This window comes from Haliea atlantica (genome assembly GCF_054779855.1).
Map to the genome: position 1 here is coordinate 115,344 of NZ_BAAGXL010000017.1, position 57,551 is coordinate 172,894.

The window sequence follows — 57,551 nt, forward strand, 5'->3', positions numbered from 1 at the left end:
AGGTACCGTCGATATCCTGGCTGTCATTGAAGTCCATGGTGCGGTAAGCACCGATGTACTTCAGCTGGTCACTGTCCGTCAGGTCGTATTCCAGGGTCAGGGCGTGGGCGCGCGTGCGGCTGCGTTCCAGCGGGCCGTCCTGACCGGGTACCGTATTGGTGGCGACATGGCTCGGCCGCTCGGTGCGCACAAAAGGCCGCGCCGCTTCCTGAATTGCTGTCCCCAGGAATTCCCCAAAGACAGTCGGAAAGGTACCTGCCCAACCGTTAAGCCTCGTCAGGGAGGATGGCGCAGGCGTCTGATCGGTATTGGAATAGTCAAAGTCGTAAACCGCTACCAGACGCTCGCTGGGCTCCAACATCAGCGAAGCACGGAAGGCTTCATTATCTACTGAGCCCATGTCTGGTCCAGTTGCATTCTTGGCCCAGCCGTCGGCGCGTTCCATGCGTGCGCCCAGGCTGGCGGACAACATGCCCATCTGGGGCGTATCCACCTGTACCCTCCCCACACGACGGTCGTAGTTGCCCAGTTCACCGCGCACGGAACCGCCGAACTCACCCGAGGGTCGCCGGGTCACGAAATTGATTGCCCCGCCCTCGGTGTTGCGGCCAAACAGGGTGCCCTGGGGGCCACGGAGTACCTCGACCCGCTGAATATCCACCACGTCGAACACCGAGCCCTGGGTCTTGCCCAGGTAAATGCCGTTGAGATAAAGCCCCACGGGAGAATCCAGCCAGATGGCCGGCTGTCCGGTCGTGCTGCCGCGAATCGAGAGAGTCGAGATCAAGCGCGCCCCCGGATTGTCGCGGAACATGACATTGGGCGCGATGGCATTCAGGTCGCCAAGGCTCTCAATGTTGCGCATCTCCAGTTCGGCAGCGGATATGGCTGAGATGGACAGGGGCACCTGCTGCAGATTCTCCTCGCGCTTCTGGGCAGTCACGATGACCTCCTCCAGAGCGGCCCGTTCCTGAGCAAAAATCGGGGTTGAAGCGGCTGACGCAAGCGCAAGGGACAGTGCGGAAACCAGATAACGTCGCTGGGTCATGGTAAACGAGCCTCTTTTGATTATTAGAAAAGCAAGTTACAAGTTGTTCATAAAACCTTGCAACAGGCCAACCTTACTCCGGGCAAAAAATTGATTCCACTAATTTTTTAATTCGGCGCGAAAACACCAGTGCCCCGGAAATCTTGCCAGGTCTTGAAAATATCTTGAGTGTTTTCAGAGAGTTACAGACTGCGTCAATAGGCGAAAATGTAAGTTGTCTAGGGCGATGCCGCCGGGCTAATGTCGCCACACCGTCACCAGCCCGGAGGAGCCCACCTTGAGCCCACGCAGCGTCAATACGGTTACCGGCCCCATCCCGGTAGACCGGCTCGGAGTCACCCTGATGCACGAGCACCTGGTCATGGGAATACCCGGCTGGCAGGCCGATACCCTGCATCCGGGCCCGGGGCGGCGCGAGATGCTGGCTATCTGCTGCGAGCGCATCCAGGCGATGCAGGACCGCGGCATCAGCTCGCTCCTGGACCCCTGCCCGAACGACATGGGGCGCGACCCGCAACTGGCGGCGGAAGTCTCCGCACGCACCGGTTTCAACATCATCTGCGCCACGGGCCTTTTCACTGAGCACGACGGTGCAGCCGCCTACTGGCAGTATCACCGCAACCTGGGGACAGCCGTGGAGGCCATGGCTGAGGTATTTATCCGGGAGCTGACCGTGGGTATCGGTGCTTCCGACATCAAGGCCGGCATTATTAAAATAGGCTCCGGCGCCGGGCAGATCACCGAGTATGAGCAGCTGGTGCTGGAGGCGGCAGCCATTGCCGCGGTGGAGACCGGCGCGCCGATAACCACCCACACCGACCAGGGCACGATGGGAGATGTACAGCAAAAACTGCTGCTGGATCGCGGCGTACCCGCTCACCGGATACTGATTGGCCACAGCTGTGGAAGCACCGACAATGCCTACCACTCGCGGATTGCGGAAGGTGGCTCCTACCTCGGCTTCGATCGCTTCGGACTGGAACTGATTCTGCCGGACGAGGAGCGCATCAATGCGCTGGTGACGCTACTGAGACAGGGCTGCGAACGCCAGCTGTTCATCTCCCACGACTCCGTGTGGTGCTTTCGCGGCCAGCCCTTTCCGCCCGCCTTGCTGGCCCACGTGGACCCGGCGAAATTCTTCAACCCGACCCACATTCACGAACACATCATCCCGGCCCTACTGGACAAGGGAATCACCCGCGCACAAATTGAAACCTTGCTGGTAGACAACCCCCGGCGTTTTTTCAGCGATACACCACCCGGTTGAGCGCCTTGCCGCGCCGCGCCCACTGGCGGCGCTTGCGGCTGTACCACATGGCCACGCCGGTCAGGGGCAACGCGACCATTGCCAGGCCGCCCAGAGCCCAGACAATTTTCGACGGCAGACCGGCGAAGTGGCCGAAGTGCAGCTTGCGGAAACTGTCCTCGGCGCGCGCCAGCAGGGACTGCTCGCGCAGGTCGTAGACCACGCCCACGTCGCCGCCGTGGGCGTCGTAGGTCACCACCGACCCGTACTCGCTGGCGAGGATACTCATCCCCGGCACCTGCCCGAATACGGTAAAGGGCTGCCCGGGCTCGAAGGGGAACAGCAGGTAGGTCGGTTCGAAGCCGGCGATCTGGCGGCGGCTGTCCGCCAGCAGGGCATCGAAATCCAGGCGCGCGTTGTAAAGGCGCGCCTGCATGACATGATGTCCGCCTTCCGCGTGCTCCTCGGCTTCCTCCAGGTAGGCAGCGGCATTGAAATAGAGCCCGGTCAGCCCAACCAGCAGGAGGACCGGAGAGCTCCAGATGCCGAGCAGACGGTGCAGCTGCCGGGTCACCACCATCGGACGGTGATCGCGGCGGAAACTGAAAAAGTGCCGCCAGAAATGCCGGTAGAGAATCAGCCCGGAGATACCCAGGGCACTCAGACAGACCGCCGCCAGCAGGCCGACAATCAGGCCGAGGTGGGGCGCCGACTCGAAACGCTCGTCCAGCAGCAGGGTGTAGTGCAGGTTGAGCAGCCAGTCGGTCAGGGCATGGTGCAAGCCCACAGGCTGATCAAGCAGCTCGCCCGTATAGGGGTTCAAGTGCATCTTGAACCAGTCTTCGGTGCCCCGGCGGATCAGGTACACGCGATCCGCCGTGTGCCGGTCGTCAAACAGCTCCCAGCTGCCCAGCTCGTAGTCCGGCCGCTCCCGATTGACCCGGTCGACCAACTCATCCAGGGGCAGGCGCTGCGCGCTCGCGGGGGGCTGCACCAGCACCTGTCCCGGCATCAGCAGGCTGTCGATCTCGAACTTGAACACCAGCAGGCTGCCGGTGAGCACGATCAGCAACAGCGGCACCAGCGCCAGCAATGCCAGCGCGCTGTGCAGCTTGAAGACCCAGCGGCGCATGGCGTCAGAAGCGCGCGTTGAGCACCGCTTCGACCCGGCGCTCGACACCCATCCAGCAGTTGCTGGCGTCGTAGCAGGCGCCGACATAGGTCTCGTCGGTGAGATTGGTGGCACTCAGGCCCAGCTCCCAGGTGTCGTCAATGGCCCAGGAGACCACCAGGTCGTAGAGCGTGTAGGACGGCAGGGTGTCGCTGTTGGCGGCATCCAGCTGGCTTTCGCCCACATAGCGAACGCCGGTGTTGATGGCAATCGACGGCAGCGGCTCCCAGCCCAGCCACAGCGAGGCCTGCTGGTCCGCCACCCACACCGGGGTCTTGCCTTCGAGGGCCGGGTTCAAGGGGTTGTCGGTGACTTCCACGTCCAGCCAGGTAGCCGTGGCGTCCAGGGTCCACTGCTCCCCGAGGCGGGTACTCAGGGCCAGCTCCACACCCTCGGACTTCACCTCGCCGTTCTGGGTGTACTGCATGAAGTCCGGGGTGTTGACCACCACGTTCTGCTTGCGCAGGTCGAACCAGGCTGCGGTCAGCGTCAGGTCGCGGCCAGGCGCGCGGTACTTGACGCCCGCCTCCAGCTGCTCCGCCGTGGTCGGCTCGAAGGGCTGGCCGGTCAGCGAATCCTGGCCGGAGGTCGGCTCGAAGGACTCCGAGTAGTTCGCGTAGGGCGCCCAGCCCCCGTCCAGGTTGAGCATCGCCGCAACCCGGCCGCTGACCTGGTCCTGATCAATTTCCGTGGTGCTGCCGTAGGCAGAGCCCAGGTAATTGTTCTCGGCGACATCGCTGCTCTGGTAGTCATCCCAGCGCAGGCCGGCGACCACGGTCAGGGCCTGCCAGCGTATCTCGTCCTGCAGATAGACACCCAGCTGCTCCTGCTCGATCCGGTGCGCCTCGGTGTAGCTGTCCAGGGGCAAACTGGCCGCATCGAACAGGCTGTGGTTCGGCGCTGCCAGGTCGATGGCCGGGGTATCAAAACCCAGGGTATCGCCATAACGGATATCGGAATCCAGTTCACGGTACTCGACACCCAAGAGCAGACGGTGGGAAGCCCCGGCCAGTTCGGTACTCCAGGCCAACTGGTTGTCGACGACGAAACCCTCCTGGGCCTCGTCGGTAAAATAGGCACTGCGGGTCAGGGTACGGCCGTCGGCCTGCAGCCCGAAGTTGTAAGTGTTTTTCTGGAAGGCTTCCGCGTCGGTAAAGCGAAAGTTCTGCAGGAAGGACCACTGCTCGTTGAATTCGTGGTTGAGCTTATAGCCCAGCATGGTGACCTCTCGCTCCATGCCCGACCAGGCGCGATCCCCGGCAAAGGCATCGGCGTCCAGACGACCGTAGTCCGCGCGATAGAGGGTACCCAGGGCCGGCAGCGGCGTGGAGGGCACCAGGGCTGGATCGTCCTGGTAGTAGAGATTCAGGTTGAGGCGGGTGCGCGAGGAGATATCCCAGGTCAGTGAAGGCGCCAGGGTGCGGCGCTCCTCCTCGGTGGTGACTTGCTGGCCGTCGCTCTCGCGCCACAGGGCAATCACACGGTAGTTGACACTGTCACTGGCCGGGCCGGTGGTATCCAGGCCGATCTCGCGCAGGTCGCTGCTGCCGCCGCGCAGGCGCAGCAGGGTCTGCTGCTCGCCCAGGGGCTGCTTGGCAGTCTGGTTGACCATGCCCCCCGGAGGCGCGGCACCGTAGAGTACCGAGGTCGGCCCCTTGAGCACCTCGATGGTCTCGGTGGCGAAGGCGTCCACCTGGGGCACCAGGTTCCACAGGGTGTTGTACTGCAGGGGCAGGCCGTCGTAGTAGTTGTAGTAGCTGTCGAAGCCGCGGATGGTGTACTGGTCGAAGATGGTCACCGTGCCGCGGTTCTCGGGGGTAATGCCGGGTACGTAGCGCAGGGCCTCATTGACGGTATCCACCTGGCGCCGCGCAAGCAGCTCGCCGTCGTAGATCTCGTAACTCATCGGCGCTTCCAGGGGCAGCAGGTCCGACTTGGTGCCGGTAGTCCGATAGCCGGTACCGTAGACCACCAGCTCTTCCAGCGCCGGGTCCTGTGAACCCTCAGCAGCCACCGCCGTGCCCTGCCACAAGCCCAGTGCCAGCGCACCTGCCAGCCACTGTTCGCCCGATCCCGCCTTCATTGCAACCCCCAGCCTGATTGAAAAGATGCCACGCCCTGCACAAGGCCATGGCACAAGACTTTTAATGATAGGCATTATCATTTGCTTTAGCAACAACTCAGCGGCGCCACGACGACAGTTGGAGCTGCGGGTCCACAGACAGTACACTCGGGGCATGAGCGACCGCTTTCCCCCCGCCCTGGTCGACCCGTTTCAGCGTCGCATCAACTATCTGCGACTCTCGGTGACCGACCGCTGCGACTTCCGCTGCGTCTACTGCATGGCGGAGGACATGCAATTTGTGCCCAAGCCCCAGGTGCTAACCCTCGAGGAACTGGAACAGGTCGCAGCGGCCTTTGTGGCGCTGGGGGTGCGCAAGATTCGTCTCACCGGGGGCGAGCCGCTGGTGCGCAACAACCTGATCGGTCTGGTGCGCCAGCTGGGACGACTGGAGGGGCTCGAGGAGCTGGCCCTGACCAGCAACGGTTCTCGCCTGGCAGAGATGGCGCGTCCCCTGCGCGAAGCCGGTCTAACCCGGGTCAATATCAGCCTGGACAGCCTGCGTCCGCAGCGCTTTCGCGAGTTGACCCGTTTCGGCGACCTGGCGCGGGTCATCGCCGGTATTGACGCCGCGGTGGGCGCCGGTTTCCGCGGCGTCAAGCTGAATGCTGTTATTCTCAAGGGCCGCAACGACGACGAAGTCATCGATCTGGTGGCCTTCGCCCGGGAACGCGGCATCGACATCGCCTTCATCGAGGAAATGCCCCTCGGGCAAATCGACGAGCACAGCCGCGCCCTGAGTTTCTGCAGTAGCGACGAGCTCCGCCAGCAGATCGCCGCCCACTGGCCCCTGGTTGCCGAGGGCGACCCGGAAGGGGCCGCCGGGCCGGCCCGCTACTACCGCATGGCCGACAGTGCCAGCCGGGTTGGTTTCATTTCCCCCCACAGCAACAATTTCTGCCACCTGTGCAACCGCGTCCGGGTCACTGTCGAGGGGCGCCTGCTGCTCTGCCTGGGCAACGAGCACTCGGCGGACCTGCGGGAGGTCCTGCGCGGGGAGGACGGCAGCCAGGAAGCCCTCCAGAGCGCCATCGTCAGCGCGATTGTCCGCAAGCCGGAAAAGCACCATTTCACCCACGACGAGACGCCCGAGATCCTGCGTTTCATGAACATGACCGGCGGCTGAGCCGCGCCCGCAAGGAGAGCACGTGCAAAGCCTCGACTTCCCGCAGCTGGATTCCGTCGCCGCTATCCAGGATGGCTTTGAGCAGTTCGGCTACATCTGCAGCCCGAAGATCGCGACGGCGGTCTACCTGGCCTTTCAGTTGCGCAAACCGGTTCTGGTGGAAGGCCCGCCCGGGGTGGGCAAGACCGAGCTGGCCAAGACCACCGCAGAGCTGCTGCGGGTGCCCCTGGTTCGTCTGCAGTGCTACGAGGGGCTCGATGAAAGCAAGGCGCTCTACGAGTGGAAATATGGCAAGCAGCTGCTCTACACCCAGGTCCTCAAGGAAAAGCTCGGCGACCTGCTGAAGGGCGCCGAGGGGCTCGCCGCCTCCGTGGAGCGGCTGCACCAGTTCGGCGACATCTTCTATTCGGAGGAATTCCTCGAACCGCGCCCGCTCCTGCGCGCCATGCAACAGGAGCGCGGCGCCATCCTGCTGATCGACGAAGTCGACAAGGCCGACCACGAGTTCGAGTCGCTGCTGCTGGAGATACTCTCCGACTACCAGGTCTCGATACCCGAGATCGGCACGGTCAAGGCCCGGGTCGCCCCCATGGTGTTTCTGACCAGCAACAATACCCGCGATCTCAGCGATGCCCTCAAGCGCCGCTGCCTGCACCTCTACATCCCCTTCCCCAGCGTGGAACTGGAGGAGCGCATCGTCAGGGCCCGCGTGCCGGACATCGATGCTCGCCTGCGCCACCAGCTGGTGGCCTTCGTGCACGCGCTGCGGGACCTGGACCTGAAAAAGACCCCGGCGATTTCCGAAACCATCGACTGGGCGCGCAGCCTGTTGCTCTTGCACGCCGGCTCGCTGGATGCCGAGCTGGTGGAAAATACCCTGAACCTGCTGCTCAAGTTCGAAGAGGACATCGACGCCGCCGGCGACAGCCTGCGCGAGCTGCTGGGCGCGGCCAGCGCCGCCTGAGGAGCCGGACATGCCCGCGGAACTGGTGCGCTTCATCGAGCTGCTGCGCAGCCACGACCTGCGGATATCGCCCGCCGAAACGCTGGATGCCATGGCGGTAGCGGACAGCCTGGGTTACCTCGACCGCCAGCAGCTACAGGATGGCCTGGCCATGGCCCTGGCCAAAACCCCGGAAGAGGACGCGGTGTTCCGCCAGTGTTTTGACCGCTACTTCAGCCAGCAGTTGGCGCAGTTCGAGAAACGCCGGGAGGACCGGGAAGCGGCGGCCGAGGACGACGGCAGCCACCTCCCGGCCCCTACCTGGGACGACCGCGAAGTCGCCGCGGATCACCCTGACGACACCCTGCTGGCACGCGCCGCCGAAGACGACCCACAATTGGCAGCGCTGCTGCAAACGCCACTGATGCGCCAGCTTCAGGGCAATCAGCGCAGCACCCTCAGCCTGGCCATCCGCGCTGCCGGCGAGGACGTCGGGCTGCGCGATATCCGCATATTCACCCAGAAAGGGCAGTACACCCGTCGCATGCTGGAGGCCCTGGGGGAGACACAGCTGCGAGATACCCTGCTGGACCTGGATCAGCGGGGCAGCCCGGCGACAGAGGCGCTGCGGCGCTACCGGGATATCCTGCGGGAACAGGTGCGCGAGCATGTGGAACACGAGTACCTGCTGCATGCCGAGGGCCACAACCGGCGCTTCATGGACGAGTTGCTGACCAAGACCCGCCTGGGCAACCTGGAACAGCGCTACCTGGACCGGGTGGAAACGCTGGTGCGACGCATGGCGCGCCAGCTGGCCGATCGCCACGCCCGACGCCAGACCCGTTACCGCCGCGGCCGCCTCGACATGGGGCGCACCCTGCGCCGCGGGGTGGCCAGTGACGGTGTCCTGTTCGAGACCCACTGGCGGCGGGTAAAGAAGCAGCGGCCTCAGGTACTGGCAATCTGCGATGTCAGCGGCTCGGTGGCCGCCTACGCCACATTCCTGCTGCTGTTTCTCTACAGCCTGCAGGACATCCTGCCGCGGGTGCGCAGTTTTGCCTTTTCCAGCCGCCTGGGAGAAGTCAGTGACCTGTTCCGCGAACACCCGGTGCAGCGGGCCATCGAACTGGTCAACTGGCGCTACGGTGGCGCAACCGACTATGGCAACAGTCTGCTGGACTTTGCCCGGCTCGCGATGGAGGATATCGACAGCCGGACCACCGTCATCGTGCTGGGTGATGCCCGCAACAACCACGGCGATGCCCGCGTGGACATTCTGCGGGACATCGGGCAGCGCTGCCGGCGGCTGATCTGGCTCAACCCCGAGTCGCGGCGCGCCTGGGGAACCGGGGATTCGGAAATGCTGCGCTACCGCAGCGCCTGTCACGTGGTCGCGCCCTGCAGTAATCTGGCACAGCTGCAGCGTGCGATTGATCAGGTTCTGCGCAGCACGCGCTGAACCACGCCGGCGCGGGCGCGGTCGGTACCGGGCAGCGGGGGCTCACAGGGGAGAACAACACCATGCGCTACCAGTGCAGGGAGTGCAGCTATCGCGGGGAGCGCGCGGGTCAGGCCGGCAGTTGTCCGGCCTGCGGCTCCTTCAACATGGCGCGGGAGGATAGCGGCGACGAGGACCAGGCCCCGCCTAAGCGAACCTGGCAACTGCGTCTGCTGATTGGCCTCTGGAGCCTGCTCGCGGTACTTATCCTGCACAAGCTGTTGAGCTGAGGTCTTCGCCGGTCTTCAGAATACGCGCGGTGGCGCGTCGCCCTCGTCGTCACCTTCAATGCTCAGGTTGAGGCTGCCGTCGGGGCCGCGCTTGCTGCCCTCCCGGGCAAACTTGATGCGCAGGCGCAGGTTGTTGACCGAGTCGGCGTTGCGAAGCGCTTCTTCTTCCGAAATCAGGCCCTCTTCCCAGAGCTCAAACACCGCACTGTCGAAGGTCTTCATGCCCTGATTCTCGGATTTCTTCATCACTTCCTTGATGCCGTCGATCTCCCCCTTGAGGATCAGGTCGGCCACCAGCGGGGAGCCCAACAGCACCTCGAAGGCACCGCAGCGCTTGCCGTCCACGGTGGGGATCAGTCGCTGGGAGACGAAGGCCTGCAGGTTCAGGGACAGGTCCATCAACAGCTGCCCGCGGCGCTCCTCGGGGAAAAAGTTGATGATCCGGTCCAGCGCCTGGTTGGCGTTGTTGGCGTGCAGGGTGGAAATGCAAAGGTGCCCGGTCTCGGCAAAGGCGATGGCGTGCTCCATGGTCTCGCGATCGCGGATCTCGCCAATCAGGATCACGTCGGGGGCCTGGCGCAGGGTGTTCTTCAGCGCGTTGTGCCAATTGCGCGTATCCACGCCCACTTCCCGCTGGTTGACGATGGATTTCTTGTGGTTGTGGATGTATTCCACCGGGTCCTCGATGGTCACGATGTGCCCGGCACTGTTGCTGTTGCGGTAATCGATGAGGGCCGCGAGCGAGGTCGACTTGCCCGAACCCGTGGCCCCGACGAAGAGCACCAGACCGCGCTTGCGCATGATCACGTCGATCAGCACCGGCGGCAGCCGCAGGTTCTGCCAACTGGGAATCTCCGCGACAATATTCCGGGCGACGATACTGACCTCGTTGCGCTGCATGAAGATATTGACTCGGAACCGCCCGTGGCCCGGCAGGGACATCGCCAGGTTCATTTCCAGCTCTTCTTCAAAGGCCGCCCGCTGGGTGGCATCCATCACCTCGTTGGCGATGGCGCGGATCTCGCCGGGCTTGAGCACCTCGCGACCAATCGGGCGCAACTTGCCCTGAAACTTGGCACAGGGGGGAGCCCCGGTACTCAGGTAGAGGTCCGAACCACCCTCGCTGGCCAGAGTCTTAAGCCATTCACTGATGCGCACCGTGTCGTTTCCTCCATGTTGTCACTGCCGGGCCGCCGAGCGCCCTACTCTAGCACCCCGTCGGACGGCGGCAAGCCATGCTCGCGGAAATCGGCACTTCGCGGGTCAGAAACGGTCGCGGATGGTGAACAGGACCTGGGTACTGCTGACGTCATCGTCGGTGACGAAGGGAAAGGCCACGTCGATGTGAATCACCGCGCTTTTTTCCGCGCGGCTGGAATTCAGGCGCACGCCGAAGCCGGCGTTGCCGAGGACGCCGCCATTGTCACCGTTGTCGCCGTTCTCGAACCAGGCGCGACCGACATCGACAAAAGCGGCAAAACCCACCCGGAACAGACGGAAAGGGTGCCAGTTGGAGTAATAGCGCTCTTCCAGGTTGAGCAGAAAGGCCCGGTCGCCCACCTGGTAGTGCTGCTCATAACCGCGCAGGCCGGTGTCGCCACCCAGCGTCAGCTGGCGCTCGCCGGTCAGCCCGTCGGTGTAATCCAGGCGCAGGCGGGCGAAGGCCGCCCACTGCCGAGCCTGCTTGTGCAGGTAGCGGGTCTCGACGCTGGACTGGAGGTTCTCGAAGTCGCTGCCATCCACCCCCCAGAAGCCATTGACCCGCGCATCCAGCGTCCACAGGCGACTCTCGTCCACCAGCAGGGTATTGCCGTAACTGGCGCCGAAGACCAGCTGGTCCTGGCTGCCGCCCAGTGCCTCGCCGGACCAGCCCAGGGTCCAGCTGTAGCGCTCGCCGACGTAGACATCCTCGGTGCGGGCCATGTAGTTGAAATTGTGCAGCTCGACATACTCATCCTCGGTGGACTCGTAGCCGACCCAGGGATAGCTGTAGTCGCGATCCTCGGGGAGCCTGGTCGGGGGAATCGGCGAGTCGCTGAAGTCGAAGGCATGGGTTTCCACGGTGTAGCCGAAGCGCCAGCGGCCGACACGGTAATCTTCCCGCGTGGGCGAGGCGAGGCCGCCCCAGGCGGACAGGTGCTCGACCTCGTGATCGAACTCGGCGACTTCGTCGCCCCGGAACCAGAGCTTTTCCTCCAGCTCACTGCGATTGAGATCGCCGCCAGCCGCCCAGGGCTCAAAAACGGAGAAAAACGGCCGCTCGAGGCGCAGGCCGTGTTCGTAACCGTCGTCGTTCTCGGTGATCGACAGTCGGCCGCGCCAGCGGGTGCCATTGATGTTCGGGTCGACGTAGCGAACGGTATTGCCGGAGCGCTCGTCATCACTCTCGTGCATCAGGATGATCTGCTTGCCGGTGCCGAGAAAATTGGCATCCCGGAAACCGAAGGCATACTTGTTCTCGCCGCCGCTGCGGCCGACCGACAGCATCGGCGTGAAGGTCCAGATATCCCGGGTAATCACTTCGAGATCGACCGCGTCGCCACAGACCCGCCAGGGGCGAACCTCGGCGTCGTAGATAAAGCCCAGGTCGCGCAGTATCCGCTCGGACTCGTCCACCCGCGCCTGCTCGTAGACCTCGCCCTCTTCCACCAGCAGGTGATCCTCGATCACCCAGTCCCGGGTCACGCTGTGCAACTGGTTGGCCCAGCGGTAGAGGGTGACGTCCTCCGCCGGGTCATCCAGGTTGAACACGGTATGCCGCTGCTGGCGAATACTGCGGATTCGCGCATTCTCGGGAATCGCCTCGGCCAGAGCCTGGTGTGCGGGGGAAGGTCGGAAGCGGAAACTCTCCGTGGTGTCCTGGGGCGGCGCCTCGCGACACGCCGTCTCGGCGGGGGCGACGGGATTCGCCGAGAGGGCCAGCGGCGCCAGGGGCCCGATCAACACACACAGCAACCAGCGGCCTGCGCAAGGGCTCCCCGGGGGACTGCGACGCTGCCGGAACACGCTACTCATGGCTCTAAGATAGCTGGCCCGACGCCTCGGGACAATCGCCGGCTGCCTGTACTCGTTCACATTTGACAGCTACACTTGCCCCGCTCTGGAAGCGGGATGCGGCCCTTCCGGTGTGCCCTCTCGACCTGCAAGGAGTATTGCTTGGCTTCGCACCTGCAACAGCAGCTGGCGGTTCTCGCCGGCCCGGACTACCCGGCACTGCTCAGGAACCTGCAGCGCGGCATCGAGAAAGAGAGCCTGCGCATTACCCCGGAGGGGCGCCTGGCGCAGACCCCGCACCCGGCGGCCCTGGGTTCCCCGCTCACTCACAGCGCGATTACCACGGACTATTCCGAGGCGCTGCTGGAATTCATCACCCCGGTGAGCACCGGCATCGACGATTCCCTCGACACCCTGGCGGACATCCACAGTTTCGTCTACCGGCATATGGACAACGAGCTGCTGTGGTCGGCCAGCATGCCCTGTATCGTCAACGGCGACGACAGTATCCCGGTGGCCCTGTACGGCAGCTCCAATGTCGCCCGCATGAAGACCGTTTACCGCTACGGGCTCGGTCACCGCTACGGGCGTCTGATGCAGACCATTGCCGGCATTCACTACAACTTCTCCCTGCCCGAGGCCTACTGGCAGCGCGCCTGGGAAGACGCCGGCAGCCCCGGTGAGCGGCGCGATTACATCACCGAGCGCTACCTGGGCCTGATCCGCAACTTCCGCCGCTGGTCCTGGCTGCTGATCTACCTCTTCGGCGCCTCCCCCGCGGTATGCAGCAGCTTCCTGCGCGGCCGCGAGGACCACGGGCTGGAACCCTTTGACACCGCCGGCAAGACCCTGCACCGCCCCTGGGGCACTGCCCTGCGCATGGGCGGCCTGGGCTACAACAGCGAGGCCCAGAAGGGACTGAACGTCTGCTACAACAGCCTGGACAGCTACATCCATACCTTGCGCGAGGCGATTCTGCAGCCACACAAGGCCTATCGCGCGTTTGGCAATGGCCGGGACGGCGACTACCAGCAGCTCAATGACAGCCTGCTGCAGATCGAGAACGAGTTCTACAGCACCATTCGCCCCAAGCGTGTCACCCGCAGCGGCGAGACTCCGCTCAATGCCCTGCACCGGGCCGGTATTGAATACATTGAAGTGCGCTGCATCGACGTCAACCCCTTCCTGCCGGTGGGCATCGACGCGGAACAGATCCGCTTCCTCGACTGTTTCCTGCTGTACTGCATGCTGGAGGAAAGCCCGGCCTGCGAGGAAACCGAAAAGGCCCTGCAGGCCAGCAATCTCGAGAAGGTCGTCAACCAGGGGCGCGAACCGGGTCTCGAACTGGATACTCCGGAGGGCCCCCGCAGCCTGCAGGCACTGGCCGAGGAGCTGCTGCAGCGCATGACGGGCATCGCCGACCTGTTGGATACCGCCCATGGGGGAAAGGCCTACCACGCGGCCCTGAATGCCCAGCGCAGCAAGGTGGCGGATGCGGAATTGACCCCCTCGGCCCGTGTGCTGCGCGAAATGCGCGAGGCGGATTTGCCTTTCTTCCGCCTGGCCATGGGCTACAGCGAACGCTGGGCGGCGCACTTCCGGCAACGCGGGCTGTCGCCCGAGGCGGAGCGCGCCTACGCAGCGGAGGCCTCCCGCTCCCTGGCAGCCCAGCGAGCGGTCGAGGCCGATGACCACTGCAATTTCGAGGACTATCTCGCGGCCTACTACGCACAGTACCGGGCACTTTGAGTGCACTGGGGCACTCCTCGGGCCGCCAGTGGTCACAGTAGCTGCCTTTTTTCACACTCGCTTATCATCAGGGAAGCCAAGACATGCAGCACCTACTGAAGCCCCGATGGGTATTTTTTGGCCTGGCCCTGCTGGCCGTGGTCGCCATGCTGTTCGCCGCCTGGCTGGAACACGGTGTGGGCCTTAACCCCTGCCCGCTGTGCATCACCCAGCGCGTTTTCGTGGTCGCCGGCGGTCTGGTCGCCCTGCTCGCGGCCCTGCACGGCGCGGGCGCCCTGGGACGCCGGATCTACGCCGGCCTGGGGGTCCTGCTGGCCATTGGCGGGGGGGCGGTCTCCGCCCGCCACGTCTGGCTGCAAAGCCTGCCCGAAGATCAGGTCCCGGCCTGCGGTCCCAGTCTCGAGTACATGCTGGAGACCCTGCCCTTCCGGGAAACCCTGAGCATGGTGATGATGGGTGACGGCAACTGCGCAGATGTGCACTGGACCTTTCTGGGCATGAGCATACCGCTGCAGACCCTGCTGCTGTTCGCTGCCATCGCCCTGATCAACCTCTGGCAATTGCTGCGCCGCGCATAACGCAAAACGGGGCCCGCAGGCCCCGTCAGCATCAAACCACCGGAAGGCCTCAGCCCTCGCTGTCGGACCCGGCTTCAGCGTCCCCGGCTTCCTGGCTGGGTACGGAGAGCAGCTCGACGTCAAAGATCAGCGCGGAGTTGGGGCCAATCACGCCACCAGCACCGCCTTCACCATAGGCCAGCTCGGAGGGAATATAGAGCTTGTACTTGGCGCCGGGAGACATCAGCTGCAGGGCTTCGGTCCAGCCGGGGATGACTTGAGTCACGCCAAAAGTGACCGGCTCACCGCGCTTGCGGGAGGAATCGAACTCGGTGCCATCGAGCAGGGTACCGGTGTAGTGCACCTCCACGGTATCCTCCGGCCCCGGACTGGCGCCCTCACCTTCCTCGATGACTTCGTACTGCAGCCCCGAGTCGGTGACAATCACGCCTTCGCGCTCGGCGTTCTCGGCCAGGAACTTCTCGGCTTCGGCGCGGTTGGCTTCACCCGCGGCGGTCAGCTGGGCCTGCTGCTCCGCCATCGCCTGCTCCTGATAGGCCTGCATTTCCGCCTGAATTTCTTCGGCGGTCATGCGCGGCTCGCTGCCGTCGACCGCATCCTGCAGGCCGGCGGAGAACGCAGCGATGTCCAGCGGCACCTCATCCGAGGCCAGGCGCTGACCCAGACCGTAGGCCATGCCATAGCTCAGGCGCTGGGTCTGGTTGTCGAGGGCGACTTCAGCCGCGCCCGTATCCGCGCTGTCCGCACCCTCCTGGGCAGACTGGTTACAGGCCTGCAAAGCCAGGGTCGAGGCAATGGCCAGCGGCAGTGCATATTTCTTCATAGAGAACACTCTGTGGGGTTGGGTGAATGTAAAGACTCCCGATCATACTACCCTCGCCCCGGCGAGTACCAGCCCCGCCCGGCGCGCTCACGACACCGGTTCGAGGCAGGCGACCAGGTCCGCGATCAGCTCGGGGCATCCCTCCAGCGCAGGCACCAGCCACAACAATTGCCGCCGCAGGCTGTCCGCCTCGGCCCGGCTCGCCGGCCACTGCCGGTGCCAGTCGTGGATCATCGCCAACTGCAGCTGCTCCAGGGACAGTTCGCTGGCGCGCAGCTGGGCCAGCAGTTCGGCCCGCTCCGGATCCGCCGCGCGGGACACGCCGCGGCGCAAGCGCCGCACAGCGGTTACCGCCCGCCGACAGTCGCCGAGCTCGCGCACCAGCTGGTCCCACTCTCTGCGCGGGCGGGCCAGGCCCTGCCGCTGTAACCAGGCCAGGTAGAGCAACAGGTTGACGTCGGCTCCGCAGCGATCCTGGGCCGACAAACAGGCCGCTTTAACGGCGCCACGCGCATAGTGCGCCAGCGCAAACTCCCACAGGGGATGGCTCACGACTGGCAGCCCCCCGTCGGGTAGCAGGACGGCACGCGCGGACACACCGCGCCTCGGGGGCAGATCAGCTGGGCATCGACCTCGGCGCTGCGGGCAACCCAGGCAATGTTCAGAATTCCGGCGATGCGCTGCAGTTCGCGGCGCACCGCGCCGGGCACCGGCGCCGAGCCGCCCGCCGCCACACAGGCCCGCTGCACGGCCTCCGCCAGCTCGGCCGGCTCGCGGCCCTGGGCCTCGATCGCCGGATTGAGATCGACCCCCGCGCAGAGGACATGGCCGTTGCCGGCCATGTCCTCGACCCGCAGGGACTCGCAGGCGTAGAGATGCCAGGCATCCTTCACCTGCATCACCGACAGCTGCGCCGCGGTGCCCGGCTCGCGGCGGTTGAGCTGGTTGAAGACCGACCAGTGCTGGCAGGGGTCCTCGACGTGACGCATGTTGCCCCAGGGCAGCGGAATGCCGTTGGCGCGGTAGACCGCCTTGAGGGTCCCCGGGGAATAGGCGTCGAAGTAGTGCCAGTGGGGATAGGGGGAGACCGCGGTCATCCGGCGCATCACCACTGACGCGGACACCTCGATCTGCTGACTGATGGACACCTCGTGGCTGTTCCTGTCCAGCAACTGACGGAAGGGAACCCGGGGGCAGAGCAATGCGCCGGCAAAAAAGCTGCACTCGAAGTCCCGCCAGGCGTAGAGGATGTCCCGGGAGTCCACCATGGACGAGCGGTGAGGCGCCGCCGGGTCGCGCAGGTTGACGTTCATGTCGCGGCCGGCATACAGCACACTCTTCAGGCCATCGCGGTTGTGCAGCACGCAGTGGGCGATGTGGATGGCCAGGTCGTACTTGAGCCGCGCCGGCTGCGCCTTGAGGCTCTCGTTGAGCCAGATGGTGCCCGGCGGCTCGAAGTAGGAGCGCACGATATTGCCGCGGTGGTAGTCGGCGGAGGCCTGCAGGGCCTCCGGCGCGCGCTGGAACCAGCGCAGGTCAAGATCCATGTGCCGCAGGATCTCCAGCAGATCGTCCACCGTCAGCGGCAGGCGCTTGCCCCCCACCTCGTCGGCGGCCCGCTCGAGATCCGGGAAATGGTTGCGGTGGTGCTCCTGGTGCGCCCGGATCAGCAGGTGGGCGAACTGCCGGCCGGTGGTACCGGTCTGGGCCAGCAGCTCGGGGATGGCGATCTGCAGGATGTCACTGGAAAACAGAAAGCCCGGCTCGAGGGCCATGCCGTCAATGCCCCCGCGACCCTGTTTGACCGGTGCAATGTGCTCGTCCTCGGGGGCATCGTCCAGGAACCACTGCACATCCTTCTGGAATACCGCCGCAATCACCTCGAGCATGTCCGCGCTGGGGACCCGCTTGCCGCGCTCGATCATCGACAGGTAGGACACCGAGGGGGCGTGGTCTGCATCCACTTTTATGCAGCGCGCAGACAGGTCCTCCATGGTCAGGCCCACGCGCTTGCGCAGGCTGCGGATCTTGGTCCCGAGGAAATGGGACTTGCGGGTCAGGGGGCCGGTTGTCTTCATTTTGTGAAATTCACACTGTCAAATTTCTTTTGTGAAATTTTAATCACGACTTTTATACACTAGCTTCGCCGTCGGGGAAAGCCCGCGGCCTCATTCACGAAGCAGCGCCCGAGAAGGCGACACGAGGTAAGCCCCATGACCACCGCAACGCAGATACAGAGCCAAGCACAACAGCCCCACCCTGCGGCGTTGCACACTGCTGTGCAGCCCGCCAACGGCGCCAGCTACTGGGTGGACATGAACCGCCTGCTGGGGCGCCTGGAGGAGCGCGAAGCCCCCGCGCGGCAGGCCATCCTGCAGCAGCTGGATGCGCTGTTTCCGCTCAAATCCGGCTCCCACGGCGAGGTGTGCGAGTACCTGGTCTACTACCACCAGCTGCTCGCGCTGTTCGCGGATGGCAGCAGCAGCGGCCTACAGCAATCGGGCCAACTGGTGGCCCTGACCGGGTCGCGGGAAAAACCGAGCTCGCTGCTGCTGAAGGCCGGTGATCTGCACATCGAGCTCGAGGTGGACAGCTCGGGCTGCGAGAACGGCGCCCGGGCTCTGCAGAATCTGCAGATCGAAGCGCGGGTGGATGAAGGCGACTGCCAGCCGCACACGGCACTGGCCGCAATCGATACGCTGCTGGACAGCACACTGACCCTGGCGGACGCCCTGTCGCCGCGCCTGCACCGCCCGCGCAGCGACCGCAGTTTCCGCACCCCCGGTGGCGAGGACTACCTGACCCAGAACCGTCAGCTGGTTTGACGGCAACCGCGGGCCGACCCGCGCAGGCACCCGATCCCGCCTGCGCGGCCGGCCCGTCCTGCCTGCCCATCCAGCCCCGCTGACGCTGGCGGGCGCCGCCAGGCCGGCGTAGAATCGCCGGCCTCATGATCATACTCCGCGATATCGAATTGCGCCGGGGCAGCAAGTTGCTGCTCCACGGCGCCAACGCCACTCTGCAACCCGGCCAGCGCCTGGCGCTGATCGGTGCCAACGGCAGTGGCAAATCCAGCCTGTTTGCCCTGCTGCTCGGGGAACTGCCCGCCGACGCCGGCGACATCGAGGGTCTCGGCAACCTGCGCCTGGCACACATGGCACAGGAGGTCGCCGCCACGGACCTCCCCGCGGGCCGCTATGTCCTGCAGGGGGACGGTGAACTCTACCGTCTGGTGACGGCGCTGGAAGCGGCGGAGCAGACCGGTGATTTCGCCCGCGCGGCGGAGATCCACAACGCCCTGGAAGCCTGCCAGGGCTACGACGCCGAGCGCCGGGTAGAGCGACTGCTGCAGGGCCTGGGCTTCCCCGATGGCGCCGCCGCGCGCCCGGTCAGCGACTTCTCGGGTGGCTGGCGCATCCGCCTGAACCTGGCCCGCGCGCTGATGACACCCTCGGACTTCATGCTCCTCGACGAACCCACCAACCACCTCGACCTCGACGCCACACTGTGGTTGCAGAGCTGGCTGCAGTCCTACCCCGGCACCCTGCTGATGATTTCCCACGACCGCGATTTCATCGACGCCACCTGCGAGCGCATCCTGAGCATCGAGGGCGAGCAGCTGCTGACCTGGAAGGGCAATTACTCGGACTACGAGCGACTGCGCGCCGAGCATCTGGCCAACCAGCAGGCCAGCTTCGAGAAACAGCAGCAGCGCATCGCCCAGATCGAGGACTTCGTGCGCCGCTTCCGCTACAAGGCGACCAAGGCGCGCCAGGCACAGAGTCGACTGAAAGAGCTCGAGCGCATGCAGCAACTGGCGCCGGCGCACATCGACTCGCCCTTCAATTTCGTCTTTCCCGAACCCGGGAAAAGTTCCGACCCCCTGCTGCGCCTGGACCACGCGGACCTCGGCTACGCCGGCACCACGATTCTGCGTGACATCAGTCTGATGCTGCGCCCCGGCAGCCGCATCGCCCTCCTGGGCCGCAACGGCGCCGGCAAATCGACCCTGCTGAAAAGCCTGATCGGCAAATTGCCGCTGCGGGCCGGGGAGCGCCAGACCGGCGAGCACTGCCGCGTCGGCTACTTCGACCAGCAACAGCTGGAGGCCCTGGACCTCGAGGCCAGCGCGGCGCAGCACATCCTGCGCCTGAGCCCGGACGCGCGGGAGCAGGCCGTGCTCGACTTCCTCGGTGGCTTCAACTTCCGCGGCGATGCGGCCACCAGCCCCATCGCACCTTTCTCTGGCGGTGAAAAAGCCCGTCTTGCCCTGGCAATGGTGGTCTGGCAGCGCCCCAACCTGCTGGTGCTCGACGAGCCCACCAACCACCTCGACCTGGACATGCGCAATGCCATGGAGATGGCCCTGCAGGGCTACCAGGGCGCGCTGGTGCTGGTCAGCCACGACCGGCACATGCTGCGCAATACTGCCGACGAATTGCTGCTGGTCCACGACGGTCGAGTCGAACCCTACGAGGAAGACCTGCGCGCCTATGAGCGCTGGATTCTGTCGGGCCTGCGCGACAACAGCGGCAGCCGCAGCGGCGAGCCGGAAGCGTCGACCGAGAGCCAGCCAGCTACGCAGCAGTCCTCCGGAGACGACGCCGGCAGCCGCAAGGAGAAGCGCCAGCAGGCCGCCGCGCGCCGGGAAAAACAGCGCCCTCTGCAAAAACAGCTCGCACGCACCGAAAGCGAGATGGCCAAGGCCGAGGAAAATCTCAGCGCCATTCGCGCGCAACTGGCCGACCCCGAGCTCTACAACGGGGACAACAAGGAGCGGGTGGCGACCCTGCTGCGCGAGGAGGGCGAGCTCAAGCTGTTGAGTGAGAACCTGGAAGAGCAGTGGCTGACACTGCAGCAGGAACTGGAAGACCTGGACGACTGACCAGAGCCAGCTTCGCCGTGCGCGACAGGCGCTTGATCGCCGCTTCCCGGCGCTGCGCCGCGGAGCGGTCGGCCGCGGGCTCGTACCAGCACAATGCCACCGGCCGTCGGCCACGCGTAAAACGCGGCCCCCCGGGGCGCTGGCCGTTGTGCTGGGCCAGGCGCCGCTCCAGGTCCGTGGTCACTCCCGCGTAGAGGCTGCCATCGGCGCAACGCAGCAGGTAGACCCACCAACCGCGGGCTGCTACGGCCGGGGAAGTGCTGGACAGAGGCCCCTCCGACATCGATTCAGGCCACTGGCGGGAATAAGGTCATAACGAAAAACTCCAGACGCGCCGGTTGTGCGGTCGAGTCTCGATGGTATCATTGCCGCTTCGAGCCGCCCACGCGACTGTCGACACCCCTGACCACGCGGCACTGCGGCCAACACCATTTTCCAAGGGAGATCACAATGAGCGAGAACATCGTACACGTCAGCGACGCCAGCTTCGACGCGGAAGTCCTCAGCGCCGAGCTGCCCGTACTGGTGGACTTCTGGGCAGAATGGTGTGGCCCCTGCAAGATGATCGCGCCGGTACTGGACGAAATCGCCGAGGAATACCAGGGCAAGCTGAAGGTGTGCAAGGTGGACGTCGATGCCAATCCCGACATTCCCCCCAAGTTCGGCATCCGCGGCATCCCCACGCTGATCGTGTTCAAGGACGGCAATGCCGAAGCTACCAAGGTCGGCGCCCTGTCCAAGAGCCAGCTGATCGATTTCATCAAGGATGTCATGTGAGATCCGCCCGGCCCGGTCCACGACGACCGGGCCCGCACTTCCTGCCAGCGACGTCAAGAATGTGTAGACGCCCCACTGGAGGCGTGCTAAATTTCCTACTGCCGCCCATCTCCGGGTGTCAATAATAACTCTGCCACTCAACTATCCAACGCTGCATTCAACTGCCCGACGCGGGTCCTGCCCGGCCCTGTTTTGCCTGTGTGCACCGTGGAATTCCCTCTTCCCTGAAAACAGACCCACTCACACCCTATGAATCTGACCGACCTGAAGACCAAATCCACGCAAGAACTCATCGATATCGCCAAGGAAATCGGGCTGGAGAACATGGCCCGCTCCCGCAAGCAGGACATTATCTTCGCTATCCTGAAGCGCCACGCCAAAAGCGGCGAGGACATCTACGGCGACGGGGTTCTGGAAATCCTGCAGGACGGCTTCGGGTTCCTGCGCTCGGCAGACAGCTCCTACCTGGCGGGCCCCGACGACATCTACGTCTCCCCCAGCCAGATCCGACGCTTCAACCTGCGCACGGGCGACACCATTTCCGGCAAGATCCGCCCCCCCAAGGACAGCGAGCGTTACTTCGCCCTGCTCAAGGTCGGCGACATCAACTTCAACAAGCCGGAAAACGCCAAGCACAAGATTCTCTTTGAAAACCTCACCCCCCTGTTCCCCAACGAACGCCTCACCCTGGAAAAGGGCAACGGCAGCACCGAGGATCTGACCGGGCGGGTGATCGATCTGGTCGCGCCGATCGGCAAGGGCCAGCGCGGCCTGCTGGTGGCACCGCCCAAGGCGGGCAAGACCATCATGATGCAGAGCATCGCCCAGGCCATCATCAGCAACAACCCCGAGTGCTACATCATCGTTCTGCTGATCGACGAGCGCCCCGAGGAAGTGACCGAAATGCAGCGCTCGGTGGGCATACGCGGCGCCGAGGTCGTGGCCTCAACCTTCGACGAGCCGCCGGCCCGCCACGTGCAGGTCGCCGACATGGTGATCGAGAAGGCCAAGCGCCTGGTGGAGCACAAGCGCGACGTGGTCATCCTGCTGGACTCCATCACCCGTCTGGCCCGCGCCTACAACACCGTGGTGCCCAGCTCCGGCAAGGTACTCACCGGGGGTGTCGACGCCCACGCGCTGGAACGCCCCAAGCGTTTCTTTGGCGCCGCGCGCAACATCGAGGAAGGCGGCAGCCTGTCGATCATCGCCACCGCCCTGGTCGACACTGGCTCGAAAATGGATGAAGTCATCTACGAGGAGTTCAAGGGCACCGGCAACATGGAACTGCACCTGGACCGCAAGATCGCCGAGAAGCGCGTCTACCCGGCGATCAACATCCGCCGCTCCGGCACCCGCCGCGAAGAGCTGCTCACCGGGGAAGAGGAACTGCAGCGCATGTGGATTCTGCGCAAGCTGCTGCACGGCATGGAAGACACACCAGCGATCGAGTTCCTCATCGACAAGCTCAAGGACACCAAGACCAACGATGAATTCTTCATGTCCATGAAGCGCAAGTAAAACCTCCCCCGGGCAGGCGCGCTGTCGATTGCGCGCGCCTGCCACCCCGTGTACTGTCGCCCTTCCCACCGCAAGACAGGCACTGCCATCGTGAGCTACACCGACCTGCGCGCCTTTATCGCCGACCTCGAGCAACGCGGCGACCTGGTACGCATCCGCGAGCCCATCGACCCCAACCTGGAAATGACCGAGATCGCCGATCGCACCTTGCGCGCCGGCGGCCCCGCCCTGCTGTTCGAGAACCCGACCGGCTACAACACGCCGGTACTGGCCAACCTCTTCGGTACCCAGGAACGGGTGGCCCTGGCCATGGGCGCCGAGCGCATCGAGGCCCTGCGCGAAATCGGCGAAATCCTCGCCTACCTGCGCCAGCCCGACCCGCCCAAGGGCCTGCGGGACGCCTGGGACAAGGCCCCCCTGCTCAAGCAGGTGATGAACATGGCGCCGAAGGTGATCCGCAATCCGCCCTGCCAGTATCACGTGAAGAGCGGCGACGCGGTGGACCTGCACCAGCTGCCGATCCAGACCTGCTGGCCCGGCGATGCCGCCCCCCTGGTCACCTGGCCCCTGGTGATCACCCGCGGCCCGGAGAAAACCCGGCAGAACCTGGGCATCTACCGCATGCAACTGATCGGCCGCAACAAGCTGATCATGCGCTGGCTGTCCCACCGCGGCGGCGCACTGGATTTTCGCGACTGGCAGCTCAAGCACCCCGGCAAGCGCTACCCGGTGGCCGTGGCCCTGGGGGCGGACCCCGCCACCACCCTGGGCGCCGTGACACCGGTCCCGGACACCCTCTCGGAATACGCCTTCGCCGGTCTGCTGCGCGGTGGCAGGACCGAGCTGGCCGAATGCTACACCCCGCTTTGCCGCGAGCACGGCCTGCAGGTACCGGCCCACGCCGAATACATTCTGGAAGGCTATCTGGAGCCTGGGGAAATGGCCGACGAGGGCCCCTTCGGCGATCACACCGGCTACTACAACGAAGTGGAGCGCTTCCCGGTGTTTACCGTGGAGGCGATCACCCACCGGGAAAATCCGATCTACCACAGCACCTATACCGGCCGCCCGCCGGACGAACCGGCCATCCTGGGCCTGGCCCTGAACGAGGTCTTCGTGCCGATCCTGCAGAAGCAGTTTCCGGAAATCGTCGACTTCTACCTGCCCCCGGAGGGCTGCTCCTACCGCGTCGCGGTGGTCACCCTGCGCAAGGAATACCCCGGGCACGCCAAGCGCGTGATGCTCGGCGTGTGGTCTTTCCTGCGCCAGTTCATGTACACCAAGTTCGTGATCGTCACTGACGACGACGTCAATGCGCGGGACTGGCGGGATGTGATCTGGGCGATGAGCACGCGGATGGACCCACAGCGAGACATGGTCTTCGTGGACAATACGCCGATCGACTACCTGGACTTCGCTTCACCCGTGGCGGGCCTGGGTTCCAAGGTCGGCTTTGACGCCACCAACAAGTGGCCGGGGGAAACCACTCGCGAGTGGGGCGAGCCCATCCGCATGAGCGAGGCGGTCAAGCAGCGGGTCGATGCCCTCTGGGACCAGCTGGGCATCGACTGAGCTCAGAGCCGCTGATCCACCAGCCGCGGTGCTGCCTTGAGGTCGGGTAGCGGCAGGTGTGGCAGGCTCTTTTCCCGCAGCAGCAGCCCCTCGCGGAAGAAGGCCGCACTCTCGCGCTCGGCCCCCTGGGCGTGCAGCAGACGGCCGAGTTCCGCGCACAGCTCGGGGCTGGGTTTCAGGGTGTAGGCGGCCTCGAAATAGTCGCGGGCCTGCTCCCAGAGCTGTTCGCGGCAAGCCAGCCGACCGAGGCTGAGGAGCAGCTGCGAATCCTGGCGGTGCCCCTCCAGCCAGCCCTCCGCACGCGCCAGCTGCCGGGTGGCATCGGGCATCTCCACATAGCCATAGAGACGCGCCAGGTCACTGTCCCAGGACGATTTGAGACGGCGCTCGATCAGCTTGCCCGCCACCTCGTGCTCACCGGCGCGCACCAGCGCTGCCAGATAGGCCAGCAACAATTCGCGATCCTCGCGCTGGGCCTTGGGCACGCGTTGCCAGTACTGCTGCAATGCCTCGCCCGCCTGGTCGCCGCGTGCCAGGCAGGCCTGCAGGCGCTCCTCGAGAATTCGCTGCTGCAGCGCCTGTAATTCCTCCGCCGGCAGCACATGGTGCTTGCGCAGATCGGGTAGCAGCGCCTCGAGTTGTTCCCAATCCTGCAGGCCGAGATAGGCCCGGTGCAGCAGCTTCAGTACATGCGGATGACGCCCCGCGTTGCGACGCGCCCGCTCCAGGGTGGCCACCGCCTGCTCGTACTGGCCAGACTGCAGCTTGAGCTCGGCCTGGGTCAGCTCCACGGCAATCCCCGCCTCGGCATCCGCCTGCTCGGCGGCACCGAGGTATTCGCGCATTTTTTCGTTGTCGCCGAGAGCGTGACTGGCCCGGGCGGCGATCAGGTAGTTGAGAAGCGGGGCATCACTGTGGGGGGCAGCCCGCAGCAGTCGGCGCCGCGCGGTCGACCAGTTGCCTTCGATAAAGTCGATCAGACCTCGGCTGGTAATCCGCGAGGCCCGGCGGGCCCGGCGCCCCCCCAGCCAGCCGCGCAGCTGGCGCTGGCCGCGCCACAGGCGCCGCAGCAGACCCACCGCGGCGTACAGGAGAAGAACCAGCAGCAAGAGCAGGGCCAGGCCGACCCAGATGCTGGTTTCCACGGTGTAGTGCCCCCAGGCCAGCAGGACATAGCCCGGATCGGTCTCGATCAGGGCGATCAGACCAACGCCGGCCAGCAAGCCGAGCAAAGCCAACAGCAACAGTCGACGCATGGGCCTTACTCCTCTTCCTGGCGCAGCAGACGCTGATCCTGCGCGGCATCGAGGGCCTGCAGCGAGTCTCTCAGATCCGGCAGGGAGACCGCGACCACCTCGTCCGCCAGTGCATCGAGTTCCCGCAACACCGATTCGGCGACGCGCTCATCGAGCAGGAAGAACTCACTGATCCAGCGGCGGGTGCGCTGCAGGCTCTCGTCGTACAGCCGCTGGTTGCCGGACATCAGCGCAATCTGCGCCTGCTGCAGCAGCATGGCGGTATTCTGACGCATCAGGTCCTCCAGCTGCGGATCAACCAGCGCCTCGACCGGCGCTTCGCGACGCCGAATCGCAATGTAATCGGACAGTTTGGCCAAAGCCTGCTGGTAGCCCTGCTGCAAGCGCGCCTTCCAGCCATCGCCGCCTTCCTGCGTCGGAGTTTCCTCGCGCTGGGGAAGCTCAAAGACTTCCAGGCCGGCGATCTGATCCACCAGTGCCGCCAGGCGCAGGTAGATGCCCTCGACATCCACACTGGGGACCGCGCGCAGGGCAGCACGATCAGAGGCCACGGCCCGGCGCACGGCGTGCAGGCCGGCGTCATCCAGTTGTCTCAGGATACCGTCGGCACTGGCGAGCAGACCGCGCGCCGATGCCACGTCACCGGTCATCAGCAGGCGCTGATTGGCCAGGCGCAGCAGGTACTCAACCTCCGCCAGCAACCAGGCATCGCGGTCACTGCCGGTCATGGCACCCAGGGCGCGACGCTGCTCGCTCAACTGCTGCTCCAGGGAGCGCAGCTGCTCCGCCTGCCGTTGCTGGATCGGCTGCACCTCACCGAGCTGCTGGACACGCTGCTCCACGCGGTTCAGTTCCTGCTCCAGGGACTGCTCCAGCTGGTCCAGCGACTGCCGGGTTTCGGGCGACATCCCCTGTGGCTGGGGGGCCGTTTGCGGTGCCTGCTGTGATGCCGAAACCGGCTGTTCCTCAAGCGACTGCAGGCGCTGCTGGACCGAGTGCAGCGACTGCTCGCCCTGCCAATAGAGCCAGCCGGCACCGCCGGCGGCGGCCAGGGCGAGCAGCAGGGCCAGCCAGGCAGGGCCACCGCCACGACGGGCCGGCTGAGCGGCCATCTCGGCACCGGAGGCCTTGCCATCATCGCCGCTCTCGGCCCCGGTGCGCGAGGTCTTGTCCGAGGGCACCCCGCCCAGCACGTCACCCGGGTGATCGCCCGCTTCGGCTTCACTGTGATCCGGTGCTTTCCGGGAGGGTTCTTCCGCGCCGGCCGTATTCTTGTGCTGATCTTCGCTCACCGTTTCTCTCCGCTTCGTGCATACCAGTCGCTCAGGGCCGCGAACATGGCCCCGTCGGAGGCATTGTCGGCCACTACGCAGTGCCGTAAACCCGCAGCGGCAGCGGCTTCCGCCACCCGCTCGGAAGGCAGAACCAGGGTCATGCTCTCTAACTTAGAGCTTTCCGCCACCCCGGGCAATGCCAGCAGGTTGGCCAGACCCTCGCCGCTGCTGATCAACAGGACTTCTATGCCCCCGGCGTCAAGTGTCTCCTGCAGGGCGCTGGCGGGCCAGTCGGGGGGACAGCGGCGATAGCAGCGCAGGGCATCCACGCGGGCACCGCGATGCGTCAGCGTCTCCGCCAGGGTGTTGCGGCCGCCCTCGCCCTTCACCAGCAGTACGCGCTGTTCGCGCAGGTCAGCCAGCCCCGGCAGGCGCAACAAGCCCTCGCTGGTCATGTCACGTCCTGGGGTTTCGGCCTCCACCCCATGGGTGCGCAGCGCCCGCGCCGTGCTGTCACCCACGGCGTACCAGTGCAAGCCGAGGGGCAGCTGTGGCCAGTAGTTGTCGATCACCGCCATGCCGAAACGCACCGCGTTGGCACTGATGAAAATGACGTGCTGATAGAGATCGAGGTCCAGTACCAACTGCCGTTGCGAGGCAGGCAGTGGCTCCACCGGCTCCAACGTCAGTAGCGGTAGCTGCGACACCGGCCAGCCATCGCCCCGCAGGCGTTCGCACAGCGGACCACCCTGGCCCTCGGGCCGGGTGACCAGCACCCCCGGCTTAGCGGCCATAGACCGCCGCGAGTATCTCGCCCGCGCCCTGGGCCAGCAGCTCCTCGGCCAGGCGGATACCCAGGGCCTCCGCCTCGGCAACCGGCGCACGCCCTTCGACACGCAGCACGCGGCTGCCATCCGGCTCGCCGACCAGCCCGCGCAACCAGAGCTGACGGCCGTCATCCACGTGCTGCGCATAACAGGCGATCGGCACCTGGCAGCCACCTTCCAGGCGCCGATTGAGCGCGCGCTCGGCGGTGACACACTGCGCGCTGGCCTCGTGATGCAAGGGCGCCAGCAACTCCAGCAGCTCGCGGTCGTCGCTGCGCAGCTCGATGCCTACGGCACCCTGGCCGCCGGCGGGAAGTGATTGCGTATCGGGAATCCGCTGGCGAATGCGCGCATCCAGCTCCAGCCGCAGCAAGCCCGCCGTGGCCAGGATGATCGCGTCATATTCGCCCTCGTCGAGCTTGCGCAGCCGGGTTTGCACATTGCCGCGCAAAAACCGTACCGTGAGATCCGGCCGCGCCTCGCGCACCTGGCATTCCCGCCGCAGGCTGGAAGTTCCCACCACACTGCCGGCAGGCAGGTCATCGAGGCTTTCATAGTGGTTGCTGACGAAGGCATCACGGGGGTCCTCCCGCTCACAGATCACCCCCAGCCGAAGCCCCTCCGGGAAGGTCATGGGCACGTCCTTCATCGAGTGCACGGCAATATCCGCACTGCCATCCAGCAGGGCCGTCTCCAGCTCCTTGACGAACAGGCCCTTGCCACCCACTTTCGCCAGCGGCACGTCGAGCAACTGATCGCCGCGGGAGGTCATGCCCAGCAGACGCACCTCGAGGCCGGGGTGGACGCGCTGCAGCTCACTGCGGACATACTCGGCCTGCCAGAGGGCGAGCAGGCTTTCTCGGGTAGCAATGGTAATGGTGCGGGACATCGGCGATTCCTTGTTGAGTAACGGCGATGATACCAGTCGCAGGGAGGACCCGCGAACCGCTGCTTCAGGCCCGTAGCGGGCACTCACAGGGACACCCGCCAGGCAGAAGCCGGGCATGCAGGGTGGTATACTCGCCAGCCTGAGTCCGCGGCCTCGAAGCCCCGGACGCGAAAACCAACCTCCGCCCCACCGGGACGGACAAGCGCACAGACAGGACAGCATGAGCACATCAGACCAGGACACCAGCAAACTCTGGGGCGGCCGCTTCAGCGAAGCCACCGACGCCTTCGTGCAGCGCTTCACCGCATCGGTGACCTTCGACCAGCGCATGGCCGAGGAGGACATCCGCGGCTCCCTGGCCCACGCCGACATGCTCTGCGCCGTGGGCGTGCTCAGCGAGGAAGAACGCGCGGAGATCCATCGGGGCCTGGAGCAGGTTCGCGCGGAAATTGCCGCCGGCGAGTTTCCCTGGTCGGTGGAGCTGGAAGACGTGCACATGAATATCGAGTCCCGGCTTACCCAGCTGATCGGCAGCACGGGCAAGAAGCTGCACACCGGCCGCTCGCGCAATGACCAGGTGGCCACCGACATCCGCCTCTGGCTGCGCGGCGCGATCGACCGCATCGCCAGCGAACTGACCCGACTGCAACGCGGCATGATCGGGCTGGCGGCGGAAAACAGCGACACCATCATGCCCGGCTTCACCCACCTGCAGTCTGCCCAGCCAGTCACTTTTGGTCACCACCTGCTGGCCTGGAACGAAATGCTGGAGCGGGACTACGGCCGCCTGATGGATTGCCGGGCACGCATGAACCAGTGCCCCCTGGGCTCCGCGGCCCTGGCCGGTACCACCTACCCGATCGACCGCGCGATGACCGCGGCCGCCCTGGCCTTCACCCGCCCCACCGCCAATTCCCTGGACTCCGTTTCCGACCGGGATTTCGCCATCGAATTCTGCAGCTTCGCCGCCCTGTTGATGACCCACCTGTCGCGGATGTCCGAGGAGCTGGTGCTGTGGACCTCCGCCCAGTTCCAGTTCGTGGAGCTGCCCGATCGCTTCTGCACCGGCTCATCGATCATGCCGCAGAAGAAAAACCCCGACGTCCCCGAGCTGGTGCGGGGCAAGACCGGCCGGGTCAACGGCCACCTGGTCAGCCTGCTGACGCTGATGAAGAGCCAGCCGCTGGCCTACAACAAGGACAACCAGGAAGACAAGGAACCCCTCTTCGACGCCGCGGATACCGTGCTGGACTGCCTGCGCGCTTTCGCCGACATGGTGCCGGCGATCCGCCCGCGCAAGGCGGAAATGCGTGAGGCGGCCCGCCGCGGCTTCGCCACTGCCACTGACCTGGCGGATTACCTGGTGGTGCGCAAGGGCCTGCCCTTCCGGGATGCCCACGAGGTGGTCGGCAAGGCCGTGGCCCACGGCGTGGAAAGCGGCCTCGACCTCGCGGAGATGTCACTGGAGACCCTGCAGCGCTTCCACCCGGAGATCAGCGACGATGTGTTCGAGATGCTGACCCTGGAAGGCTCGGTCGCGGCGCGCAACCACCTGGGTGGCACGGCGCCGGAGCAGGTGCGAACGGAAGCCGAGGCGGCGCTGTCGCATTTGCAGTTGCGGGAATCCGCACAGCCCTGAGGCCGTCCATCGCGCGCCCTGTTTGGCTGGCGCTCAGGGTCGATACCGCAGCCCGGCCTGGAACACCACGTCCGGGCCACTCTCCACCTGCACATCCTCGACCACACTGAGTTCCAGAGCCCAGTATGGGTTGATGCGCCAGCGGGCGCCGGCGCTGAGCAGAACCGCGGTATCACCCAGGGCCGTCAACTCGCTGTTTTTCAGCGGTGCGGCGTGACTGTCCACCTGCAGTAGCAGGGATACCGTCTGCCAGGCCTGCCACTCCAGGCTCGCCCCGGCGAACCAGAGGTCGCGCTCTCCACCACTTTCCATGACCGTGAGTTCGCCGGCGCGCAGATAGCCCAACTGCGCCGACCAGCGCCAGTCGCCCTCCCCCGGCGTCCAGAAGCCGCGCAGGGCGACAAAGCCATCCTCGCTGCCGCTGCCCAGGAAATCCTGCTCTTCCCCGGTGGGGAGCTTGACCCCTAGCGCGGCGTCGAGCTGCCCTTCCCCGCCCGACCACAGCCTGCGCGAGAGGGACAGGCTGATATCCCCCGGCCCGCTGGCGCTATCCGCGAGATTGAACGTGCCTTCGGGCCCGCCATAGCGATAGGCCAGGCGATCGGCGGGAGCACCGCTGCGCCCGCCATCGGGCATGCCCCACAGGTCGTGCCAACCATCAATCAGACTGTCCAGGCTGCCGCCTGTATGTTGCAGCCAAGGCAACTCGAACTGCAGGTCCCAGCCGGGTACAGGGGAGTAACGCAACTCCAGCGCGAGGCGGCGGGTTTCGCCGTCCAGCAACAGGGCTTCGCGCCGTTTTTCATCGAGGATAAAGTGACTGGCCCAACTGGCATGGGTGGCGATCTGCCAGGCACCTGCTTCCGAAGCGACCTGTCCCCGCTGGCTCGGCAGCCCGAGCAGGCCGGCGACGGGGCTGAGATTTTTCACCTGCAGCGGCTCCGCGAGCACCTGGGGGGAGACCAGGCAGCCGCTAGCAAGCAGGTAACAAACTGTTCTGTGCCTCACCGCACGCCCCTCAATCCTCCCGCGGATAATCCGCCGACACCGTCAGTGCCTCCCAGCGATCCAGGTTCTCCAGCACCTGCCGCAACTTGTCGCGGTAGGTGGCCAGCACGCCGGCTCCCAGCAAAAGCTGCACCGGTGGCTCGTCCATGCTGTACAAATCGACGATGATCTGGGCGGCACGCACCGGGTCGCCCGGCTGCTTGCCATCCATCTCCGCGATCATGTCCAGCCGGCTGTGCACCTGCTCCTGGTAGGCATCCAGGCGCAGGGGACTCCGCTGCATCGAGCGGCCAGACCAGTCGGTGCGAAAAGCCCCCGGCTGTACCGAACTGACCTTGATCCCCAGGGGGGCCACTTCCTTGGCCAGGGCCTCCATCAGTCCCTCCAGGGCGTGCTTGGACGCGCTGTAGAAACCGGTACCCGGGTTGGCCATGATGCCCGCCTGGGATGAATTATTGATGACATGGCCGCTGCCGCGCTCACGCATATGCGGCAGCACTGCCCGGGTCAGGCTGAGGGCACCGAAAAAGTTGGCCTCGAACATGGCGCGAACGGCTGTTTCTTCACCCTCTTCGACCGCAGCCACATAGCCGTAGCCGGCATTGTTGACCAGGACGTCGATATGACCGAAGCGCGCCAGCGTCTCGGCCACCGCCCGGTCCACCGCAGCCTGGTCCGTCACATCCAGGGCCAGCGCCAGCGCCTGGCCCGGGTAGGCGTCGCACAGGTCCTGTACCGATTCGGGCCGCCGCGCAGTGACGGCGACTTTCGCACCCCCGCCGAGCGCGGTGCGGGCGATCTCGCGACCGAAGCCGGTGGAACAGCCGGAAATCAACCAGATGGAATCCTTCAGTTGCGGCATGATTACTCCTCCAGACGCCAGGCATAGCTTGCGGCGCGCTCGCGCAACTGCCTGGCGCGTTGCTCAGGGCTGATCCGCTGGTTCGCGGGCACGTGGTCGAGAACCTCGGAGAGCGGAACCAGTTTCTGCTTCACACCCAGGTCCGCGCCCGGCTCGCCACCGGCAAATTCCGCCCAGCGCAGCGTCAGGATACCCTCCTCCAGGTCCGAGGGGTCCAGCCAGTTGTGTACACCGGGGTCGCGCATACTCAGCACAAAGGTCAGCGTACCATCCGGGTTGGCCAGGGCCTGGTGCCGGTTCATGCAGCCGGTGCGGTCGGTAATCTGGTTGGTGGTACCCCAGATATTGGTGATCGGCGCGATGAAATAGTCGGCGCCGCCGAGATTCACCTCCAGCACCATGGCGGTATCGGCGTCGGGCAGCCTGAAGTAGCTCATGATGTAGATCTGGTTGCGCAGGGCACCGTCGCTGTCGCGATCGATGGTGAAGTCGAAGCGGTTGGCCGGCAAGTCCATGGCCTGGCGGTTCCAGCGCGTGGTCTCGGTCGCCCAGCGCTGCATGTAATGCCGAATGCGCTCGAGATTCTCCGCCTCGCTGAAGGGCGGGCGCGAGGGCGCAGGGCCCAGCCGCTCGATCGACAGTTCGTTGACCCGGTCCTCGCCCCAGCGGGCAATCACATCGCGGATGTAGAATTCGTGGCTTTCCGGCGGCGCCTGGACGTGGTTGCTCCGGCCCTCCGCCGGGCTGCCATCGACAGTAATCTCGAAGCAGCCGTGCTCATCGACCTCAAGGTCCTTGCCATTCAGCAGGCCCACGGTTTTCATGCTCGGGTCCCAGAGCGTGAAGTAGTTTTCCACCAGTCGCGGATCGGAGACACGCCCGCGAATGACATAGCGCTCGTCGCCACTGATGGGAATCACGCGGTAAACCGAATCGGGGTTGTCGATGCCCCAGCGGCTGCCGGGAATACGCTGGTCCGCCACCGTATGGGGCAGTCGGCTGATGGTGATCACCTTGGGGTAGAGCGGGTCCTGGTTGAGCGCCCAGACCGTCGCCCCGAACATGACTTCCTCAAAGGCCCACTCGAAGGCGCGACGCATGGAATCACTGGGCGCTGCGTGCTCCAGCCAGAATTCCCTGATCGCTTCCCGGGCGCGCACGATTTCGGGGTGTTGAAAGTAGCCCAGGGCCAGCAGCTCATGGGCGCGCTGCTCCTCGGTACTGATGGGGTTGTTAGGGCGTTGTTGCATTCAGCCTTCTCCTCGCCGGGGGCTCTCGTCCCCTTGTTATGGTTAGCCGGACAGCGGCACCGGCCCGGGGCATTGCCGCCGTCCGGAAAGCCGTCTGCCACGGGCTGCATCAATGTAGCACCGCCGGACTGCGAGGCATCCCCGGTGCCGGTATGCTTTCTTGACCCGCAATGCACGCTTTTGGTGCACGATAGCCGCGAGGATTGTCGCGCCTCGCGCCCTGGGTCTGAATAGGCCTGGGCCACCTGAAGCGTGCCGCCCGCAAGAATAATAGCTTCCCCCGGAGGAACCATGTCACTGACCGCACGCCGCATGTTCGCAACCCTTCCCCTTGTCGCGACTCTGCCGCTTTCAAGCCCCCAGGCACTGTCACAGCCAGCTCTGGAAGAGGTTATCGTCACCGCACAAAAACGCACTGAAAGCCTGCAGGACACCCCCATTTCCATCGCCGCTCTGGACGCCGAGGCACTGGAGACACTGGGTATCGACGACCTTGTCGACCTACAGGGCAAGGTCCCCAACCTGCAGATTTCTCCCCACCCCAACAGCATGAGTACCCCGCGCATTTTTATCCGAGGGGTCGGCAACTTTGACGACCAGATCACCCAGGACCCGAGTGTCGCGGTGTACATGGATGGCGTCTATGTGGCACGCAACCAGGGCATGGGCCTGGAAGTCGCGGAACTGGAACGTGTGGAAGTCCTGCGGGGCCCCCAGGGTGCCCTCTACGGCCGCAATGCCACTGGCGGGGCGATAAATTTCATCACCCGCCCGCCAACACTCGGCGAGTGGGGTTTCAGCCAGACCCTGTCGGGGGGCGACCGCGACCTGTTCCGCAGCCGCAGCATGGTCAACGCCCCGCTCGGGGACAGCGCAGCCCTGCGCCTTGCCTACCTGGTCACGGAGCAGGACGGCTTCGTCCGCAATGCCGGCACCGGTGAGGATCACTTCGGCAGCGAAGATCGGGAGGCCATGCGCGCCGACCTGTTCTGGCAGGGCAGTGAACAACTGGATCTGCGCTACAGCTATGACCGCTCGCGAATCGAAGACACCCCCTATTACCTCAATGCACAGCCCCCCGGGTCCCCCTTGAACCTGCCGGACGCGAGCAACCCCGCTGTCAGCGACCTGCAGGCTCACGACGTCACCATCGAGGGCCACCAGGTGACCTTGCGCTGGAGCCCGACGGCGGACCTCGAGGTGAAATCCATCAGCGCCTACCGCGAAGTCGACAGTTTCCTCTACCAGGACTACCTCAGCGGTCGCTTCGGTCCCGTGGCCTCCCTCATCACCCGTGACACCTTGACCCAGGAGCAGTGGAGCCAGGAATTCCAGCTGCTCGGCAGTGCCCTGGATCAGCGTCTGGAATACGTGATGGGTGCCTACTATTTCCGGGAGGACGGGGAGTGGCAGAATCGCAACAACCTGCCGGCATTCGGCGCGGCCACCGCAGACAATGCCGAGGTGGAGAACCGCGCCTTCGCCCTATATGCCCAGGGCACCTGGACGCCCGAGAGCTTCGAACGTCGCCTTCACCTCACGCTGGGTGGTCGCTGGTCACGTGACCAGCGCGACGCCAGCCTGGAGAAATTCGCCCTGGTGGGCGGCGCACCCGTTCCCCTGGGGAGTGGAATGGGGGACAAGACATTTACCGACTTCAGCCCGAGTCTGACCATCGCCTGGGACCTTGACGACGACAGCCGCGTGTATGCCCGCGTCAGCAGTGGCTACAAGACCGGAGGCTTCAACGTGCGGCCCTCGACCATCGCCCGCTTTGAACAGGGCTTCGACGAGGAAACCCTGGTTTCCTGGGAGGTCGGCATCAAGTCCCAATGGTTCAATAACCGCCTGCGGGTCAATGGCGCCGTGTTCTACGCGGATTATGACGACATCCAGATCAATGCCTCTTCGGACATCAACGACCCCACCCGGGCGGATATCCTCAACGCCGGCGAGGGCACGATTCAGGGGCTGGAGCTGGACCTGACCGCCGCCGTCCACCAGCGCCTGAGGCTGGGCCTCAGCTACGCCTACCTCGACGCCAGCTACGATGAAATCATTGATGGACTCGGTAACGATGTCACCGACAACTACACCTTCATCAACGCGCCCGATCACAGCCTGATGGCCAACCTGGACTGGGACGTCGCGGCTCTGTCCATCGGGCAACTCAGCTTCAATCTCAACTACAGCTGGCAGGACGAGAAAGCCATCACCACCAGTACCACCCAGGGCCTGTTTACCATTGAGGATTACGGCCTGCTCAACACCCGCCTGACCCTGGCCGAAATCCCGGGTCTCCCCGCTGGCTCGCTGCGTGTCGCCGCCTGGGGCAGGAACCTCGAGGACAAGACCTGGGCCTTCCTGAACGCGCCGTTGTTTGGCGGCTTCCGCGCCTACGGGGAGCCGCGCACCTGGGGCGTGGACATAACCTGGGAATATTGAGCCGGGCCTCGGTGTTCCGGGCCTGCCTCAGGCGGGTCCGGGCACCCCCTCTCCCGCCTTCTCTTCCGATAAGGCAGCACGATTCAGGTATACTGGGCGCTTTGCTCGTAAGGCCCTGACATGCGTACCCTAACCGCCCTGTTCCTGCTCTCGGCACTGACCGGCTGCGGCCAGACTGGCCCGCTGCAAATGCCCCCCGCACCCAGGGAAGCACCCCCGCCGCCACCGGCGGTAGCCCCGCAGGTCGAAAGCGGCGAAACCCGTGACAGCAGCGGGGAGTAGCGGCGTGGACGTATTTACCTACCGGGATGGGGAGCTGCATGCCGAAGGCGTGCCGGCACAGGCCCTCGCACGGCAATTCGGCACCCCCTGCTACGTTTACTCCCGCGCAGCGCTGGAACAGGCCTTCAAGGCCTGGCAGGCCGCGCTGGGGGACTGGCCTCACCTGATCTGCTACGCGGTCAAGGCCAACTCCAACCTGGCGGTGTTGAACCTGCTGGCCAGGCTGGGGGCGGGCTTTGACATCGTTTCGGTGGGCGAACTGGAGCGCGTAGTGGCCGCGGGGGGCGATCCGGCGAAAACCGTGTTTTCCGGTGTCGCCAAGACCCCGGGGGAAATGGCCCGCGCCCTGGAGCTGGGCATTCGCTGCTTCAACGTCGAGTCCCCCGCCGAACTGGACGTGCTCAACCGCGTGGCCGGTGAGCAGGGCTGCGTGGCGCCGGTTTCCCTCCGTGTGAACCCGGATGTGGATGCCCGCACCCACCCCTACATTTCCACCGGGCTGCGGGAAAACAAGTTCGGCCTGTCCATGGACGAAGCCCTGGCGACCTACCGACGCGCCCGGGACCTGCCCAACCTGGCCATTCGCGGGCTGGACTGTCACATCGGTTCCCAGCTGACCGAGATCGCGCCCTTCATCGACGCCCTCCGGCGCCTGCTGGGCCTGGTGGATCAACTGGCCGCCGAGGGCATCGCCATCGAACACCTCGATCTCGGGGGTGGCCTGGGCGTGCGCTACCGCGATGAGAGCCCGCCCGCGGTTGCCGATTACATCGCCGCGGTCAAGGCCGAGCTGGGCGAGCGGCGCCTGCCGCTGTTCTTCGAGCCCGGGCGCTCCATCGCCGCCAATGCCGGCATCCTGCTCACGCGGGTCGAGTACCTGAAACAAACCCCGGACCACCACTTTGCGCTGGTGGATGCGGGCATGAACGATTTGATCCGCCCCTCCCTCTACCAGGCCTGGATGGACATCCGCAAAGTCGACGACAAGCAGCGCGGGGAACGCGCCCCCTGGGACGTGGTCGGGCCGGTGTGCGAGACCGGCGACTTCCTCGGCAAGCAGCGCGACCTGTCCCTCGAGGCCGGTGACCTACTGGCGGTCTTTGGCGCCGGCGCCTATGGCTTTACCATGAGCTCGAACTACAACAGTCGCCCCCGCGCCGCGGAAGTCATGGTCGATGGCGACCAGTTGCACCTGGTGCGGGAGCGGGAGACGATTGCCGATCTGTGGCGCGGTGAACACCGCCTGCCAGACTGAGACGCGGAGCCCCCATGCAACTGAAATTCACCAAGATGCACGGCGCTGGCAACGACTTCGTGGTGATCGACCTGGTCACCCAGCGCGCCAAATTGCGCTCCCGGGATATCCGCGCCCTGGCCGACCGGCATTTCGGTGTCGGTTGCGACCAGGTACTGCTGGTTGAGCCGCCGGACCGGCCCGACGTGGACTTCCGCTACCGGATTTTCAACGCCGACGGCGGCGAAGTGGAGCAGTGTGGCAATGGTGCCCGCTGTTTCGCCCGCTTCGTGCGGGAGAAGCAACTGACGGCCAAGTCGGTGATCACCGTCAGTACCGCTGCGGGGGTGATCGAGCTGCGTGTTCGCGACCGCCAGCAGGTCCAGGTGGACATGGGCGCCCCCGAATTCGAGCCCGACAGAATCCCCTTCCGCGCCGCCGCCAGGGCCGACAGCTACCCACTGACGGTAGACGGCAGGGAGCTGGAAATTGGAGCCCTCTCCATGGGCAATCCCCACGCCGTCCTGCGGGTCGACGATGTGAACAAGGCCGGTGTGGAGACGCTGGGCCCGACCCTGGAGCGCCACCCCGACTTCCCCCAGCGGGTCAACGTCGGCTTCATGCAGGTGCTGGACGCTCACGCCATCCAGTTGAGGGTCTACGAACGCGGCGCCGGCGAAACCCTCGCCTGCGGCACCGGGGCCTGCGCGGCGGCTGTCTACGGCCTGCAGCGCGGCTGGCTGCAATCACCGGTGACAGTACAACTGCCCGGGGGTAAGCTGGAGATTGAATGGGCGGGCCCGGGGCATCCGGTTCTCATGACCGGCCCAACCGCCGTGGTTTTTGAGGGTAGCATCCGCCTCTAGGAACGACCGGCATCAGCTAACAGGAGAGAACAAGGGCATGTCAGCCAATAATGAACCCCTGGCCGCAGCAGACGACGACAACATCAGCGCCGAGCAGGTGCGCGATTACCTCAAACGTCACCGCGACTTCCTGGAACGCTACCCCGAACTACTGGATGACCTGCATGTCACCCACGCCAGCGGGAGCGCCGTCTCCCTGGTGGAGAAGCAGGTCAGCGTCCTGCGCGATCGCAACGTCGACATGCGCCAGCGGCTGACCGCTCTCACCGACAATGCGCGGCACAACGATCGCCTCTATGAGCAGACCCGGCACCTGGTGCTGGCCCTGCTGGAAGCCGACAACCTGGCCGCCATGAGCACCGCCTTCCAGCGCAGCATGCAGGAGGACTTCGACGTTGAACACGCCAGCCTCATCCTGTTCGGCGAGGGGCGCGGCGAAGATGGTGTTCGTCTGGAAACCCCGGAGCGCGCCCGTATCGAGATCGGCGGACTCTTGCGCAGCCGCACCCCGCCCTGTGGCGCCCTGCGCCGGGAGGAGCTGCGCTTCCTCTTCCCCAAGGCCGGCACCGTCGGCTCAGCCGCCGTGGCGCCCCTGGGCGACCAGGGTGTCATCGCTGTCGGCAGCTCCGACGCCAATCGCTATCACAGTGGTATGGGAACGCAGTTTCTCCAGCACATTGCCGATGTCATCGAGCGGCTCCTGCCGCGGCTGACACGGCTCGACTGAGGCCATCGCGATGCCCCTCCTGCAACAACAGGTAGACGCCTTCATCACCTGGTTGCGGGACGTGCGCGCCTGCTCACCCCACACGCTGGCGGCCTATCGCCGGGACCTGGACAGTCTGCTTGCCTGGTGTGAACAACATCAGTACCAGCATGCGGGGCAATTGCACGAAGCCGACCTCAGGACCTGGCTGGGACAACTTCACCGCGGGGGCCTGGCCAGCAGCAGCCTTCAGCGCAAGCTCTCCGCAGTACGTTCCTTCTTCGCTTACCTGGACCCGGCGCGCAATCCCGCCGCCTCGGTACAGGCACCACGCAAGCCGCGACGCCTGCCCAAGGCACTGGATGCCGACCAGGTTGGGCAGTTGCTGGATCACCCCGGCGACGACAGCCCGACGGCCCTGCGCGACCTTGCCATGGCGGAGCTTTTCTATTCCTCGGGCCTGCGCCTGGCAGAGCTGGTTGCGGTAGACATGGATGATATCGACCGCCACAGCGGACTGATCACGGTGACCGGCAAGGGCAGAAAGACCCGCAGCGTGCCGGTGGGCGCCGCCGCTCTAAAGGCACTGGACGCCTGGCTCGCGGTGCGCCCGGAAGTCGCCGAAAAGGCCCTATTCACCAGCCAGCGCGGACGCCGCATCAGTGTACGCAATGTCCAGGAGCGCCTGCGCCGGATGAGCCGCGAGGCCGGCCTGCACCAGAACGTGCACCCGCACATGCTGCGCCACTCCTTTGCCAGCCACCTGCTGGAATCCAGCGGGGATCTGCGGGCCGTGCAGGAATTGCTGGGACACAGCAACATTTCCACCACGCAGATCTACACCCACCTCGACTTCCAGCACCTGGCGCGGGTCTACGATGCCGCACACCCGCGTGCACGCCGCCGCAACAAGGGCTCCTGAATGCCGATCAGCGTTGTCACCTTTGACCTCGATAATACCTTGTGGGATGTGGAGCCCGCCCTGTTGCGCGCGGAGCAGGCACAGCGCGACTGGTTGCTGGAGCACCGTCCGGGCAGTATCGACCACCACGACCACAAGAGCCTGTGGGAATTCAAGAAGCGCATCTGGAAGCAGCATCCGGAGCTGGCGCATCACATCAGCCAGATGCGCATTCGCATGCTCGAAGCGCTGCAGCGGGAAGCCGGTTATGATGAAGAGGCGGCGTTGACAGGTGCACGGGAGGCGTTTTCAGCCTTCCTGATCGAGCGTCACAAGGTACAGCTCTACGAGGAGGCTCTGGAGGTTTTGCAACAGCTCGCCGGTCGTTACCGGCTGGGCGCCCTGACCAACGGCAATGCCGACATCTACAAGACCGACGCCGGCGAGTACTTCGATTTCGCCTTCCTGGCCGAAGAGGTCGGCGCCAGCAAACCGGCACCCGACATGTTCCAGGCCGCGCTGCAGGCCACCGGGGTGGCACCGGAAGCAATTGCCCACGTCGGCGACAGTGCCGAACACGATGTGGCGGGCGCCCGGGCCCTGGGCATGCGCACCGTGTGGGTCAACCTGCGCCAGCAGGCCTGGCCGGGGGGACCGCCCGCGGATGCGGAAATCCGCAATCTCAGGGAACTGCCCGAGGCGCTGAAAGGCCTGGACAGGAGCGCCTGAGACCCGCTTAGATGGCCTGTTCGCCGGTCTCGCCGGTGCGGATGCGGATCACCTGCTCCATCGCGGTCACAAAGATCTTGCCGTCGCCGATCTTGCCGGTATTGGCCGATTCGATGATCGCCTGAATCGTCGCATCCACCTGCTCGTCACCCACCGCGATTTCCAGCTTCAGTTTGGGCAGGAAATCCACCACGTACTCGGCGCCCCGGTAGAGCTCGGTGTGCCCGCGCTGGCGACCAAAGCCCTTGACCTCGGTGACCGTGATCCCCTGGACACCGATGTCCGACAGCGCGGCGCGCACGTCGTCCATCTTGAATGGCTTGATAATCGCGGTAACCAGTTTCATGGCAGGAGCTCCCCACTGACAGGCAAAAGGGCATTATACAGGCAAGCCTGCACTGCGACAGTGCCCGACCCTACGGGTGCGGGGAATAATCCAGGGCCTCCGCCAGGCCGGGGATCGGCTGCCAGGTATCCGCGCTGCCATTGATCGGGGTCACCGTGACGAAGCCCGCCTGGAACAGGCTGACGTCGTCCCCGGGCACGGGCGTCCCGGCCTTGCCAAAGCCGATCCGCAACTCGCCTCCGTCTTCTCCGAAGGGCCGGTCGCCAACTTCCCAGTGCATGTCCACGCTGGCAGCCGCCGACAGCGGTGCGAGGCGAATCCCTCGCTCTACCACCCAACCGGCGGGCACGTTGATGTTGAGCGCCACGCCGGGAGGCAGCAGCGCCGGCTGGCCGCTCGCCTCGAGCCCTTCGAGAATCGCACTCACCAGTCCCGCAGCGGGGTCGAATGTCGCCAGCGTGGAGGGGAAGGGATGGGGCTTTTTGTCGTGCTCCTGGAACTGCACGCCGACACTGATGGCAATCGCCGGCACCCCGAGAAAGGCCGCCTGCAGGGCGGCATTCACGGTACCCGAGTGGTGCGCGCCAGCGCGCCCCAGGTTCTGTCCGAAGTTGCTGCCGCTAACCACCACATCCGGCGGATTCTCGCCGAGTATCACCTGCAGGCCCGCGCGCACGGCATCGGTGGGGGTTCCGTCCACCGACCACATGCGCTCACCCTCGCGATTGACCGCCACGTAACTGCCCACGCGGGTATTCATGGCGCCGCCGCGGCCACTCTGGTTTTTCAGGGGCGCCACCAGGGTAACCTGGTGGCCACTCTCACTGAGCACCCGAAAGGCCGACTGGATGCCCGGCGCATCCCAGCCGTCGTCGTTGACCAGCAGGATATTCAGCGCCAACGCCGGCGTCGCCAGCAGGGTAAAAAACAGTGAAATCAGCATTCTGCGCATGGCTTTTCCTTGGCAGCGTTATTATCAATATTCCCTACAGTTACCCACGCGGACATTGCGATCCTGCATTCGGGCCTCTCCGGGGTAGGAGAGCAGAGTATACCGATTATTCCCAGTGCATAAAAAAGGGGGCCCGAAGGCCCCCAAAGCACGCATTGCATCAATGCGCCCGCATACTCATTTCTGGGAGACGAACTCCGGGTACGCTTCCATGCCACACTCGGAGAGGTCGACACCTTCGTACTCTTCCTCTTCGCTGACACGGATGCCCATGATCGCCTTGAGGATGCCCCAGACAATCAGGCTGGCAACGAAGACCCAGACAAAGATCACCAGCATGCCTACCAGCTGACCCATGAAGGTGGCGTCAGCGTCGGAGAGCAGTACCGCGAAGATGCCCCAGATGCCGACCACACCGTGGACGGAGATGGCACCCACCGGGTCGTCGATTTTCAGCTTGTCCATGGCCACGATGCTCAGGACCACGATGATGCCACCGATACCGCCGATGATAGTCGCCAGCAGGGGCGAGGGGTCGGCGGGTTCCGCGGTGATTGCTACCAGACCGGCCAGGGCACCGTTCAGAGCCATGGTCAGGTCAGCCTTGCCAAACATCAGGCGGGCCAGGAGCAGAGCGGCGATCAAGCCACCGGCAGCAGCCGCGTTGGTGTTCAGGAACACGTTGGCAACCTCGTTGGCAACCCCGATACCGCCCAGCTTGAGGGTCGAGCCACCGTTGAAGCCGAACCAGCCCATCCAGAGGATGAAGGTACCCAGGGTCGCCAGCGGCATGTTGGCACCGGGGATGGCGCGAACCGAACCATCGGCGGCGTACTTGCCTTTACGCGGACCCAGCAGCAGAACACCTGCCAGGGCTGCAGCTGCACCGGCCAGGTGCACGATGCCGGAACCGGCGTAGTCGCTGTAGCTCAGCTCACCGATGAAAGGCACAGCCTTGCCACCCCAGGTCCAGCCACCCTCGATCGGGTAGATGAAGCCGGTCATGACCACAGCGAAGGCGAGGAAGGCCCAGAGCTTCATGCGCTCTGCCACGGCACCCGAGACGATCGACATTGCCGTCGCCACGAAGACCACCTGGAAGAAGAAGTCGGAGGCACCGGAGTACTCGCCCATGTCGGCAAAGCCGGCTTCCTTCGAGGCATCCAGTACAGCGGTGATAGCCGCGTCATCCATCTGCGCCACCGTCGTCACGCCGGACAGGAAGAACCCGCCGTCGTACATGAAATGGTAGCCGCAAATCAGGTACATGGTTGAGGCCACTGCGAACAGGGCCACGTTCTTGGTGAGGATTTCGGTGGTGTTCTTCGCTCGCACGAGGCCTGCCTCGAGCATGGCAAAGCCCGCCGCCATCCACATTACCAGTGCGCCACACACCAGGAAATAAAAGGTGTCCATGGCGTACTGCAGTTCAAAAATGTTGTTTTCCATAGCAATCACTCTCGTCTGCTGGTTGCGTGGCTTCAGATCGCCTGCTCGCCGGTTTCACCGGTGCGGATACGAATCACTTGTTCCAGCGGCGACACGAAGACCTTGCCGTCGCCAATCTTGCCGGTATTGGCCGCCTTGGTGATCGCCTCGATGGTCTTGTCGACGTCGCCGTCGGCAACTGCCACCTCGATCTTCACCTTGGGCAGGAAGTCGACGACATACTCGGCACCGCGGTAGAGTTCGGTGTGGCCTTTCTGCCGCCCGAAGCCCTTGACCTCCGTCACGGTGATGCCCTGCACACCGATCTCAGAGAGCGACTCGCGCACATCGTCCAGTTTGAATGGCTTGACGATAGCCGTAATCAGTTTCATGCGTTTCTCCTGGTGTTTTCAGGGCGCCCCGCAGGGCGCCGTCTTGGTTCGCCGGGATTACAGGCTCTTGGAAATGGAGAACACAACGCGATCGTCCGCGGCCTCCACGTCATCCAGATCGGTCCCGATCAGTGCCAGGGCGAAATCGACGCCGGCAGTGCTGTAGCCCAGGGTTACGCCGTAATCCATGTAGGTGTCGGCACCCTCTTCCCAGTAGTCATCGATATCGGTATCGGTGTAACCGACGTTCAGGCCCAGGGTGAAGCCTTCGGCCAGGTCCATGTCATAACCGGCGGAGTAGTAGATGTACTCCGGACCGTCCTCACCGAACTCGTCGGAGTAGTTGACCCCGGCACTGAAGCCGGCGTAGCCCAGGCTGAATGCCAGCTCGACGTAGTCGAGTTCGGACTCCCCTTCGTAGTCGTAGTAAATGAAGCCGACGTCGTAGCCGATGCCGCTGGCGGTCTCGCCGGCGTAGCCACCGTAGTAGTCCATCTCGGTGGAGGCTTCGCCGCCGAAGTTGACGTTGGAGGCCCAGATACCGGCGTACAGACCAGTGTCACCGGCCCAGTCGAAGCCACCCTGGATAGCGCCTTTTTCGTCGCTCTGCGAAATACCGCGGAACACATAGTCGGTGGCCAGGGTCACATTGGCACTCACTTCGGCCTGGGTGCCGGCGGCGCCCGCCAACAGGACTGAGGCCAGGGAAGCAGTAAGCAGTTTCTTGTTGAACATGTTTCATCTCTCCATGGTTGGATGTGATTGGCTGGCAGATACTGATGTCCTGTCACAGCGTCCTCACGGGTCTCTGTCGCACCAGAGGTTTTGCAGTGCTTGTGCCAACAAGTTATTTTCTTTTTATTTTCAGGAAGTTAATCATCAAAAAAGCGAAGAGCGCGCATTTTGAGCGCGGTTTTCGAGCGCTCCCGATGCACCATCAGTGTGCCGCGCACCGAAATAGTGCGAACAGATGATCGGTGCCAGAACGGTGCAGATCCTCTACACTGGAAGCGTCAATAAACCACCAGGAGTTCCTGACATGGCACTCAAGCCACCCCCGATCGATGACGTGTTGCAGCAATTCAACGCACTGTTGGGCAACACCGGTCTGCGGGACGAAGTCGGCAAGAGCACGCGGTCGCTGGCTCAGGCCGCCCTGGCCCGACTGGAGCTGGTCAACCGCGAGGAGTTTGATGCGCAGGTAGCCGTCCTCGCGCGCACTCGCGCCCGTGTCGCGGAACTGGAAGCCGAACTGGAGGCCCTGACGCGCCAGGTTGAGGCACAGACCGGGGACTGAACCGCCAGCCGCCTCCAGGGCGGGCGGCGCAGATCACGCTCAAGGATGAGCCATGCCGCTTTCGGTCATCTACAGTCGCGCCACGGTAGGCGTGGAAGCCCCCGCGGTACAGGTGGAAACCCACCTGTCGGGCGGGTTACCGGCGCTCAACATTGTCGGGCTGCCGGCCACAGCGGTACGCGAAAGCCGGGACAGAGTCCGCAGCGCACTGCTTAACGCGCACTTCCAGTTCCCCGACGGGCGCATTACCGTCAACCTCGCCCCGGCCGACCTCCCCAAGGAGGGAGGGCGTTTTGACCTGCCCATCGCCCTCGGCATCCTGGCCGCCTCCGGCCAGCTGCCCTCGCGGCACCTCGCCCGGCACGAATGCGTCGGCGAATTGTCCCTGGGCGGTGAGCTGCGCGCCGTCCCCGGCATCATCCCGGTCGCCCAGGCCTGCACCCGCGCGGGTCGTCGGCTACTGGCACCCGCCAGCACCGCGACGCTGGCGTCGGTGGTGCCCGGGAGCCAGGTCATCGCTGCCTGTGACCTGCTCACTGCCTGTGCCCACCTGAATGGTCGCGAGCCCTTGGCCCCGGTGGCTTCGACACCGCTGACAGATACCGGAGAAAGCGGCCCCGACCTGGCGGACGTGGTTGGCCAGGTGCAGGCCCGGCGGGCACTCGAAGTCGCTGCGAGCGGCGGACACCACCTGCTGTTCAGCGGCCCACCGGGTACCGGCAAGACACTCCTGGCAAGCCGGCTACCGGGCATATTGCCCCCCGCTAGTGCCGAGGACCTGCTGACCAACGCGGCCCTGCACAGCCTCAGCGACAGCACCAGCCTGGCGCCACTGCGCCGGCGCCCCTTCCGCCACCCGCATCACGGCGCCAGTGCCGCGGCCCTGGTCGGGGGCGGTGGACGCCCGATGCCGGGAGAAGTCAGCCTGGCCCATGGCGGTGTGCTGTTCCTCGACGAACTGCCCGAGTTTCATCGCAGCGTGCTGGACATGCTCCGCGAGCCCCTGGAATCCGGGCAGGTCACTATCAGCCGTGCACGGCAGCGCATCACCTACCCGGCACGCTTTCAGCTGGTGGCGGCCATGAATCCCTGCCCCTGCGGCTATGACGGCGACCCGGAGCGGGTCTGCCACTGTACCCCGGAGCAGATCCTGCGCTACCGACAGCGGCTCTCCGGCCCCCTGCTGGACCGTATGGATCTGCGTGTGACCGTGGGCCGGCTGGCACCGGGGGCCCTGCTGGAAGTCAGCGCCCGCGGTGAGAGCTCGGCGCAGGTCCGGGCCCGGGTCATCCGCTGCCGTAACGCGCAGCTGCGACGGCAGGGCTGCGAGAACGCGGCGCTGGTCGGAGACGCACTGCTGCAGGTCTGTGCCCTGGGGTCAGCCGAACGCAGTCACCTCGCCAAGGCGGCGGAACGGCTGCAGCTGTCGGGGCGGGGAGTACATCGCTGCCTGCGGGTGGCCCGAACCCTGGCGGACATGGCCGGCGCAAACTGTGTCGGGCGCGCCCATCTCAACGAGGCGCTGGCCTACCGCCGCAACTGAGGTCCATAGCGATTGCCGCGGTCGATGATGCGGGCCAGTCAGCCCTCTTCCAGCCGGAATTGCACTGCGGCCTGCTCGCCATCCTGCTGGCCGAGGGTCAGGGTACCGTTGCGCAACAGCGGCAACTCTCCCCGGTGCAGGTGAACCGGCGGCTGGCCATCCAGGGTCAGCCAGGTTCCGTTGGTGGACTGGTCCACCAGCACGAAGAAGCCGTGGCGGTACTCGATCCTGGCGTGGTGGCGAGAAACCCAGTCGCTGTCCACCACCAGGCTGCAGGCGGGGTCGCGCCCGAGCGTGAAGGGTGGGGAATGCTCGGGCAGCGCCACCGGGCCGGCCCGGCTATTGAGCAGCAGGCGGCGACGGGGCGCTGCCCGGGCTGCCGGCTGGCCGCGGGGCATGGCCGTCAGGTTGGCGGTATCCTGCTCCCAGGCGACACTGACAATATCCAGGGTCTCGTCGCGACCGGGAATATGCGCGGCGCCCAGTTCCCGGCAGCGTTTCTGCAGGGGAGCGGACAGGCTACCCGAGCTGCTGTGCGTCATGACGATCTGGCCGCGACCCGCCAGGTCAACCATCCGCGAGGCGGTGTTCACCGTGCTGCCAAACACGTCACTCTCCTCGGCAATCACTGCACCGTGATGCAAGCCGATGCGCAGGCCGAGATCGCAGTCGCACATCTGCCGGTCCTCGTTGGCCCAGCGCTGCATCTCGATGGCCGCACGGAGGGCCTGCTCAACCTCCGGAAAGGTGGCCAGGACCTCGTCGCCGATGGTCTTCACCACCTCGCCCTCGTGGCTGGCGACAATGTTGGCGCAACAGTGCAGGGTGTGCTGAATGGTCTTGCGGGCAGCCTCGTCGCCCCGGCCTTCAAAAAGGCGGGTACTGCCACTGACATCGGCAAACACGACGGTGCGGGATTCTCGGCTCATGCCGTGGATCTTAGGCCATCGGCAGGCCCAGCTCCAGCAGCGACTGCACCCGCGACACGGCTCATTCCAGCCCCAGCAGGGCGGTCGCCATGCTGAAATAAATCACCACACCGCTGACGTCGGCGATGGTGGTAATCAGCGGTGTACTGGCCGTCGCCGGGTCAAAGCGCAACCGGTGCAGCAGGAAGGGCAGCAACATGCCCACCACACTGCCCACCATCACCACGGCAATCATGGTCAGTGCCACCACCACCGCGATGCCGGGGCCCGCGCGCAGGAAACCCACCGAGAGCACGGCGAGGGCCATGGTCAAGCCCAGGCCGGCGGCGACCAGCACCTCCCGGGACAACAGCCGGCCCCAGTCGCGCGTGCGCACATCCCCGGTGGCCAGGGCGCGCACCATGAGTGTCGCCGACTGGGCCCCGGCGTTGCCGGCGCTGGCCACCAGCAGGGGCAGGAAGAACAACAGAGCGAGATTGTCGGCAATGGTCTGCTCGTAGTGGGCAATGCCCGCCCCGGTGAACAGGTTGGCAAAGACCAGGATGATCAGCCACTGGATGCGCGAGCGGTAGAGCGAGAAGGGGCTGGCCCGGCGAAAACTGCCGTCCAGCCCTTCCACCGTAGCCCCCTTGTGCATGTCCTCGGTGGCTTCCGCTTCCGCCACATCCATGGCGTCGTCGTAGGTGACGATGCCCACCAGGCGCTGCTCCGCGTCGACGATCGGCAGGGCGATCAGGTCGTAGCGGGCAATCAGACGGGCGACCTCTTCCTGCTCGGTTTCGACCTCCGCCTGCACCAGCCCACTGGCCATCAACTCGGAGACCCGCGTCCCCGGCAGGGCGGTGATCAGGTTGCGCAGGGACACTGCTCCCTGCAGGCGGTGCTCCGCATCCACCACGTAGACCTGGTAGATGGTCTCCGTCTCCGGCGCCGTCTGCCGCAACTGCTCGATCGCCTGCCCGGCACTCATTGCGCCACCGACCGTGGCGTACTCGGAGCTCATCAGGGCGCCTGCCGTGCCCTCGCGATAGCTGGCCAGACGCAGCAGGTCCTCGCGCTCCCGCCGTGCCAGCAATTGCGACAGCTGGTGCTGGCGCACCGAGTCCATCAGCAGGAAGAAGTCGGCCCGCTCGTCGGAGGACATCGCGGTCACCAGCTCCGCCAGGGCCGGCATGGGCAGGAGGGTGGAGAGCTCCGCCTGGACATCGGGCTCCAGGTAGCCGAAGACGATCCCGCGCCGTTCGGCGGGCAGGGCCCGGAAGACCCGCAGCCCGCGCCCCCCCTCGAGATTGAGCTCCACGAACTCGGCCAGGTCCGCGGCATTGAGCCCGGCGGCTCCCTCGCTCAGGGCCCGGTCGTCACCGCGCTCCAGGGCCTGCTGTAGCGTGGCGAAAGGCGCTGTGGGCTCACTGGACATCGGGGCTTCCGCTCGGCTGGATGAGGATCAGACAGCATTGTACCGGATCGCCGTGCCGACCAGGCTCCGCGAAGCGTGTCACCTTGCAGGAAACAGCGATGGGCGGGAAATCTGGCGCGGAAAGCCAGCGTCAGCGGGCGCCCGCCCCTGTTCAAGCGCCGGGGGCCAGGCCCATGAACTTGCTCTGCACGATGCGGAAACGACTGGTCACAAAAGCCAGGTCTGCCAGGCAGGCATTGCCCGCCGGGTTCAGACCCGTGACATGGAAGTCGGAATAGGCCGCGGCGAAGTTGATCGGCATGCCGTGCAGGTTGCAGGCCACCGAGGCGCCCGCCTGGTGGTAGGCCGCCACGGCCCGCTCCAGGAAGTCCGCCTCCGTGGAATAGACGTGGGAGGTAATCGCGCCACAGTCCCGGGCGTTGCCGGTGGCATCGCCGAGACAGGCCTCCGCGCTCTCATTGGCAATGATGAATGCGACCGGCCCGAAGACCTCCTGGCGATACCAGTCGCGATCGCTCTCCGTGGCGGCGATCACCAGGGGCGTCGCCGTGCGCGCGCGGGGGAAGCCCGGGTTTTCGTAGGGTGCCGAATCCCGCAAGATACGCGCCCCGGCCATATCGCGATAGCGATCAACGGTGGCCTGCACCGCCGGGTCGAAGAGGGTGCCACAGAGGGTGGCCGCGGCGCGGGGGTCTGCCAGCCAGTGGTCCACCGCCTCACAGATCGCGCTGGCGACTTGCTCGTGGCTCGCCCGGCCACTACCTACGCGGATACCGGCCGCGGGAACGTGGATGTTCTGCACACTGGTACACATCTGCGCCGAAGCCTGGCAGAGGGAATGGGCAATCGCCCGCGCGGTCGCCGTCAGATCATCGGTGGACTCCAGCACCACCGAATTGCAGCCAGCGGTTTCGGTGTAGACCTGCTTGCCGGGGCAGTTGCGCTCAAGCCAGTTGCCGAAGCGCGGACTGCCGGTAAAGTCGATAATCGCCGTATCCGGGTGCTGCACAAGTGGCAGAGTCGCGGGCTCGTCCCGGGTATCTGCCGCCAGCGTCACCAGATTGGGGTCGAAGCCGGCCTCGGCCAGCACCTCGCGACACACCCTGGCTACCAGGGCCACCGGCAGGGTTGCCGCCGGGTGCGACTTGAGAATGACCGGGTTGCCGGTCGCCAGGGAGGCGCACAGGGCCGGATAGGTATTCCACAGGGGGAAAGTGGCACAGCAGATCACCACACCGACGCCGCGGGGCACCAGCCGGTAGCGCTTGTCCAGACTGGCCACGCCGTCGCGTCCGAATTGGCGCTCCCAGTGCGCCGTGGCCGGCACATCCTGCATCGCCTTGTGGGCATAGGCCAGGGCTTCCAGGCCCCGGTCGAGGGCATTGGCGCCGCTGCCGGCAAAGGCCATCACATAGGACTGGCCGGATGTGTGCATGGTGGCGTGAGCGTTCTCGAACAGCTGCTCGCCGCAGCGCTGCAGAATCTCGAGGCAGACTCCCACCCGCGTCTCGGGACTGGCGGCCGCCCAGTCAGGGCGCGCCGCGTGAATGGCCGGAAACAGGCGATCGGGATCCACCCGGGGATAGCGCACGCCCAGTGGTTCGCCGGTGTAGGGCGAGACCTCTTCCCCGACGCGCGCCACCTCGCCGGGTTGCTCCAGGGGAAAATCACTCCCCAGCAGCGCCTCGAAACGGGCCTTGCCCGCCGCCGGTTTTTCCTCGCCGTGGAGCTTGGTACTCGGGCTTTCCGGCCAGCCACTCCAGGCGTAGCGTTTTGCACAGGCATCCAGGGCCTTGTCCAACAGAGGGCGGTGTTTTTCGAACAGCGTGCTCATGTCTGTTTACCGGCGAGTCTGAAAGCAGAGCCGGAACAGTGACACAAGCAAGTCTGTTTATGCAAGCCTGTGTTTTTTCGGCGGCCCGATAGTGAAATCGACGTGGTGAGCGCGCAACTCCTCGCCGCAGTGATCGCAGACCACCTCGCCGTGCAGGTTCTCGCCGCAGAGCGTGTGAGTCAGGCACATGGGGCGCCCCGCCCCTGTCGGGTCACACCACTTGTCGCCCCACTGCAGCAGGGTCAGGAAGTAGGGAAACAGGTCCCAGCCCTTGTCGGTCAGGGAGTAGGCGTAGCGCACCGGACGCTGCTGATAGGCCTGGGTGGCAAAAATGCCGTGCTCGACCAGAAAGCGCATGCGATCGGCCAGGATATTGGTGGCCACCGGCAATTCGCGGTGAAACTCGTCAAAGCGATGCAGGCCGTGAAAGGCCAGGGCAATCACATTGGCGGTCCAGCGGTCACCCACCAGGTTGATCAGGTTGCGATAGACACTGTGCTCGCTGGGTACGTCGCTGGCGGGCAGGGAGGAGCGCCGTCGCACCTTCTTGTCGCGGGTATCCCGGGTCGCCCCCGGGCCGGGGTGGTACTCGACATCGCGGCCATCGACATCCCGCCGACAGCTGCTGCAGCGCAGGCGCGGGCTGACCGGGTGGCCACAGCTGCGATGGAACAGGTGAACCCGCCCCGCCGCCGGCGGCGGATGGTGCTTCTCTTCCCACTGCACCGCCATCAGTGCGAGGTGGTAGAGATCGATCGATTTGCGCGTGAGATGGTAGACCTGCCGGCCGGGGTTCTCCTCATCCGCGCGCTTGCGCAGACAGCCCACCGACTGCAGCCATTTCAGGCGATTGGACAACACGCCACGGGACACCCCCATGGCCTCGAGCATGCCGCTGAAGGAATTGATGCCCCAGAACACCTCCTGGATGATGAGGATGCACCACTTGTCGCCAATCTGGTCGAGGGCCCGGGTAATCGAGCTGGCCCGGGTGGTGAGGGGCTCCAGCAGCACGCCCCCCTGCTTGCGCGGAGACTGGCGCTGGCCGCGGCTTTTGCTGCGCGGCCTGCCCGTGGTGGGGCTGTCTGTTTTCGGTGGGTTCATCGCCGGGCATGATAGGCGAAAGCCGGTGGCGACTCCACCGGCCCGCCCTCAGGCCTGCCGGGCTCAGAAGCTCTTGGTGAGCGTGACACCCGCGGTGCGCGGTGGCATGTAGTATTCCGAGGTGACCCCGGTGGGGTCCACAATGCGGTTGGTCACCTGCAGCTCATCGTTGAGGTTCTTGCCCCACACGTCCACCGCCAGCGAGCCGTCGGCACTGGTCCAGCTCACGCTGGCATCGATCAACTCGACACTGCCCTGGCGCTCCACCGGACGGTTCTGCGGGCCGGTGTAATACTCGTCCTTCCAGCTGTAGCTGAGGCCGAAGTCCAGCGCCGATCCACCGTCGAGGGGCACCCGGTAGTTGGCGGTCGCGGTCAGCGCGCCGTCCGGGGCGAAAGGCAGGTCGCGATCCGACAGATCCAGCCCGTTGGCGTTGATGAACTCCTCGAAGGTGGCGTCGCTCCAGTTGTAGCTGGCGCTCAGGGTGAAGTTCTCAACGGGAACCACATCGATGGAAGCCTCCACGCCGCGGGACTCCGCCTGGGCATTCAGCAGCACCAGCAGGAAGCGGCTGTTGAGCTCGAACACCTGCAGGTCGTCATAGCTCATGTCGTAGTAGGACAGGTTGAACTGCAGGCGACGGTTCCACCAGGAGGACTTCATGCCCAGTTCGATGTTCTCGACGATCTCCGGGTCCACCGGCTCCCCCGCCACCCCGGGCAGGTTGGTCTGGGACTGGAAGGCGCCACTCTTGAAGCCCTCGGCGTAGGTGGCATAGAACATCAGGTCATCCGAGGGACGCCAGGCCAGGGACAGCTTGTGGGTAATCTCCGACCAGGAATCCTCCGCCGACACCGGCGCCGGGAAGGACGGCAGGATCAAGGGTACACCGGAGGGCGCGGTGCCCAGCAGGTCGATAGCGTTCTGGGTGATTTCCTTTTCATCCTCCGCCCAGCGCACGCCATAGGTCAGGGTGAGCTGCTCCGTCAGGTTCCAGTCCACCTGGCCGTAAAGGGCATAACTGGTGGTGGTGTTGTCCTGGGTAAACAGCACGTCACCCACGGCGGCAAGCCCCAGCCCCTGCAGCGGAGTGCTGTACTGGGTGTAGAACTCCTCGGCGCGCTCGACGTCCTCCTCCATGAAGAAGGCACCCGCCAGCCAGTTGAAACGGTCGCTGTCACCCGCCAGACGGAACTCCTGGGAGAACTGCGAGGCGTCCTCCTCGGCGCCATTGACCACGTTCCCCGGCGCGGTAAAGAAGCCCGGCGGCAAGGGCACCCCCGCCGGCGAAGGCGCGTCCAGGTCATTCAGGGGGATACCGGTCAGGTCGTCCACCCAGTCGTACTCGCTGGCGCGCCAGGCGGTAATCGAGGTGAGGGTCGACCACTCGAGGTCGACTTCGAGACGCGCCATCAGGCCCTCGACGGTACGTTCCTGGGAGGTGTCGAACTGGGAGGCGCAATTGCGATCATCCGCCATGTAGCGCTCTGACATGCCAATGCGCCAGAAAGGCGCCAGACCGGCAATCGCGGAATCGACGTTCTGGATATGCCGGCAGGGTCCGTTGGTCTCGTCCTTGGCGTAGTCGGCGGACAGCAGCAGAGCGACATCCTCGGTGATCTCGAACATCAGCTGGCCGCGGGCACTGACCGCGCGGGCGTCGTCCATTTTTTCCCCGGCATTGCCGGCGCCGATGCTGCCGCCAATCAGGGGGCTGTTGGAGAAATTCCCGGCGGTATTGATCTCCCCGGGGCTTATCACGTTGCGTCCGTAACCATCGCGGTCGCGAAAGGAGTACACCAGCTTGCCGGCGATGCGCTCGCTCAGGCCGCCGGTGGCCAGTGCCTGGAAATGCCGCAGTTCATCGGTACCGGCCGAGACCCGCAGGCGCACCTCGGATTCCTGCGAGGGACGCGAAGTCACGATGTTGATGGCGCCGCCGTTGGTGTTCTTGCCGTACAGGGTGCCCTGGGGGCCGCGCAGAATTTCCACCCGCTCGAGGTCGAAGAGGTCGAAGCCAACCCCGCCCGTCCGGCCGATGTACACCTCATCCAGAAAGACGCCGACCGCCGGATCACTGCCCGCGGAGTCGGAGCTGTTGCCGATCCCGCGGATATAGATACGCGGCTCGCCGATACTGAACTGGTTGTAGGTCAGGCCCGGTGTGCGGAAGGCGATATCGTTCAGGCCGCTGATCTTGCCCACCTCGATATCGCTGCCCGCCAGTGCAGCCACCGACAGTGGCACATCCTGGATGCTCTGGGCGCGGCGCTCGGCCGTCACCACGACCTCCTCAAGCTGTGGCTGTGCCAGGGCCAACGCGGGCAGCGCCAGCGGCATCACGGAAAGCGCACGCAGCGCACTGCGAAGGGTCTGCTGATTCATGGAAACCTCACGGGTTATTATCAATTATTGTGACTTGCATTAACGAACTTAGTGTATCGCAGAGCCGGGGAAACACAAGCGGGACCTTACCGGCCTCGGCGCTCCCCGGGATGCCCCTCAGCGGGGGTAGAGATCCTCCCCTCGGGCCCAGGTGGCGTGAAAACCAAAGGGTACCCGGTGAGGCATGCGCACTCGCGCCACCGGGCCCTGTTCAATATCCGCCGCCGCAAAGACCAGGCAGTGGGACTGCCAGGTGTTGCTGTCGGTCACCAGGGTGATGACATAGCCATCGTCTTCCCCGCTGTCCGCGCCGGCGCCGCGGCGCGGGGCGAATACCGCCTCACTGCCAAAGACGCCGCGGCCGTAATCCCACTGCCAGCGTCTGCCGGTCTCGTTGTCGTACTTGACCAGACCGGTGAAACGCAGCGTGTGGCCGCCCTCGTGAAACAGCGGAATGCGCTGGTGATAGGCATAGCGGCTCTTGCGCCCGAGGTAAAGGGGATTGCTCTTGTTGAACTCGGTGTTCAGGTCGTCGATGGGGCCTTCACGTACCTCCCCCGTGCGCAGGTTGAAGCGCCAGCGGTAGTTGTTGGCCTCCAGGCGCATGTAGGCCAGCATCGAGGCCAGGTCGCCCTCGCCCGGCTGGGCCGCGGGCATCGGGTTGGTGGAGCGGCAGCCATCCATGACCACCCAGTCACCCTCCTCCCAACAGTTGCTGGTATGCAGGATGTAGCAGGGTTCGCACTCGAACCAGCGCACCTCGTCGCCGCGCCCGTAGCGCGGAATCAGGCCAAAGCGTGTGGGCATGTCGGTGTGGAAGGTCAGCACCCGGTAGCCGTGGCGACGCAGCACGTTCATGTCGTGGAAGAAGGGCAGGTCGTGCAGAATCGTATAGTGGGTGGTCACGCCGATGTCGTGGGGCAGTCGCGGCCCCGGCAGGTCAATCGCCACCTCGTGCTTGAGCCGGCCATCGGGGCCGGCCACACCATAAGTCATATAGGGCGGCTCATTCCCGTAGTCAAAGAACAGCAGCTCACCGGTCGCCAGGTCAACCTTGGAGTGTGCCGACAGCCGTCGGTGATCGCGCCCTGCCAGGTCGTAATAGCCGCGGGTCTCCAGGGTCTGGGCATCCAGCCGATAGGGGTGACCGGCGTTGTACCAGAGGCTCATCAGGTCGCCGTTATAGAGGAAGATGTCGGTGTTCGAAGTGTCCTTGATACCAAAGGGCGAGAGTTCGTAGTCGAAGGGCCCCATCACCCCGGGTGAAATCGACTTCCCGTCCGCCCGCTCCTCCTGCAGGGCCAGGGTGTTCACATAGCGATTGCGGTAGGCAGCCTGCCCGTCGCGGAAGTAGACACCGTGCACCATGCCGTCGCCATCAAAGGGGTGATAGCGGTTCTTGGGCTTGAAGTAGGGGTTCGGGCCATTGCGGAAATAGGCACCCTCCAGATCCGCCGGCAGCTCTCCCTCGAACTCCAGACCCGACACTTCCAGCTCGTCAGCCGTGGGCGCGTAGACGCCGTGCAGGTAGGGGTTGTCCAGGGTATAGATCCAGTTGTGGGTATCCGGGAACTCGGCGACACCGCCGATACAGCGCTCCACGCTTGGATATTCACTGATCTTGCTGAGACTTTGCATGCTGCACTCCCGCTTTGTCGGGTGCGGAAACGGGCTTTCCGCACTGGGGCTTTGCCCGGATTATAGACCTCAAGTTCTTTTATGCAAGTATTCGTATTGCGGCCCGCGCAACAAAACCCTACACTCCAGGTCTATTTATAAAACCAACAAGAGCGAGCGTATCCCGTGGCCATTAGCGACAACAGGGCGAACGGAAAGACACAGGATCTGGCGGGGAGGACCGCCATCATTTCCGGCGCCGGCAAGGGCCTGGGCCGGGCCTACGCACTCGAGCTGGCGGCCCGCGGCGCGCGGATAGTGGTGAACAACCGCAGCCACCCCACCGACACGGTTCGCAGCGCCGACGGCGTGGTCGACGAGATTCAGGCCCGGGGCGGACAGGCGGTAGCGGACGATACCCCGGTGGAGGACGCCACCTGCGGCCAGCGCCTGCTGGAGCGCGCCCTGGACAGTTTCGGCCGGCTCGACATAGTGATTGCCAACGCTGGCGTGTCCGAGGCAGCTGCTTTCCACAAGCAGGAGATCGGCGACTTTCGCCGCGTCGTGGATATCAACCTGATGGGCACCGTCCACCTGTTACACGCGACCTTCAGCCATCTTTACCAACAGCGCCGGGGTGCTATTGTCGTCAGCAGCTCGGCGGCAGGCCTTTACGGCGAGCACGGCCTGCCCGCCTACTCTGCCTCCAAGGCCGCAGTAATAGGACTGTGCCAGGCGCTGGCCCTGGAGGGCGCGGCGCATGGCGTGCGTGTGAACACCATTGCCCCCTTTGCCACCACTGCCATGACAGAAGCCAGCCTGTCCGAAGCGCTGCGGAACAAGCTCTCCCCCGCGGCGGTTGCACCTGTGGTGGCCTGGCTGAGCGGGGACCACTGCCCACTGAATGGCGAGGTGCTGGTCGCCGGAGGCGGCCGGCTGGCTCGCGCTCGCACCCTGATGACCGGGACCTGCGAAGACAAGGAACTCGCGGATGGCTGGAAAGCCCTGGGGCAGCCCACCCGCGACCACCCCTCCGCCGTCGCCATGTTCCAGCAATTCATAGGGGGCCTGTAAGCATGTCATCACTGTCCGTCACACTCTCCGAAGTCCTGCCCCTGTTCGCCCTCAACCTGGGCGTCGCGTTCAGCGCGGCAGTCGCCCTCTGGCTCTGCAGTATCCCCCTGCGCGATGTCAGCATCATCGACCGTTTTTTCGCCCTGGTCATGCTGGCCATCACGGTCGCCAGCGCATTCTGGTCACACGCTATCGGCCCCCTGCAATGGCTCCTGCTGGGCATGGTTCTGCTCTGGGCCCTGCGCATCACCGGCTATCTCACCGCCCGCAACTGGGGCCAGGGCGAGGACCCCCGATACAGCAAGCTGCGCAACTGGGTCGACAACGACCGCGCCTTTGTCTGGCTCAGCCTGCGCCAGGTCTTCCTGCTGCAGGCAGCCGTGCTGTGGCTGGCCACCCTCCCGGTGCAGGTGGCCATGCAGGCGGTCGAGGTGACGCCAGGCTGGCTGACCCTGGCGGGCGCCGGCCTGTGGTTTCTCGGGCTGGTGTTCGAATCCGTCGCGGACGAGCAGTTGCGCCGCTTTCGCGCCGATACCGACAAGCGAGGCACTGTGCTGGACAGCGGTCTCTGGCGCTATTCGCGCCACCCCAACTACTTTGGCGAACTGTGTGTCTGGTGGGGCATCTGGCTGGTCGCCTGCGAGGCCCCGCTGGGGGTGTTTACCCTCATCGGACCGCTGGCTTACAGCTACCTGGTGATCAATGTCACCGGCCAGCGCACCCTGGACAAGAAGCTGGCGCGGGAAAAACCCGGCTATGCGGACTACATGGCGCGCACCAGCGGA

General features: G+C 65.2%; 51 protein-coding genes (2 of these 51 cut by a window edge). 24 read left to right on the top strand and 27 right to left on the bottom strand.

The window, feature by feature from the left end:
• A protein-coding gene (locus ACYVGS_RS11320) for a TonB-dependent receptor (RefSeq protein ID WP_460588785.1) crosses the window boundary here: on the bottom strand, positions 1-943 show its start. The gene continues 1,268 nt to the left of window position 1, outside the view; only the first 943 of its 2,211 coding nucleotides appear in the window; the start codon lies at positions 941-943; its stop codon lies off the left edge, out of view.
• A 382-nt stretch (positions 944-1,325) separates the two neighbouring features.
• Here ACYVGS_RS11320 and ACYVGS_RS11325 point away from each other — a divergent pair, with 382 nt between their 5' ends.
• Positions 1,326-2,315, top strand: coding sequence for a phosphotriesterase family protein (locus ACYVGS_RS11325; protein ID WP_460588786.1), 990 nt, complete (start codon positions 1,326-1,328; stop codon positions 2,313-2,315).
• On the opposite strand, the gene ACYVGS_RS11330 is transcribed toward ACYVGS_RS11325, so the two are convergent.
• The gene (locus ACYVGS_RS11330; RefSeq protein WP_460588787.1) at positions 2,293-3,426 is read right to left on the bottom strand and encodes a PepSY-associated TM helix domain-containing protein; all 1,134 of its coding nucleotides are present in this window, start codon (positions 3,424-3,426) and stop codon (positions 2,293-2,295) included. The two genes, ACYVGS_RS11325 and ACYVGS_RS11330, sit on opposite strands and share 23 nt — an antisense overlap.
• Before the next feature lie 4 nt (positions 3,427-3,430).
• Entirely contained in the window at positions 3,431-5,548 is a 2,118-nt protein-coding gene (locus tag ACYVGS_RS11335) for a TonB-dependent siderophore receptor (protein ID WP_460588788.1), read from the bottom strand.
• 154 nt (positions 5,549-5,702) lie between these two features.
• On the opposite strand from ACYVGS_RS11335, the gene moaA reads away from it, so the two are divergent.
• The 4 genes from moaA (at position 5,703) to ACYVGS_RS11355 (ending at position 9,384) form a co-directional block, all read left to right on the top strand.
• Positions 5,703-6,713: a GTP 3',8-cyclase MoaA gene (gene moaA / locus ACYVGS_RS11340; RefSeq protein ID WP_460588789.1), complete on the top strand. Its 1,011-nt coding sequence runs from the start codon at positions 5,703-5,705 to the stop codon at positions 6,711-6,713.
• A 22-nt stretch (positions 6,714-6,735) separates the two neighbouring features.
• Complete coding sequence (locus tag ACYVGS_RS11345) at positions 6,736-7,677, top strand: AAA family ATPase (RefSeq protein WP_460588790.1); 942 nt, start codon at positions 6,736-6,738, stop codon at positions 7,675-7,677.
• Positions 7,678-7,687: 10 nt separating this feature from the next.
• Positions 7,688-9,115 carry a VWA domain-containing protein gene (locus ACYVGS_RS11350; RefSeq protein WP_460588791.1) on the top strand — a complete coding sequence of 476 codons (1,428 nt, stop codon included), beginning with the start codon at positions 7,688-7,690 and terminating at the stop codon, positions 9,113-9,115.
• Positions 9,116-9,177: 62 nt separating this feature from the next.
• Positions 9,178-9,384: a hypothetical protein gene (locus tag ACYVGS_RS11355; protein ID WP_460588792.1), complete on the top strand. Its 207-nt coding sequence runs from the start codon at positions 9,178-9,180 to the stop codon at positions 9,382-9,384.
• Between the two features lie 15 nt (positions 9,385-9,399).
• Here ACYVGS_RS11355 and ACYVGS_RS11360 read toward each other — a convergent pair whose 3' ends face one another.
• Both ACYVGS_RS11360 and ACYVGS_RS11365 read right to left on the bottom strand, forming a co-directional pair.
• On the bottom strand, positions 9,400-10,542 hold the full coding sequence (locus ACYVGS_RS11360) for a PilT/PilU family type 4a pilus ATPase (protein ID WP_460588793.1): 1,143 nt from the start codon (positions 10,540-10,542) through the stop codon (positions 9,400-9,402).
• A gap of 105 nt (positions 10,543-10,647) precedes the next feature.
• Positions 10,648-12,330 carry a BamA/TamA family outer membrane protein gene (locus ACYVGS_RS11365; RefSeq protein WP_460588794.1) on the bottom strand — a complete coding sequence of 561 codons (1,683 nt, stop codon included), beginning with the start codon at positions 12,328-12,330 and terminating at the stop codon, positions 10,648-10,650.
• Between the two features lie 210 nt (positions 12,331-12,540).
• On the opposite strand from ACYVGS_RS11365, the gene gshA reads away from it, so the two are divergent.
• Together gshA and ACYVGS_RS11375 are read left to right on the top strand one after the other, a co-directional pair.
• Complete coding sequence (gshA, locus tag ACYVGS_RS11370; protein ID WP_460588795.1) at positions 12,541-14,127, top strand: glutamate--cysteine ligase; 1,587 nt, start codon at positions 12,541-12,543, stop codon at positions 14,125-14,127.
• Positions 14,128-14,210: 83 nt separating this feature from the next.
• A complete protein-coding gene (locus ACYVGS_RS11375; RefSeq protein WP_460588796.1) occupies positions 14,211-14,705 on the top strand; it encodes a disulfide bond formation protein B in 495 nt (164 codons plus the stop codon).
• Positions 14,706-14,754: 49 nt separating this feature from the next.
• On the opposite strand, the gene ACYVGS_RS11380 is transcribed toward ACYVGS_RS11375, so the two are convergent.
• From ACYVGS_RS11380 to ACYVGS_RS11390, 3 genes are all read right to left on the bottom strand, one after another.
• Positions 14,755-15,528, bottom strand: coding sequence for a peptidylprolyl isomerase (locus tag ACYVGS_RS11380; RefSeq protein ID WP_460588797.1), 774 nt, complete (start codon positions 15,526-15,528; stop codon positions 14,755-14,757).
• An 87-nt stretch (positions 15,529-15,615) separates the two neighbouring features.
• Positions 15,616-16,080, bottom strand: a complete 465-nt coding sequence (locus ACYVGS_RS11385; RefSeq protein WP_460588798.1) for a TIGR02444 family protein — start codon at positions 16,078-16,080, stop codon at positions 15,616-15,618.
• Positions 16,077-17,606, bottom strand: coding sequence for a DUF3612 domain-containing protein (locus ACYVGS_RS11390; RefSeq protein WP_460588799.1), 1,530 nt, complete (start codon positions 17,604-17,606; stop codon positions 16,077-16,079). Before ACYVGS_RS11390 ends, ACYVGS_RS11385 begins: the two co-directional genes overlap by 4 nt.
• 135 nt (positions 17,607-17,741) lie before the next feature.
• On the opposite strand from ACYVGS_RS11390, the gene ACYVGS_RS11395 reads away from it, so the two are divergent.
• Positions 17,742-18,353, top strand: a complete 612-nt coding sequence (locus tag ACYVGS_RS11395; protein WP_460588800.1) for an aldolase/citrate lyase/malate synthase family protein — start codon at positions 17,742-17,744, stop codon at positions 18,351-18,353.
• A gap of 125 nt (positions 18,354-18,478) precedes the next feature.
• Entirely contained in the window at positions 18,479-20,413 is a 1,935-nt protein-coding gene (locus ACYVGS_RS11400) for an ABC-F family ATP-binding cassette domain-containing protein (RefSeq protein ID WP_460588801.1), read from the top strand.
• Here ACYVGS_RS11400 and ACYVGS_RS11405 read toward each other — a convergent pair.
• On the bottom strand, positions 20,340-20,696 hold the full coding sequence (locus ACYVGS_RS11405; protein ID WP_460588802.1) for a GIY-YIG nuclease family protein: 357 nt from the start codon (positions 20,694-20,696) through the stop codon (positions 20,340-20,342). The genes ACYVGS_RS11400 and ACYVGS_RS11405 overlap by 74 nt on opposite strands.
• A 167-nt stretch (positions 20,697-20,863) precedes the next feature.
• Between ACYVGS_RS11405 and trxA the strand changes: the two genes are divergently transcribed.
• From trxA to ubiD, 3 genes are all read left to right on the top strand, one after another.
• Positions 20,864-21,190, top strand: a complete 327-nt coding sequence (trxA, locus tag ACYVGS_RS11410) for a thioredoxin family protein (protein ID WP_460588803.1) — start codon at positions 20,864-20,866, stop codon at positions 21,188-21,190.
• A gap of 249 nt (positions 21,191-21,439) precedes the next feature.
• Positions 21,440-22,708: a transcription termination factor Rho gene (gene rho / locus ACYVGS_RS11415; RefSeq protein WP_460588804.1), complete on the top strand. Its 1,269-nt coding sequence runs from the start codon at positions 21,440-21,442 to the stop codon at positions 22,706-22,708.
• Between the two features lie 90 nt (positions 22,709-22,798).
• Entirely contained in the window at positions 22,799-24,280 is a 1,482-nt protein-coding gene (ubiD, locus tag ACYVGS_RS11420) for a UbiD family decarboxylase (protein ID WP_460588805.1), read from the top strand.
• A 2-nt stretch (positions 24,281-24,282) separates the two neighbouring features.
• Here ubiD and ACYVGS_RS11425 read toward each other — a convergent pair whose 3' ends face one another.
• From ACYVGS_RS11425 to hemC, 4 genes are read right to left on the bottom strand one after another with little or no spacing between them, the layout of a single operon-like run.
• Positions 24,283-25,536 (bottom strand): heme biosynthesis HemY N-terminal domain-containing protein, encoded by a 1,254-nt coding sequence (locus tag ACYVGS_RS11425; protein ID WP_460588806.1) that lies wholly within the window; start codon positions 25,534-25,536, stop codon positions 24,283-24,285.
• Positions 25,537-25,541: 5 nt separating this feature from the next.
• Entirely contained in the window at positions 25,542-26,828 is a 1,287-nt protein-coding gene (locus ACYVGS_RS11430) for a uroporphyrinogen-III C-methyltransferase (RefSeq protein WP_460588807.1), read from the bottom strand.
• Positions 26,825-27,604, bottom strand: a complete 780-nt coding sequence (locus ACYVGS_RS11435) for a uroporphyrinogen-III synthase (protein WP_460588808.1) — start codon at positions 27,602-27,604, stop codon at positions 26,825-26,827. Before ACYVGS_RS11435 ends, ACYVGS_RS11430 begins: the two co-directional genes overlap by 4 nt.
• Positions 27,594-28,526, bottom strand: a complete 933-nt coding sequence (hemC, locus tag ACYVGS_RS11440; RefSeq protein ID WP_460588810.1) for a hydroxymethylbilane synthase — start codon at positions 28,524-28,526, stop codon at positions 27,594-27,596. The genes ACYVGS_RS11435 and hemC overlap by 11 nt, the downstream gene beginning before the upstream one ends.
• Positions 28,527-28,746: 220 nt before the next feature.
• Between hemC and argH the strand changes: the two genes are divergently transcribed.
• Complete coding sequence (argH, locus tag ACYVGS_RS11445; protein ID WP_460588812.1) at positions 28,747-30,165, top strand: argininosuccinate lyase; 1,419 nt, start codon at positions 28,747-28,749, stop codon at positions 30,163-30,165.
• Between the two features lie 33 nt (positions 30,166-30,198).
• Here the strand turns inward: argH and ACYVGS_RS11450 are convergent, their stop codons facing one another.
• The 3 genes from ACYVGS_RS11450 to ACYVGS_RS11460 are packed head-to-tail and all read right to left on the bottom strand — an operon-like array spanning position 30,199 to position 33,285.
• Positions 30,199-31,173 carry a DUF3187 family protein gene (locus ACYVGS_RS11450; RefSeq protein ID WP_460588813.1) on the bottom strand — a complete coding sequence of 325 codons (975 nt, stop codon included), beginning with the start codon at positions 31,171-31,173 and terminating at the stop codon, positions 30,199-30,201.
• Positions 31,174-31,183: 10 nt separating this feature from the next.
• Positions 31,184-32,035: a Rossmann-fold NAD(P)-binding domain-containing protein gene (locus ACYVGS_RS11455; RefSeq protein WP_460588815.1), complete on the bottom strand. Its 852-nt coding sequence runs from the start codon at positions 32,033-32,035 to the stop codon at positions 31,184-31,186.
• A gap of 2 nt (positions 32,036-32,037) precedes the next feature.
• The gene (locus ACYVGS_RS11460; RefSeq protein WP_460588816.1) at positions 32,038-33,285 is read right to left on the bottom strand and encodes a hypothetical protein; all 1,248 of its coding nucleotides are present in this window, start codon (positions 33,283-33,285) and stop codon (positions 32,038-32,040) included.
• Between the two features lie 291 nt (positions 33,286-33,576).
• Here ACYVGS_RS11460 and ACYVGS_RS11465 point away from each other — a divergent pair, with 291 nt between their 5' ends.
• The 7 genes from ACYVGS_RS11465 (at position 33,577) to ACYVGS_RS11495 (ending at position 40,448) form a co-directional block, all read left to right on the top strand.
• Positions 33,577-35,730 (top strand): TonB-dependent receptor, encoded by a 2,154-nt coding sequence (locus ACYVGS_RS11465; protein ID WP_460588817.1) that lies wholly within the window; start codon positions 33,577-33,579, stop codon positions 35,728-35,730.
• Between the two features lie 120 nt (positions 35,731-35,850).
• Positions 35,851-36,012 carry an LPS translocon maturation chaperone LptM gene (lptM, locus tag ACYVGS_RS11470; protein WP_460588818.1) on the top strand — a complete coding sequence of 54 codons (162 nt, stop codon included), beginning with the start codon at positions 35,851-35,853 and terminating at the stop codon, positions 36,010-36,012.
• Positions 36,013-36,016: 4 nt separating this feature from the next.
• Positions 36,017-37,267, top strand: a complete 1,251-nt coding sequence (gene lysA, locus ACYVGS_RS11475) for a diaminopimelate decarboxylase family protein (protein ID WP_460588819.1) — start codon at positions 36,017-36,019, stop codon at positions 37,265-37,267.
• Between the two features lie 14 nt (positions 37,268-37,281).
• Entirely contained in the window at positions 37,282-38,112 is an 831-nt protein-coding gene (gene dapF, locus ACYVGS_RS11480) for a diaminopimelate epimerase (protein ID WP_460588820.1), read from the top strand.
• A 37-nt stretch (positions 38,113-38,149) separates the two neighbouring features.
• A complete protein-coding gene (locus ACYVGS_RS11485) occupies positions 38,150-38,839 on the top strand; it encodes a DUF484 family protein (protein WP_460588821.1) in 690 nt (229 codons plus the stop codon).
• A 10-nt stretch (positions 38,840-38,849) separates the two neighbouring features.
• A complete protein-coding gene (xerC, locus tag ACYVGS_RS11490) occupies positions 38,850-39,740 on the top strand; it encodes a tyrosine recombinase XerC (protein WP_460588822.1) in 891 nt (296 codons plus the stop codon).
• Positions 39,741-40,448 carry an HAD family hydrolase gene (locus tag ACYVGS_RS11495; protein ID WP_460588823.1) on the top strand — a complete coding sequence of 236 codons (708 nt, stop codon included), beginning with the start codon at positions 39,741-39,743 and terminating at the stop codon, positions 40,446-40,448.
• Positions 40,449-40,455: 7 nt separating this feature from the next.
• Here ACYVGS_RS11495 and ACYVGS_RS11500 read toward each other — a convergent pair whose 3' ends face one another.
• The 5 genes from ACYVGS_RS11500 to ACYVGS_RS11520 form a co-directional block, all read right to left on the bottom strand.
• Positions 40,456-40,794, bottom strand: coding sequence for a P-II family nitrogen regulator (locus tag ACYVGS_RS11500; protein ID WP_460588824.1), 339 nt, complete (start codon positions 40,792-40,794; stop codon positions 40,456-40,458).
• Positions 40,795-40,864: 70 nt separating this feature from the next.
• Positions 40,865-41,746 (bottom strand): 5'/3'-nucleotidase SurE, encoded by an 882-nt coding sequence (gene surE, locus ACYVGS_RS11505; protein ID WP_460588825.1) that lies wholly within the window; start codon positions 41,744-41,746, stop codon positions 40,865-40,867.
• Between the two features lie 177 nt (positions 41,747-41,923).
• Positions 41,924-43,195 carry an ammonium transporter family protein gene (locus tag ACYVGS_RS11510; protein ID WP_460588826.1) on the bottom strand — a complete coding sequence of 424 codons (1,272 nt, stop codon included), beginning with the start codon at positions 43,193-43,195 and terminating at the stop codon, positions 41,924-41,926.
• 32 nt (positions 43,196-43,227) lie between these two features.
• Positions 43,228-43,566: a P-II family nitrogen regulator gene (gene glnK, locus ACYVGS_RS11515; protein WP_460588827.1), complete on the bottom strand. Its 339-nt coding sequence runs from the start codon at positions 43,564-43,566 to the stop codon at positions 43,228-43,230.
• A gap of 57 nt (positions 43,567-43,623) precedes the next feature.
• Positions 43,624-44,301, bottom strand: a complete 678-nt coding sequence (locus tag ACYVGS_RS11520) for a TorF family putative porin (RefSeq protein ID WP_460588828.1) — start codon at positions 44,299-44,301, stop codon at positions 43,624-43,626.
• A 304-nt stretch (positions 44,302-44,605) separates the two neighbouring features.
• On the opposite strand from ACYVGS_RS11520, the gene ACYVGS_RS11525 reads away from it, so the two are divergent.
• Positions 44,606-44,863 (top strand): accessory factor UbiK family protein, encoded by a 258-nt coding sequence (locus tag ACYVGS_RS11525; protein ID WP_460588829.1) that lies wholly within the window; start codon positions 44,606-44,608, stop codon positions 44,861-44,863.
• A 52-nt stretch (positions 44,864-44,915) separates the two neighbouring features.
• Positions 44,916-46,406 carry a YifB family Mg chelatase-like AAA ATPase gene (locus ACYVGS_RS11530; RefSeq protein WP_460588830.1) on the top strand — a complete coding sequence of 497 codons (1,491 nt, stop codon included), beginning with the start codon at positions 44,916-44,918 and terminating at the stop codon, positions 46,404-46,406.
• Positions 46,407-46,444: 38 nt separating this feature from the next.
• Here the strand turns inward: ACYVGS_RS11530 and ACYVGS_RS11535 are convergent, their stop codons facing one another.
• The 6 genes from ACYVGS_RS11535 to ACYVGS_RS11560 all read right to left on the bottom strand — a co-directional run bounded on the left by ACYVGS_RS11535 (position 46,445) and on the right by ACYVGS_RS11560 (position 55,713).
• Positions 46,445-47,335, bottom strand: coding sequence for an adenylate/guanylate cyclase domain-containing protein (locus tag ACYVGS_RS11535; RefSeq protein ID WP_460588831.1), 891 nt, complete (start codon positions 47,333-47,335; stop codon positions 46,445-46,447).
• A gap of 61 nt (positions 47,336-47,396) precedes the next feature.
• Positions 47,397-48,752, bottom strand: a complete 1,356-nt coding sequence (gene mgtE, locus ACYVGS_RS11540; protein WP_460588832.1) for a magnesium transporter — start codon at positions 48,750-48,752, stop codon at positions 47,397-47,399.
• Between the two features lie 151 nt (positions 48,753-48,903).
• Entirely contained in the window at positions 48,904-50,586 is a 1,683-nt protein-coding gene (paaN, locus tag ACYVGS_RS11545; RefSeq protein WP_460588833.1) for an aldehyde dehydrogenase family protein, read from the bottom strand.
• Between the two features lie 57 nt (positions 50,587-50,643).
• A complete protein-coding gene (locus ACYVGS_RS11550) occupies positions 50,644-51,690 on the bottom strand; it encodes a winged helix-turn-helix transcriptional regulator (protein WP_460588834.1) in 1,047 nt (348 codons plus the stop codon).
• A 63-nt stretch (positions 51,691-51,753) separates the two neighbouring features.
• Complete coding sequence (locus tag ACYVGS_RS11555) at positions 51,754-54,075, bottom strand: TonB-dependent receptor (protein ID WP_460588835.1); 2,322 nt, start codon at positions 54,073-54,075, stop codon at positions 51,754-51,756.
• 117 nt (positions 54,076-54,192) lie between these two features.
• Entirely contained in the window at positions 54,193-55,713 is a 1,521-nt protein-coding gene (locus tag ACYVGS_RS11560) for a carotenoid oxygenase family protein (protein WP_460588836.1), read from the bottom strand.
• Positions 55,714-55,878: 165 nt separating this feature from the next.
• On the opposite strand from ACYVGS_RS11560, the gene ACYVGS_RS11565 reads away from it, so the two are divergent.
• On the top strand, positions 55,879-56,766 hold the full coding sequence (locus ACYVGS_RS11565) for a Rossmann-fold NAD(P)-binding domain-containing protein (RefSeq protein WP_460588837.1): 888 nt from the start codon (positions 55,879-55,881) through the stop codon (positions 56,764-56,766).
• 2 nt (positions 56,767-56,768) lie between these two features.
• Positions 56,769-57,551 carry the 5' portion of a DUF1295 domain-containing protein gene (locus tag ACYVGS_RS11570; protein ID WP_460588838.1) on the top strand. Its footprint extends 57 nt past the window's final position, so only the first 783 of its 840 coding nucleotides appear in the window; its start codon is at positions 56,769-56,771; the stop codon falls past the right edge of the window.

Coding starts and splice junctions, on each gene's coding strand:
- mgtE (WP_460588832.1), bottom strand. CDS start 48,752: ATGTCCAGTGAGCCCACAGCGCCTTTCGCCACGCTACAGCAGGCCCTG.
- xerC (WP_460588822.1), top strand. CDS start 38,850: ATGCCCCTCCTGCAACAACAGGTAGACGCCTTCATCACCTGGTTGCGG.
- ACYVGS_RS11400 (WP_460588801.1), top strand. CDS start 18,479: ATGATCATACTCCGCGATATCGAATTGCGCCGGGGCAGCAAGTTGCTG.
- ACYVGS_RS11535 (WP_460588831.1), bottom strand. CDS start 47,335: ATGAGCCGAGAATCCCGCACCGTCGTGTTTGCCGATGTCAGTGGCAGT.
- dapF (WP_460588820.1), top strand. CDS start 37,282: ATGCAACTGAAATTCACCAAGATGCACGGCGCTGGCAACGACTTCGTG.
- ACYVGS_RS11460 (WP_460588816.1), bottom strand. CDS start 33,285: ATGCAACAACGCCCTAACAACCCCATCAGTACCGAGGAGCAGCGCGCC.
- trxA (WP_460588803.1), top strand. CDS start 20,864: ATGAGCGAGAACATCGTACACGTCAGCGACGCCAGCTTCGACGCGGAA.
- ACYVGS_RS11405 (WP_460588802.1), bottom strand. CDS start 20,696: ATGTCGGAGGGGCCTCTGTCCAGCACTTCCCCGGCCGTAGCAGCCCGC.
- ACYVGS_RS11455 (WP_460588815.1), bottom strand. CDS start 32,035: ATGCCGCAACTGAAGGATTCCATCTGGTTGATTTCCGGCTGTTCCACC.
- ACYVGS_RS11550 (WP_460588834.1), bottom strand. CDS start 51,690: ATGAACCCACCGAAAACAGACAGCCCCACCACGGGCAGGCCGCGCAGC.
- surE (WP_460588825.1), bottom strand. CDS start 41,746: ATGCGCAGAATGCTGATTTCACTGTTTTTTACCCTGCTGGCGACGCCG.
- ACYVGS_RS11395 (WP_460588800.1), top strand. CDS start 17,742: ATGACCACCGCAACGCAGATACAGAGCCAAGCACAACAGCCCCACCCT.
- ACYVGS_RS11435 (WP_460588808.1), bottom strand. CDS start 27,604: ATGGCCGCTAAGCCGGGGGTGCTGGTCACCCGGCCCGAGGGCCAGGGT.
- ACYVGS_RS11510 (WP_460588826.1), bottom strand. CDS start 43,195: ATGGAAAACAACATTTTTGAACTGCAGTACGCCATGGACACCTTTTAT.
- ACYVGS_RS11555 (WP_460588835.1), bottom strand. CDS start 54,075: ATGAATCAGCAGACCCTTCGCAGTGCGCTGCGTGCGCTTTCCGTGATG.
- argH (WP_460588812.1), top strand. CDS start 28,747: ATGAGCACATCAGACCAGGACACCAGCAAACTCTGGGGCGGCCGCTTC.
- ACYVGS_RS11500 (WP_460588824.1), bottom strand. CDS start 40,794: ATGAAACTGGTTACCGCGATTATCAAGCCATTCAAGATGGACGACGTG.
- ACYVGS_RS11425 (WP_460588806.1), bottom strand. CDS start 25,536: ATGCGTCGACTGTTGCTGTTGGCTTTGCTCGGCTTGCTGGCCGGCGTT.
- hemC (WP_460588810.1), bottom strand. CDS start 28,526: ATGTCCCGCACCATTACCATTGCTACCCGAGAAAGCCTGCTCGCCCTC.
- ACYVGS_RS11330 (WP_460588787.1), bottom strand. CDS start 3,426: ATGCGCCGCTGGGTCTTCAAGCTGCACAGCGCGCTGGCATTGCTGGCG.
- ACYVGS_RS11520 (WP_460588828.1), bottom strand. CDS start 44,301: ATGTTCAACAAGAAACTGCTTACTGCTTCCCTGGCCTCAGTCCTGTTG.
- moaA (WP_460588789.1), top strand. CDS start 5,703: ATGAGCGACCGCTTTCCCCCCGCCCTGGTCGACCCGTTTCAGCGTCGC.
- ACYVGS_RS11485 (WP_460588821.1), top strand. CDS start 38,150: ATGTCAGCCAATAATGAACCCCTGGCCGCAGCAGACGACGACAACATC.
- ACYVGS_RS11380 (WP_460588797.1), bottom strand. CDS start 15,528: ATGAAGAAATATGCACTGCCGCTGGCCATTGCCTCGACCCTGGCTTTG.
- ACYVGS_RS11350 (WP_460588791.1), top strand. CDS start 7,688: ATGCCCGCGGAACTGGTGCGCTTCATCGAGCTGCTGCGCAGCCACGAC.
- ACYVGS_RS11335 (WP_460588788.1), bottom strand. CDS start 5,548: ATGAAGGCGGGATCGGGCGAACAGTGGCTGGCAGGTGCGCTGGCACTG.
- ACYVGS_RS11525 (WP_460588829.1), top strand. CDS start 44,606: ATGGCACTCAAGCCACCCCCGATCGATGACGTGTTGCAGCAATTCAAC.
- lptM (WP_460588818.1), top strand. CDS start 35,851: ATGCGTACCCTAACCGCCCTGTTCCTGCTCTCGGCACTGACCGGCTGC.
- rho (WP_460588804.1), top strand. CDS start 21,440: ATGAATCTGACCGACCTGAAGACCAAATCCACGCAAGAACTCATCGAT.
- ACYVGS_RS11530 (WP_460588830.1), top strand. CDS start 44,916: ATGCCGCTTTCGGTCATCTACAGTCGCGCCACGGTAGGCGTGGAAGCC.
- glnK (WP_460588827.1), bottom strand. CDS start 43,566: ATGAAACTGATTACGGCTATCGTCAAGCCATTCAAACTGGACGATGTG.
- ACYVGS_RS11390 (WP_460588799.1), bottom strand. CDS start 17,606: ATGAAGACAACCGGCCCCCTGACCCGCAAGTCCCATTTCCTCGGGACC.
- ACYVGS_RS11375 (WP_460588796.1), top strand. CDS start 14,211: ATGCAGCACCTACTGAAGCCCCGATGGGTATTTTTTGGCCTGGCCCTG.
- ACYVGS_RS11495 (WP_460588823.1), top strand. CDS start 39,741: ATGCCGATCAGCGTTGTCACCTTTGACCTCGATAATACCTTGTGGGAT.
- ACYVGS_RS11465 (WP_460588817.1), top strand. CDS start 33,577: ATGTCACTGACCGCACGCCGCATGTTCGCAACCCTTCCCCTTGTCGCG.
- ACYVGS_RS11560 (WP_460588836.1), bottom strand. CDS start 55,713: ATGCAAAGTCTCAGCAAGATCAGTGAATATCCAAGCGTGGAGCGCTGT.
- ACYVGS_RS11355 (WP_460588792.1), top strand. CDS start 9,178: ATGCGCTACCAGTGCAGGGAGTGCAGCTATCGCGGGGAGCGCGCGGGT.
- paaN (WP_460588833.1), bottom strand. CDS start 50,586: ATGAGCACGCTGTTCGAAAAACACCGCCCTCTGTTGGACAAGGCCCTG.